Raw genomic sequence first — 57671 nt, 5'->3', positions numbered from 1 at the left:
TACTGGGGCAGGCGCGGCTTTGGGCGCGCGGGAGGCTTTCGCGGAAGCGCGGGGAGCCTCGGTTTCTTCTTTTTTCTTCATTAGAAAATAAGGGTACCGCCAGTTGTTTTCGGTTTCGCAGGCGGCGCAGGTAAATGGAAATTACGCGTGACGCGGTTGGTCAGGCGCGGGGGTTGAACGGTGAGTTGAACGCGGCTCAGGCGGCCGGGTTATGGTTGCGCTGGAAAAGCTCCGGCACAGCAGAGTTAAGAGATAATACGGAATAAATTCGAGAAGAACTATATGCGACGCTGTGGTTGCTACACCGCCGATAAAGCCCGCAGAACGGTCGGGCCAAAATCAGCCAGGCTCCATTCCTTGAGGTCAGACACTTGCCCGTCGCCTACTTCTACCACTACGTTCCTACCAGCCGCAGTTTGTGCTATATCCAAGCTGTAAAATTTTCGCGGAGCCAGCAATGGCAAGACCGGCTTCAGCTCGACCGGCAGTTTAGTACCCAGCGCGCCGTAGGCCTTACCGTCCACCACAAAGAACCGCCGCTCAGAGTCCGTCAGCACCTCGGTGAACTTCCGCACGAACAGAACATCGGTGGAGGATAATTCGTGCTTTTTAGCCAACGCATGCCACTGCTCGGCAGTAGCGACAACCGAATCGGGTCCGAAGGATTTCACCAGGCCTTTCACGAAGTAGCGCTGCCCAGCGGAGAAGGCCGGCATTTGCGCGGCGGGTTGGAAGGAGCTGGTAAAGGTGAAGTCGCGAATGGCTTCGTACCAGCCCGAGGCCTGGTGGGACGCCAGGTATTCGGCTGGGCTTACTAAGAGCGGCGTGCGGTGAGCCAGTTGCTCATACTCGGCTGCCGACAACATCCACCCCCGATACAGAGCCGGGGCAGCACCGGAAAGGCGCGGCAGGAGCTTATCGGTTTCGATATCGAACAAGGCTACGTCAAAACCATGGGCACGGGCCCAGGCATACTCGGGCACCCACAGTGGGTCTACGGTAGCCGGCTGATAGGGTAAGGAGGGGTAAATAATTTGCATTAAAGGCTTGGCTACACTGCCACAGCCCGGCGGGCTACGGCAGCGCGAATGTCGCTGGGCTCGTCTTTGGGAATGGCGGCCAACAGCTGCTTGGTATAGTCGTGCTGGGGGTTGGCGTAGACGTCGGCGGCCGGGCCGCTTTCCACAATCCGGCCCTGGCTCATGACCAGCAGCCGGTCGGACATGAAGCGGGCCACCGACAGGTCGTGGGTGATGAAAAGGTAGGTGATACCGAAGTCGCGCTTGAGCTGGTTGAGCAAGTTCAGCACCTGGGCCTGCACCGACACGTCGAGGGCCGAAACCGACTCGTCGCAGACGATGCACTTAGGTTGTAGAGCCAGAGCCCGGGCAATGCAAATCCGCTGGCGTTGGCCGCCCGAGAATTCGTGTGGGTAACGCAAGTAGTGCTCGTCCTTCAGGCCCACGGTGCGCAGCAACTCTAGCACCCGGTCCTTTTGCTGCTGCCTGGTGCCGCCCACGTTGTGTACCCGCATCGGCTCCAGGATGGCCTCGCCTACGGTCAGCATGGGGTTCAGGGCGGCGTAAGGATCCTGAAACACCATCTGAAACTCCTTGCGCCGTTTGCGCAGCTCGCCGGTGGGCAGTTTGGCCAGATCCGTCTCTTCAAACAGGATGCGGCCCGCCGTTGGTTCCACCAGCCGCAACAGGGCCCGACCCAGCGTGGTCTTGCCGCAGCCCGACTCGCCTACCAGGCCTACGGTTTCGCCCCGGAAGATGTCGAAGCTTACCCCATCCACGGCCCGCACGAACTCCGGCTTGCGGTTGAAGAAGCCCTTGCGGATGGGAAAGTGGACGTTCAGGTTTTCAACGCGTAAGAGCGGGTCGAAACTGATAGCTGAAGCTGAGTTTGAAGCCTGAGCGGCCAGCTCTTTATCGAGCACCTCTCCTTTTGTTTCGGCAGCTAAAACCGCCTCATTTTGTTCCACGGGGAACGTTTTGGCGGTTTCAAGAGAAATGTTATCAGAGGTAGCAGTTACGGCAATTGTGGAGCTTTCGGGCGTGGAACGCGTGAGTTTTTCCACGAGGTTGCCCTCGGCGTCCTCGGTCATGAAATCGGCCACGACGGGCAGACGCTCCTTCCCTACCGACAGCTTGGGCCGGCAAGCCAGCAGGCCCTTGGTGTAGGGGTGCTGGGGGTTGGTGAAGATGTCGAGCACCGAGCCCTGCTCCACTACCCGGCCGCGGTACATGACCAGAATCCGGTCGGCAATTTCGGCTACTACGCCCAGGTCGTGGGTGATGAAGAGCACGGCCGTGTTGTGCAGCCGCCGCAGCTCGTCGATGAGCTGCAGCATGCGGGCCTGCACGGTCACGTCGAGGGCGGTGGTGGGTTCGTCGGCAATGAGGATGGCGGGGTTGCAGGCCATGGCCATGGCTATCATCACGCGCTGCTTCTGGCCCCCGCTGATTTCGTGGGGGTAGCTGCTGAAGATTTTCTCGGGTCGCGGCAGCTGGGCCATGGTGAACAGCTCCACGGTGCGGGCCTCGGCTTCTTTTTGGCTGAGCGTGGTATGCAGGCGCAGAGCCTCCACCACCTGGCTCCCACAAGTGTAAACCGGGTTTAGGGACGTCATCGGCTCCTGGAAAATCATGCTGATGTCGTTGCCCCGTACTTTCTGTAGTTGCTGATCCGAGAGCTGCAGCAAATCAACTTCACCCAAAGCTTCGGAGTGAAACTGCGCCGTGCCGGAGGCAATGCGGCCGGGCGGCATTGGAATCAGTCCCATCAAAGCCAGAGAGGTTACCGACTTGCCCGAGCCGGATTCGCCCACAATGGCCACGGTTTCGCCCCGGTGCAGGTCGAAGGACACGTCCTGCACGGCCCGCACGTCGCCGCGGTGGGAACGGAAGTCGATAGTCAGGTTGCGGACGGATAAAATGGGTTCAGGCACGGCAAACAGGAAGTCAGAGGCGATAATTGGTAAAGATAGGCAGGCGGGACGTAGCTTGCCGGTCGGGGCTTGCGTATGCCCTATTCAGCTTTGACACACTCGTAAACCCGTATTCTACGCACTCATGCAGTACCGCAAACTAGGCAAAACCGATTTTTCCGTTTCCGAAATCAGCCTGGGCACCTGGCAGGTCGGGGGCAAATGGGGGGACCCGTTCAGCCACGAAAACGCCGACCAGATCCTGAACGCCGCCGTGGATAGCGGCATCAACTTCATTGACACGGCCGATGTGTACGGCGACGGGGAAAGCGAAAAAGCTGTAGGCCGACTCGTGCGCAGCCGCTCTGAGCAAATTTACGTGGCTACTAAGTGCGGCCGGCAGCTGCAGCCCCACACCAACGAAGCCTATCAGCCCGAAGTGCTGCGCAAGTTCGTGGAGCAGAGCCTGCGCAATATGCAGCTCGACACCATTGACCTGATTCAGCTCCACTGCCCTCCTACTGAGGTCTATTACCGCCCCGAAATCTTCGAGGTTTTTGACCGGCTCAAGGAGGAAGGCAAGATCCGGCACCTGGGCGTGAGCGTGGAAAAGGTGGAAGAAGGACTCAAGGCGCTGACCTTCCCCAACGTGTGCTCCATCCAGCTTATCTTCAACATGTTTCGGCAGCGGCCTCAGGAGCTGCTCTTTGCTGAGGCCAAGCGCCACAACGTGGGCCTGATTGTGCGGGTGCCCCTGGCCAGCGGCCTGCTCACCGGCAAGTTTTCCCGCGACACCACCTTCTCAGCCGACGACCACCGCCAATTCAACCGGGAAGGGGCCGCCTTCGACAAGGGCGAAACCTTCTCGGGCGTCGACTACGAAGTGGGTCTGGAGGCCGTAGAAGCGCTTAAAAAGGTATTTCCTGACCAACCTAACCTGGCGCCCGTAGCCCTGCGCTGGGTCCTGATGTTTGACGAAGTGAGCTGCGTAATTCCCGGTGCCTCCAAGCCCAGCCAATTGGAGTCGAACCTGCGAGCCGCCGAGTTGCCCACCATTACCGAGGAGCAAATGCAGCAGGTACGCGCCATCTACGACGAGCGGATCCGGCCGCTGGTGCATTATACGTGGTAAAATGAGCTTTTAGAAGGTCCTATCGACTAGCGGGAGACATCTTGCGTGGCGTCGTCGGGTTGATAGTCAAACATCAGCACGCGAGATGTCTCTCTTCGTTCGACATGACTGTTCTTAAAAATCAATAAAAAAGCCCGCTGGATTGCTCCGGCGGGCTTTTTTGGCTTTTAACAGGCCTGTTTACACTACTTCCGAGGTTTCCGCGTCGCGGCGGGGCACTTCGGCGTCCTGGGCAACGTGGTTTGCGGCTTGCTCCTCGGCGAAAAACTTGTTCTGGTTGAGTAGAATCAGTACCACGCCGATGAAGATGCAGGAGTCGGCGATGTTGAAGATGGGGAAGTCCGGAATGACCTTCCCTCCTATCAGCGGCCAGGAAATGGGGAAAAAGCCGTCGGGGAAGTCGACAAACAGCATGTCGATAACCTGACCGTGAAACCAGGGCGTGGGCACGCCAAATGGGGCGTTGTCGTAGATGATACCGTAGAAAATGGAGTCAATCAGGTTGCCGACAGCCCCGCCCAGAATAAGGGCTACGCAGGCAATGAAGCCGGGGAAAGCCCGCCGTTGCCAGAGCTTATAGATGTAATAGCTGATGCCCACCATAGCCACCAGACGGAAGCTGGTCAGCAGGATTTTGCCGTAAGGTGGCGGCAGTTCCACGCCGAAGGCCATGCCGGGGTTTAGGGTGTAATGCAGCTTGCCCCAGTCGCCGAACAGAGAAATTTCGCCTGCCATGCCGGGTTCCATGTAGGTATGCACGGCCCACTTTGAGAGTTGGTCGATGACGATGACCAGCAGCGCCAGCAGGTAGTATTTCCAGTACTTCATAAGCAGATAGTGAGAGGTAGGAAGTGAGAAGTGAGACTTCGGGCTGACGTAGTGTCAGCTTCAGAACCTCTTCCCTCTCCGGGTACAAAGTGACGAAGAATTTTAGACTTTCCTGTGAGAAACGGCTCGGCCTTCCTCAGCCCTCTGGTATATATTTTTCGGGCGTTTTGTGCCCTTTTGAACCGATTTAGCGACTTCCGAAAATGCTTTGTGCGCCGGTGTGCCAACCGACCTTTTCATAAAGTCGGTTGGCACCTTAGGCTCAGCCGTTTGCGACTTCCAGCTGCACGGGCACGTTATACTCGTCGAATTCGAGCACCGAGCCGCCGCTGATTTCGGGCGCGAAATCCAGGGCCAGGGCCTGCACTTCCTCCCGGATATAGTCGCCGAACGACTGCACGGCGGCTTCCAGCTCGGGCTGCTGACCTAGCGTCACGCGGATTTTGTCCTGCACTTCCAGGCCGCTGTCCTTGCGCAGGTTCTGCAAACGATTCACCAGCTCGCGGGCCACGCCTTCCTGACGCAGCTCCTCGGTTAGGGTCACGTCGAGGGCCACGGTGAGCGGGCCGTCGGTAGCCACGAGCCAGCCGGGCAAGTCGTCGGTGCGGATTTCCACGTCGTCGGGGGCCAGGGTGTAGGTTTCACCCTCGATTTCCACGGCCAGCTGTCCGGTTTTCTCAAGGGTGCTGATTTCCTCGGCCGTCATCTGCTGAATCCGGGCCCCTACTACCTTCAGTTTCGGACCATATTGCTGACCCAAACGCTTGAAGTTGGGCTTCACCGACTTCACCAGCACGCCGCTGGTATCGTCGAGAAACTCCACGTGCTTCACGTTCACCTCGGCGCAGATCAAATCTTCCACCTTGCCAACCTGTTCCCGCGTGGTGTCGTTCAGCACGGGCACCAGGATGCGCTGCAAGGGCTGGCGCACTTTCAGCACCGACTTCTTGCGCAACGAGTGCGTGAGCGAAGAAATGCGCTGGGCCAGCTCCATCCGTTCCTCCAGGGCCTTGTCGATACGGGCTTCGTCGGCGTCCACGAGCAGCGTCAGGTGCACCGATTCGGCGGTCCAGCGCTGGGCGTTGCCTTCCTGACGCAGGCCGTCGGTCATGTTCTTGTAGAGCCATTCGGCGAAGAAGGGCGCAATGGGAGCCATGAGCTGGGCCACGGTCACGAGGCATTCCTGCAGGGTTTCGTAGGCAGCACGCTTATCAGTGGTCAGCTCGCCCTTCCAGAAACGGCGGCGCGAGAGGCGCACGTGCCAGTTGGAGAGCTGATCGGTGACGAAATCCTGGATGGCGCGGGCGGCCTTGGTGGGGTCGTAGCCGTCGTAGTAGCCCCGCACTTCGAGGATGAGGGACTGGAGCTTCGACAGGATCCAGCGGTCCAGCTCGCTGAGCTCGGCGTGGGGCACACGGCCGGTTTCGGTGGCCTGGAAGCCGTCGAGGTTGGCGTAGAGCGAGTAGAAGGAGTAGGTGTTGAAGAGCGTGCCGAAGAAGCGGCGCTGCACCTCGGTGATGCCGGCCAGGTCAAACTTGAGGTTGTCCCAGGGCTGGGCGTTGGCAATCATGTACCAGCGCGTCGCGTCGGGGCCGTACTGGCTGATGGTGGCAAACGGGTCTACGGCGTTGCCGAGGCGCTTGCTCATCTTGTTGCCGTTTTTATCCAGCACCAGGCCGTTGGCCATAACGTTCTTGAAGGCCACGGAATCCTCCAGCATTACGCCCAGGGCGTGCAGGGTAAAGAACCAGCCGCGGGTCTGGTCTACGCCTTCGGCAATGAAGTCGGCGGGGAAGTTCTTCTCAAACACGTCCTTGTTTTCCAGCGGGTAATGCCACTGGGCGTAGGGCATGGCGCCGCTGTCGAACCACACATCAATGAGGTCGGTTTCGCGGTACATGGCCTGGCCGGTGGCACTCACCAGGAAAATATCGTCCACGTAGGGGCGGTGCAGGTCGATTTTCTTGGTCGACTCAGCTTCGTTGCCGTCAGCCATCACCCAGTTGCCATCCACCTTGCGGTAGGGGTTATGGGTCATGATTTCGGCGGCTACAGCCTTGTCGATTTCGGCGCTAAGCTGCTCGATAGAGCCGATGCAGATTTCCTCGGAGCCGTCCTGGCTGCGCCAGATGGGCAACGGCGTGCCCCAGTAGCGGGAGCGGCTCAGGTTCCAGTCGACCAGGTTTTCCAGCCAGTTGCCGAAGCGGCCGGTGCCGGTGCTTTCGGGCTTCCAGTTGATGGTTTTATTCAGCTCGATGAGCCGGTCTTTCACCGCCGTGGTCTTGATAAACCAGGAGTCGAGCGGGTAGTAAAGCACGGGCTTGTCGGTGCGCCAGCAGTGGGGGTAGGTGTGCTCGTACTTCTCCACTTTGAAGGCCGTGCCGTCGCCTTTCATGCGGATGGCAATGCTTTCGTCGAGGGTTTTGTAGTCGGCGCCGCTCTGGTCGTGGCCGTCGTAGTTTTTCACCCAGCGGCCGCCGAATTCGCCCATTTGGGCTACGTAGCGGCCGGTGCGGTCCACGATGGGACCCAGCTTGCCTTCATCATCAGCTACGAGCAGGGCGGGCACGTCAGCCAGGGCCGCGGCGCGGAAGTCGTCGGCGCCGAAGGTGGGCGAGATGTGAACAATGCCGGTACCGTCTTCGGTGGTTACGAAGTCGCCGTTGATGACGCGGAAGGCGCGCTCCTCCCCTTCAAAGGCCGGAAAGCCTTTGTCGTGGCCGAACAGCCGCTCGTAATTCACACCAACCAGGTCGGAGCCTTTGAAGGTGGCTTCGATGCGCCAGGGCAGCACTTTGTCGCCGGCTTTGTAGTCTTCCAAGGAAGTATCCTTGCCTTTCTCGGAGAAGTGACGACCTACCAACGCCTCGGCCAGTACTACCCGGATGGGCGCGTAGGTGTAGGGGTTGAAGGTGCGTACCAGCACGTAGCTGATGTTTTTGCCCACGGCCAGACCGGTGTTAGCCGGCAAGGTCCAGGGCGTGGTCGTCCAGGCCAGGATGTAGGTTGGCACGTTCTCGGCGCCGGCAAGCAGCTGGGCTGATTTCTCATCCTGCTTCACCTTGAACTGGGCCACGATGGTCGTGTCCTTCACGTCGCGGTAGGTGCCGGGCTGGTTCAGTTCGTGGGAGCTGAGGCCTGTGCCGGCGGCCGGCGAGTAGGGCTGGATGGTGTAGCCTTTGTAGAGCAGGCCCTTGTCGTAGAGCTTTTTGAGCAGGGCCCAGCAGCTTTCGATGTACTCGGGCTCGAAGGTGATGTAGGGGTCGTCGAGGTCCACCCAGTAGCCCATTTTCTCGGTGAGGTCGTCCCACTGGGCCTTGAAGCGCATCACGGTTTCACGGCAGCGCTGGTTGTAGTCCTCGATGCTGATTTTCTTGCCGATATCCTCCTTGGTGATACCCAGCTCCTTTTCCACCTGCAGCTCAATAGGCAGGCCGTGGGTGTCCCAGCCGCCTTTCCGCGACACCTGCTTGCCCAGCAGGGTCTGGTAGCGGCAGAAGATGTCCTTCACGGTGCGGGCCATCACGTGGTGAATGCCGGGGGCGCCGTTGGCCGAAGGCGGACCTTCATAGAACACGAAGGTGGGCTGCCCTTCACGGGTGCTCACGCTTTTCTCAAAGATGCCGTTCTGCTTCCACCACGCCAGGATATCGGTGCCGACCTGGCCGTAGTTGAGCGGCTGCTTGTATTCGGGGTAGTTCATTTGTGGGGTACGTTGTATCAGAACGTCATGCTGAGCGAAGTCGAAGCATCTCTACTGCTTCTCTGGGTTACCATTGCGGTAGAGATGCTTCGGCTGCGCTCAGCATGACGGGGGTGTTGGTATTGATTTTTGAAAACTACGAATCCAGCTTCTTCTGCAAAGGGATGCGGCGCAAGTTGATTTCCGCATCGTCGTCCTCGGCGTGGTAGGTGTGGTCGAAGTGCTGAATGAAGGATTCGTTGATGTTTTCATCCTTGCCGTGCTCGAAGGTAACGAGCAGGGAAGGCAGCAGAATCAGGTTGGAGAAGTTGGTAATCAGCAACGAGGCCGACATGAGCAAGCCAAGGGCCTTGGTGCCGCCAAACTCGGAAAAGGCAAACACCGAAAAGCCTAGAAACAGCACGATGCTGGTGTAAATCATGCTGGTGCCGGCCTCGCTCAGCGTGGTGCTGATGGCGGCCTTTACCCGGTGCCCGTTGGCGGCCAGCTCCTGCCGGAACTTGGCCAGCAGGTGGATGCTGTTGTCGCCGTCGATGCCCAGGGCAATGCTGAAAATAAGCGCCGTGCTGGGCTTGAGCGGAATGCCGAAGTAGCCCATAATGCCGCCGGTCAGCAGCAGCGTCACGAAGTTGGGCAGCAGGGTAAAGAACACGGCCCGGATGCTGCGAAACAGGATGAGCACCACCAGCCCCACCAGCACGAAGGCAATGATGAGGCTTTCCTTGAGGCTGCCGATGAGGTATTCGTTGCCTTTGGTGAACAGAATCGTAGTGCCGGTGAGGCTCACTTTCATGCCCGTGTCCTTGAAGATTTCCTCCATCTGGGGCCGAATCTGGTTCGAGAGCAGCGTGTCGAGGTTGCGGGAGCCGATGTCGGCAATCTTCAGAGAAATCCGGGCACTCTGACCGGTCGAGTCGGTGAAGGAGCGGATCAGCTTGCTATCCAGGCCGCCGCCGGCTTTACCCTGCGAGTGGGCCAGGTAGCTCAGAATAAAGTTCTTCTCGGAGTTGTCGGGCAGGCGGTAATAGTCGGGGTTGTCGTTGTAGAAGGCCTGGGTCGAGGCCTTGAGAAAGGTCACGATACTCACTGGGGTAGTCAGCACGGGCTGGGTGCGCAGAAACTTCTCGAACCGGTCAATTTTTTCCAGGTTCTTGAGCTTCATAATGCCCCGCTTCGAGCCGGTATTGACCACGATTTCCAGGGGCATTACGCCGTTGAAATGCTGCTCGAAGAACTTCAAATCGGAGTTTACCGAGCTGTCCTTGGGCAGATCATCCACCATATACGACACCGACTTCACCTTCATAATGCCGCCAACCGACAGGGCGACCATGACGGCCGCGGCCAGGTAGACCATGCCGCGGCGCTCCAGCACCAGGTGCTCGAAAAATTCCAGCAGCTTGGTCAGTGGGGTGGCATCGAGGTGCTCCAGCTGCTTGGGCGTGGGCGGGGGCAGGATGGTGAAGACAATCGGAATCAGGATAAACGAGACCAGGAAGGCCACGAAAATATTGATGGTGGCCACGGCCCCAAACTGAAACAGAATGGCAATGTTGGTGAAGCAGAACACCACGAAGCCAATAGCCGTGGTGGTGTTGTTCATCAAGGTCACCAGCCCGATTTTGCTCACCACGCGGGTCATGGCCAGCACCTGGTTGCCGGATTTGCGGTAGTCGTAGTGGTAGCGGCTGAGCAAATACGTGCAGTTCGGGATGCCGATAACGATGATAATACTCGGTATTAGGCCCGTGAGCAGGTTGATTTTGTAGCCCATCAGCACCATCGAGCCAATGCACCACACCACCACGATGAGCACAATCAGGATGGGGAAAACCACCGCGGCCCAGGTCCGGAAGAACAGGAACAAGGTGATGGCCATCATGACCACCGTCAGGGCCACGAACAGCTTCATTTCGCCGGCTACTTTGGTCGTCATCGTGGCCCGCACGTAGGGCAGACCGGCGTAGTGCATCCGGATGCCGGTTTTTTGCTGGAACCGCTCGGCATGGCCCAGAATTTCCTTCATCACGCCTTCGCGCTTACTGGAATTCAGGAACTTAGGGTCCATGGTCAGGGCCATGAGGGTAGCGCCCGTGGTGGGCGAAATCAGCTGGCCTTTGTAGAACTCCTGCCGGTTCACGACGCGCATCAGGGAGTCCAGCTCGGCCTGGCTTTGCGGAGCCTGCTTGAAGATGGGGCTGGCCCGGAAGCTTTGGTTACTGGTGTCCTTTTCGAGCTTGATGAGCTTGGTCACCGACAAAACGCCACTCACGCCCTGCACTTTGCCCAGGGTTTCGGTCAGGTTACGCAGTTCGTTGAAGTTGCCGAGCTCATACACGCTGCTGTCCTGCAAACCGAGCACGAACACGTTGCCATCTTCGCCGAAGGTGCGCTTGAACTGCTGGAAATAGACCATGTCCGGGTCGTCGGGGCTGACAACTTGGGCAAAGTCGTAGGTCATTTCCACCTTGCGAGCCTGCCAGCCCATGAACACGGTAATAGCGGCCAGCAGCAGAATCAGAACCCGCCGGTGCTTGATATTGAATAAGGTGAGTTTACTCCACATAGGCCGCTAAAATTTAGCAAAGGTACGCAATGACTTGCTGGTAAAAGGATGAGTCAGCCGGGGCCACACGCCCGCAGCCAAGCGGCAAACCTAGCGGGTGCTGGTGCCACGGCCCGCCCCTACTCGACGCCCGGCCCGCTTCAGCCGACCAGAAACGAAAACGGGGCCGCCATGCTCAGCATGACGGCCCCGGCTTTTCGCGCTTGGCAGCTGCTGAACTTCCTAGAGGTTCTCGAAAATTCGCGACAAACTCACGGCCTCGCCGATGTAGGCACGCAGCTCCGAAATGGGCATGCGGGTCTGCTCGCGGGAGTCGCGGTGACGCACGGTTACGGTTTCATCCTCCAGGGTCTGGTGGTCGACGGCAATGCAGAAGGGCGTACCGATGAGGTCCTGGCGGGTATAGCGCGTGCCGATAGAGTCCTTCTCCTCGACGACCAGGCGGAAGTCGTGGCGCAGGCTGTTGTAGATTTCATTGGCTTTCTCGGGCAGACCGTCCTTTTTCACCAGCGGGAAAATGGCGGCTTTCACCGGGGCCACAGCGGGGTGCAGGCGCAGCAGCTTACGGGTCTTGGTCTTCTGCTCCTCCCCTTCGCCCTCGGTAATAGTTTCTTCCTGGAACGCTTGGCAAAGCGTGGCCAGGAACAGCCGGTCGGCGCCTACGGACGTCTCTACCACGTAGGGCACGTAGTTACCGTAGGGCTTGCCGGTTTCGGGGTTGATGTCGTTGTCGAAGTAGTTCTGCTTTTTACGGCTGTACTGCTGGTGCTGGGTCAAATCGAAGTCGGAGCGGGAATGGATGCCCTCGATTTCCTTGAAGCCGAAGGGAAACTCGTACTCAATATCGACGGCAGCTTTGGCGTAGTGGGCCAGCTTCTCGTGGTCGTGGAAGCGGAGCTTGTCGGCGGGCAGGCCCATTACTTCGTGCCAGCGGCGGCGGGCGGCTTTCCAGTGCTGGTACCACTCCTCCTCGGTGCCAGGGCGCACGAAGAACTGCATTTCCATCTGTTCAAACTCCCGCATGCGGAAGATGAACTGCCGGGCCACGATTTCGTTGCGGAAGGCCTTGCCGATCTGGGCAATACCGAACGGCACCTTCTGGCGGGCCGACTTCTGCACGTTCAAAAAGTTGACGAAGATGCCCTGGGCCGTTTCGGGGCGCAGGTAGATTTCGCTCGAACCTTCGGCCACGGCGCCCATCTGGGTCGAGAACATCAGGTTGAACTGGCGCACGTCGGTCCAGTTGCCGGTCTTGCTGATCGGGCACAGGATTTTCTCGTCGATGATGAGCTGCTTGACGCCGGCCAAGTCCTCGGCCGTGAGCAGGCGGCCCATTTCGGCCAGCAGGGTTTCGGCCCGGGCTATTTCGCCGTTCTTCTCGTACTCGGCGGCTTTTTCTTCGAGCAGCACGTCGGCGCGGTAGCGCTTTTTGCTGTCGAGGTTGTCAATCATGGGGTCCGAAAAGCCGTCGACGTGGCCGGAGGCTTTCCAGGTGGTGGGGTGCATAAAGATGGCCGCGTCGATGCCCACCACGTTTTGGTTGAGCTGGGTCATGGCTTTCCACCACAGCTGCTTCAGGTTGTTCTTCAGCTCCACACCGTTGGGGCCGTAGTCGTACACGGCGGCCAGGCCGTCGTAGATTTCGGAGGAAGGAAACACGAAGCCATATTCCTTGGCGTGCGACACGATTTCGGCCAAAGTGCCTTCAGCGGTATTGGCGGCCGGTTTCTGCGGGGCGTTGCTCATATTCAGGTACTCTGATACAGTAGAAGTGGGCAAAAGTAGCAGAAACCACCGGAGCCGCGGCAGAATCCACCTTGGGAAAAGCCAGTATTTTCTACTCTTTGCCCCCTCTGCTAGCTTCTACCTCAACCGATTACCCCGGTGCCCAACCCCGAAACGGTTCCTGCGTTAAGCGCATGCAAACGGGCGTTGTACCATTTTGGCGTAACAATTTCATAATCTTGCCCCGCCTAAAGGTCCCTCTACCTTTGGAACGATGAAAACCGATTTCCCATTAATTCCCCTTTTATGTTTGGCTTAGAGCCTCATGTGCTTCTGCTGCTAATCACCTGTCTGGTAGCAGCTTGCGCCTTCGAATTTGTCAATGGCTTTCACGACACGGCCAACGCCGTGGCCACCGTGATTTACACCAACGCCCTGCGGCCCTGGGTGGCGGTAGTGTGGTCGGGCTTCTGGAACTTCATCGGGGTACTTACCGGTGGTATTGCCGTGGCCATGGGCATCGTGTACCTGCTGCCCGTGGAAAGCCTCGTCGACCAGAACGTGTACCACAGCATCGCCATGGTAGGCGCCCTGATTGTGGCGGCCATCATCTGGAACCTGGGAACCTGGTACTACGGCCTGCCGTCCTCGTCCTCGCACGCTCTGATCGGCTCCATCCTCGGGGTAGGTATTGCCTTCTCCCTGCTGCCCGACTCCAACGGCTCGGCCGTAAACTGGAGCAAGGCTCTCGAAACCGGTGCCTCGCTGCTGATTAGCCCCATCTTCGGCTTTTCGCTGACCATCATCATGATGTTTTTGCTGAAGCGCTTCGTGCGCACCAAATCCATCTTCCGGGAGCCGCACAAGCGCAAGCCCCCACCCATCTGGATTCGCCTGATCCTGATTGCGACCTGCACCCTGGTGAGCTACTTCCACGGCTCCAACGACGGGCAGAAAGGCGTGGGCCTGATTATGCTCATCCTGATTGGCATCGTGCCCACGCACTTTGCCTTGAACCAGAAGCTCAACCCGCTTGACATGCGCGAGTCGTTGAGCAACGTGGAGTTGGTGATGGGCAAGCTCAACGCCGAAACCATGAGCCAGGCCGACCGTCAGTTGCTGACCGATATCCGCACCCAGACCAACACCCTGGACCAGATCTTCGCCGGCAAAACCGACGTGAAGCAACTGCCCGAGCAGGCCCGCTTCGATATTCGCAAGGCCATCCTGCTGATCCACAACAAATCGAAGAAACTCGTGGCTAGCGAGAAGCTGCCGCTGAGCACCGCCGACCGCAAAACCTTCGACACGAGTGTAGCCCAGATGCGCACCTTCACCGACTACGCCCCCTGGGAAGTGTCCTTGATGGTGGCCCTGTCGCTGGGCATCGGCACGATGATCGGCTGGAAGCGCATCGTGAAAACCATCGGGGAGCGGATTGGCAAAGAGCACCTGACCTACGCGCAGGGTGCTTCCTCCGAGCTGGTAGCCGCCGCCATGATTGGCGTCAATACGCAGTTCGGTCTGCCGGTTTCAACCACCCACGTCTTATCGTCGGCCATTGCCGGCTCCATGGTGGCCAACCGCGGCATCAAGAACCTGAACCCGCAGATGGTGCGCAACATTGCCTTGGCTTGGGTACTGACCCTACCCGTGACCATGTTCCTCTCGGGTGGCCTGTTCCTCTTGTTCCGCGCTATCATGTAAGTTGCTCTTTCCCTGAATTACACAAAAAAAGCCGACCCGCAATGGGTCGGCTTTTTTATTGCCGGAAGTTTTTGTAAGGGTCGTGCCAGCTATTGAAATTAGCCAAACTTTCCAACTTTATCCACTAAAACGGCGGGTTATTAAGCACTTATCAACTTATCAACACCAAAAAGCCCGAATTTTGTGGATAACTCTGGCTCTAGCTGGGCCATTGCACCTCTAGGTCGTCGCTGATAAAGACGCCGAAGTTGACGAACTGCAGCTGGTCCTCATCAAAGTAAAGGTCAATCATTTCCTTTTCGTAGGACAGGCGGGTTTCGCCGGTATCCATGCGCTCCACCTCCGTCGACTCGAGGCCGTTCTGGCGCATGAGCTCCTGGATTTCCTCTACGGACTTGCCATGAATCGGTTGGCCGAAAATGCGCAGGCCCGGGTGGTCGGTTTCGATGCAGCTTAGGCGGTAATCATCTTCCCGGTCAAAGTATAGGGAGTAGCCTTCCTCCAGGTAGTTCCAAGCCTGGTGCTCAAACTCGTCGTCTTCCTCCGACTCTTCGATTTCCTCCGGCTCGCCCATCAGGGCCCGGACCTGGTCCTGGGTGGCGCCGAACTTCAGCGGGCCCATGCCGGTGCCCAGAACGATTTCGTTTTCTTCGGTGCTGTTGGGTTGGGGTTGGATGGTCTGCATAACGAATGGGTTTCGGTGGTTGGCTGGATGAATTCTGGTGCGTTTCCGAATTCGGATTTAAAGGTAGGTATTCGGGCTTCACTTGCCGTAGCGGGCCTCAAATTCGGCCTTCTGCCGCACGTAGTCGGGGTGAAGCTTAGCTTGGTCCCATTTGGCCTTGAAAATGGCGGCAGCGGCAGCCTTTTCAGGGTCCTCAGGCGAGCGGGGTAGCTCGGCGCGGCCGTGGGCCCCACTTTGCCCCTTCTTATCGTCGGGCACGGGGCCGTCGTACTTCTTGCCGCCGCGGTGGTTGGCGTAACGCCGAGCCCGGGTAAAGCCCATCTGAATAAACTTACGGGCCATATCGGCCCCCACGAAGTCGTCGGCTTTCAGATAGTCCAGAAACAGCTGGTAGATCTGCTCCGACGACTCTCGGGCCACCTCCGGGCTTTTAAAGCGCCAGTAGGGCAGAATCTCCGACTTATAGGGCTCAACCAGCAACACGCCTTGCTCCCCCTTACCCACGCGGTACAGCTCGGGGTGGCGGCGAAAGTCGATGGCTTTAAAGTCGAGCGTATAATCGAAAGGCATAGGGCAGGAGCGGGGCGGGTGGGAGCCTGTATACGGGCAAAGCAGTGCCCGGGACCAGCTTCGGTGGTTTTCCACACCCAAACGGGTGGAAAAGTGCATAACTCTGCCAGCTTACCCAATCAGCATCAATCACTTATCAACGGTTTTCGCCGGACTACACGCCTAGCAATAGAATCTGCGCCGCTAACAAACCGGAGGAGTGGCAAAATCAACGCGGGGAGCGGCAGGAGGGGAGTGGTCCGCCGCAAAGCCGGGTTGGTGTAATTTATTGGTAGGCCCCGTCGGGTCGCGGTAGGTTTGCTTACCCTCAGTTGCCTTACCGCTTGTTCGAACCGTCTGCTCGTCTAGGCTTGGCTTTTCCAATCAGACCTAAACCCAGGCTTTTCATTTTTTGAAAGCGTCCCAAGCTTATCCACAGGGTTAATAACTTTTGAATTAAATTTTTTAAAAGATTTCTTTTTGTTTCCACTCGTTGGGGGTGTTCATAAGTGGATAAGAAAATATAGTTATACACAGAGCTGATAACTTGTGTACAAGATTGGGTTTATACACCAACTATCAACAGGGGTTGTGGATAGTAAATGTCAGTATGTAAGATACTTGCAAATATTATTCACAATTCACAGCGTTATCCACGAATCCACAATTCACAGGTTTTACCCAGTGTGGATTCGGGTATTTTCCGGGGATAGTTATCCACCCTTATCCACGTTGGCAATGTGGAAATCGGCCTCTGTGCTGCATTGTGCACGGGCAAAAAAACTTTTCCGCAACTTCTCCACGGGTTATCCCCATGTTTCCCCACCATTATCCACAGATTAACCCACTTAGGCTGGAAAGCTGCTTCCGGGCTGTGGAAAAAAATGTGGAAACCACGTAGTTTCCTGATTCTGAAAGGCCCTAATGTGGATAGCTCAAACCGAAGGGTTTTTGGCGAATACTATATAGCAAAAGCTGCTAACCGCTGGCCTCCTGCACTGCGCCGGGCGTGCGCGTGCTAGGAAGCTACACGATGAGGTAGATCTGGGTGCTGCCTCCCGCCTGCTCAGCCCAGGCGTACCGGCTGGGGTGCGGGCACAAAAAAGCCCCGGCGGCCGAAGCAACCGGGGCATTACAAGGTGTAGCGCAACCAGGGAGAAATCAGAAAGCCAGCTTGAGGTCCTCTACTTCCCAGTTGGCCCGCACCTGAACCGGCTGAGGCGCTAAGTATACGGGTTCGGCGGGCACGATGAACTTAGGGTCGCCGCCGCGCCAGGTGCCGTTGTTGTCGGCGTCGATGAGCACGCGCAGGCGGTAGTTGCCGGGCGCCAGGTTGTCGAAGCGGAAGGTCTTTTTGGGACTCTCCAGCACAGCGGCTACCTGGTTGGTATTATCCAGCAATTGCAGCTGAAAGCGTTGGTACTTGGTTTGGATAGTGCCCGCCACGCTGCCCACCGGCGACTGATCCGTAACCAGCAGGCGCACGGGTTTCAGGCCCAGGCGCTGGTCGGTGATGGTGGTGACGGCCGTCGAGTCCAGGATAATGCTGATGCTCTTCTTGGCCTTGGTATTAAGGTTTACCGTGAGCTGGGTACGGTCGGGGCTGAGCGTGGCTTCCTGGGGCACCCGAATGGGTTTGCGGGCTGTGGAGTCTTCGAGCAGCGTGCCGATGGGCTGCTTAGTAAACGGCCGCAGGGGTTCCGCAAACTGAAACTTGACCTGACCCTGCCGGTACACGTCGCGAGGCGTACCCACCACGTTGTATTGGGCTGCCCGCCGGGCCGTGCCCGTAATAGTACCCGGAAACTTGACGTTGATGGTATCCTGCCCAGTGTTGCCCACGCTGTCGGCGGTGGCCAGCAGGTAGCGGCCTTCTGCCAGGGCTGCCGTCCGGAACAACGTCACGCTCCGGCCCTTCTCTCCGACCAGCAGCGCCTCATTTAGCGGGGCCGGAGCCGGGGCTGTAGCGGCGGCGCCCAGCGGCAGCAGCCGGGCCTGGGTCAGGCCTTCGTTAAAGGTAATTCTGAACTGATTGGGCGTGCCCTGCTGGCTAGATATGATGGGGCGGCGGGCATCGGGGCGCACCAGCACCAGCCGCAGCGAATCGAGGCCGGGGCGCACCGTAATCGGCTCGGGCAGGTAGGCAATCTGCTCTCCCTCCTCGTAGCGGCCCGTGTTGTTTTTATCGGCCAGGGCGTAGAGGCGGTAGCGGCCCGTCTTGAGATTATTCAGTGCAAACGCGCCGGCCTTATCGGTACGCACCATGTAGTAGGGCTTGCCGCGCCGGATGGTCATCGTATCGGATTCAGGATACAGCATCACGGGCACTTCGGCTCCCGCCGCTCCGCTCAGCAGCTGGGTCACGGAGCCGCGCACCGAGCCCGAGTCGAGACGGGCACCGGTGCTGAACGTGACCAGCACATTCTGGGCCGGCAGGTTTTCGGTGATGTCGGTAATGGCCGCCCCGAAGTTGAACGTGTAAGTGGTATTGGCCTGCAGGGGCTTGTCGAAAACCAGGGAAATAGAGGTGCGCTCCTCCTTGACCCGGTACTTGTTATCGTCGCCGAGTACGGGGGCTACAATCAGGTTTTTGGTCAGGTCCTTCAGTTGAATCGACTCCGAGAAATCCAGGCGGATGGTTTGCTCGCGCACGTTGAGCGCGCCGTTGGCCGGCGAAGTACCGATGAGTTTGGGCGGCGTCACGTCCTTGGGGCCGCCCTGCGGCGAGCTTACGGCCGCACAGCCGCTCACGATGGCACTGGCGGAAAGCAGAACAAGCAGGTTAGCGCGAACGGACATTATAGAGCAAAAGGGTGGTAACGGTAAGGAAAGCAATGGCCCCGAGAATGCGCAAACTAACGGCCCGCGTGGGCTTGTCGGTGGGCGGCAACAGCAGCGCCGGCGCGGTAGTCACCGAGTCGGGCCGCAGGGCCTTCCGCACGGTGTCGGGCGGCAAGGTAAATTGGATTGAAACTGAAGTGGCTGGTGGCAAAGGGCTTAGCCCCTCCCCTACCCTACCGGCTGCAGCCCCGCGGCTGATTAGCAGCCAACCCAAGACCAGTAACAGCCGCCGTGCCCGCATGGCTCAGCGCTTATGGGCTACGTAGATAACGCTTGAGTACAGGCCTTCGTGTTCCTCGGCGTACTTATTGGATTTGTAGCCGGCCTTGAGCACGTTCATCAGCCCGCCGCCCCGCTCGGCCCGGTGCTTCTCGCTGAGCATGCTCACGTAGTAAGCATCCAGGGGCATGGGTAGGGTTTCGGGCACCGTGAGCTTGTGCTTTTTGAGCAGCTGCTTCATGGTTTTGGGGCTGAAATGGTAGAGGTGCCGGGGTACGTCGTAAGCGGCCCAGTCCTGGCGGTAATGCTGGGCGTCGAGGCTTTCCACATTGGGCACGGCAATGACGAGCACGCCGTCGGGCTTGAGCAGACGCACGAGCTGCTGCAGCGTTTCGTTCAGGTTGTGCACGTGTTCCAATACGTGCCAAAGGGTAATGGCATCAAACGAAGCCGACTCGAACGTGACCAGGTTTTCGTTGCCGATGGGCTGGCCCACCCGCTGGGAAGCTTCCTGCTGGGCCCGGGCGTTGGGCTCCACGCCGGCCACCTGCCAGCCGCCGGAGCGGGCCGCGGCCAGAAAGTGCCCCGTGCCGCAGCCGTAATCCAGAAGCTTGCCCTTGCGGGGCGCGAGCTTATTGACCAAGGCCACCTTGCGCCGCATCGTGAAAAAGCGCGCGACTTTATACGCCTGATTAATGACGCCGGTGGCGGTGCTGTTGTGCGAAACGTAGTCGTCCGACTCGTAGTAGCGCCCAATGGCCTCAATGCCGGGCCGCGGGTTGGTAAACTGGAAGGTGCAATTCTGGCACTGCACAATGGCAAAGCTCTCCTTGCTCACCGACTTATCCTCAACTACCAGCTTGTTGCGAAATTCGCTTTTGCCACAAACCGGGCAATTTTCCAGACGTTCGTACGACACTCTTTTTAGGGATTTAGAAGTAAGAGCTTAGAGCTCAGAACGCAGAAGCTAGCCGGCACACAAGTGGTTTTCCGGATCTAAGTTCTGAGTTCTGAGCTCTGAGTTCTCGATTATCGGCCAAGGTACACCATCAGCACTGAAACGTCGGCCGGCGACACGCCGCTGATGCGGGCGGCCTGGCCCAGGGTTTCGGGCTGTACCTTGAGTAGCTTCTCCCGGGCCTCGTGCGAAAGAGCCGGCATCTGCTTGTAGTCGAGGCGGCCCTGAATGACAAAGTTTTCCAGCTCGGCTACGCGGGCCGCCTGCTGGTTTTCCTTTTCGATATAGGACTCGTACTTGATGGCAATAACGGCCTGCTCTAGGCTGTCGGGCTGGTACTGGCCCAAAGCCAGCGTCAGTGCCGGCAAGGTGCGGGTCAGGTGCTCCAGCTCGATGTTGGGCCGGCGGAGCAGGTTTACGGCCCGGGTCCGCTCGTGCAGCGTGGCTGAGCTGAGTTCCTCCAGCAAGCCGTTAATTTCGGCCGGCTCGATGGCAAAGTTCTTGAGCAGCTTCACCACTTCAGCCGTTTCCTGCTGCTTGCGCTGCACCCGCTCCATGCGCTCCTCCGAGGCCAAACCCAGGGCGTGGCCCAGCGGCGTGAGGCGCAGGTCGGCGTTGTCCTGGCGCAGCAGAATGCGGTACTCGGCCCGGCTCGTGAACATGCGGTAGGGTTCGTCGGTGCCTTTGTTGACGAGGTCGTCGATGAGCACACCGATGTAGGCCTCGCTCCGCTTCAGGATGAAAGGCTCCTTGCCGTGCACCCGGTTGTGGGCGTTGATACCGGCCATCAAACCCTGGCAGGCGGCTTCCTCGTAGCCCGTCGTGCCGTTGATCTGGCCGGCGAAATAGAGGTTTTTCACGCGCTTGGTTTCCAGGGTCAGGTTGAGCTGGGTCGGCGGGAAGAAGTCGTACTCAATAGCGTAGCCGGGGCGGAACATCTTGGCATTCTCGAAGCCGGCAATCTTGCGCAGGGCCCGGTACTGCACGTCTTCGGGCAACGAGCTGCTGAAGCCGTTGATGTACATTTCCACGGTGCTGCTGCCTTCGGGCTCCACAAAGATCTGGTGCCGGTCCTTGTCAGCAAAGCGGTTGATTTTGTCCTCTACGCTCGGGCAATAGCGCGGCCCCAGACCCTTAATGCGGCCCTGAAACATCGGCGACTTCTCGAATCCCTCGCGCAGGATGTCGTGCACTTCCTGGTTGGTGTAGGTGATGTAGCACGGGCGCTGCTTGACCAGGGCGGGCGTGTCGAGGTAGCTGAATTTGCTGGGCATCTCGTCGCCGGCCTGCTCTTCCATTTTGGAGTAGTCCAGGCTGCGGCCGTCCACGCGGGGCGGGGTGCCAGTTTTCATGCGGCCCGTTTCGAAGCCCAGCTCTAGGAGCTGCTCGGTGATGCCGGTGCTTTTCTTCTCGGCGGCGCGGCCACCCCCGAAGTTTTTCTCGCCGATGTGGATCAGGCCGTTGAGGAACGTGCCGTTGGTGAGCACCACCGACTTGCCCCGGAACTCGATGCCGAGCTGGGTTTTGACGCCGACTACTGTGTCGTTTTCCACCACGATGCCCGTCACCGATTCCTGCCAGAAGTCTACGTTCGGGGTTTGCTCCAGCGTATTGCGCCACTCTTCGGCAAAGCGCATCCGGTCACTCTGCGCCCGGGGGCTCCACATGGCGGGGCCTTTCGAGCGGTTCAGCATCCGGAACTGAATCATGGTCTTGTCGGTGATGATACCTGACTGCCCACCCAGCGCATCCACTTCGCGCACGATCTGGCCCTTGGCCACCCCGCCCATCGCCGGATTGCACGACATCTGGGCGATGGTGTTCATGTTCATCGTGACTAGCAGGACCTTGGAGCCCAGGTTGGCCGCGGCCGCAGCCGCTTCACAACCAGCATGGCCGGCACCTACTACAATAACATCGTACTCTTCTTGCTGAAACATGGACCGCGGATTTTAGACGGATTCGACGGATGACGCGGATTGCAGGCGACTGTAGGCCAAACCGGGCGGTCTGGCTCTAGCCCATTGCGCTGGCCGTTGGAGGCAAACAGTAACCACTCAAGGGAAAGTTCGCCCTTCGCCCAACCAGCAAGCACCCGCCACGGGCCGGTGCTTTTTTTGGGGAATCAACTGCGGGAAGCCGGGGCAACACGCTCAAAACGTGCGCAAAGATACGCACTCAGCCGCTTTTCTGCGCGGCAAGCTTCCTTAGCTCTGGTCGGGGCCGGCGAAGTCCTCGTCCTGCCAATCAGCCAGCAACTCAGAAGATTGTCGGATTACCACTTCCCGGGAATAGTACTCCCACCGGTTGCGGCAGGCGTCGAATACCTGCGTAGCAGCCAGGCAGGGAAACAGCTTGTAGTCGAACTTAGGAAAGTCGTAGGCAATGTAGCCCGGGTAGTAGTACAGATGCTGCTGGCGCCGGGCGTGCTCTATTTTGAGTAGCATCAGGTACTTGCCCAGGCTGTGCTTGCGGTAGTCAGGGTGATAGAAGTTCATGATACCGGCCAGGCTGCGAGCCCCGCTGTCGAAGATGCCGGCGGCAACAAGCCGGGCTCCGTCGCGCACTTCCACTACCCCGGTCGTGAATACATTGTGGGTGGCCCCGGCCAGCAGAAACGACTCCACCGTGGGCGGGGCGTCAAAGTTGATGGAGGCCCGGTAGGCAGCGTACAATTCCTCCAGCTCATCGGTCAGCTGGAAGCGCCGCAGCGTGACCGAAAACCGCTCATTGAGTCGCAGCAGCCGGCGCTGCTCGGGTCCGTACGCCACCTCGCCCAGCACCAGGCGTAGCCAGTGCACTGTGTAGAAACCGCCGTCGATGGGCAGGAAACGGCAGGTAAACAGGTCCTGGTGCATCCGGTAATAGCCCTGGCTCAGGTAAAAATCCAGCGCCTCGCCGGGTATAATTAAGTTATGGGAAGAGGAAGCGGACATAAAGTAAAGATGGGAATAACGGGCAGCAACAGCGCTCTTCTGGTACTGCCAATAAACAGAAAACGCCCGCAGTCGTGCGGGCGTTTTGATAAAATAGTGGCTGGCAGCCCTAGAAAGCGCGCAGCGAAAGGCAGTAGTCCTCTTTCTTACGCATGGCCGTCTGGCTCAGCAAGTCCTTGTCGGCGTAGCCTAGCAGGTGAAGCACGCCGTGAATCATTACGCGGTGCAGCTCATCGTGGAAGGTGACGCCCAGCTGTTGGGCATTCTCCCGCACCCGGTCGACGCTGATGAAGATGTCGCCTTCGATAATATCCGCATCGTCGGCGTTATCGAAGGTGATGACGTCGGTGTAGGTGTCATGGTCGAGGTACTCGACGTTGACCCGGTGCAGGTATTCGTCGGAGCAGAAGATATAAGTCAGCTGCACAATCTTGTGTTCGTGCACCTGGGCAATCTTCTCCACCCAGGAAGTCAGCGCCTCGGCCTCGGCCAGCTCAAAGTCGACATCTTCGACCAGAAACTCGATACCGTGCGACTCGTGCGACTCCTCGGGTAGGCCCGCATTCATTTCACTTTCTGTTCCGGGGGGGTGCTGATTCATGCCGCGTTTTCGCTGGAAACGGTGTCGGTAGCCGATGACTCGTCGGTTTCGGCGGGGGCGAGCAGGAAGGTCAGCTGCACATTGCGGCCGTCCTTGGTGAACTCTACCTCATCGGCCAGGTGGCGAATGAGGAAGATGCCGCGGCCCCCGGGGTTTTCCAGGTTTTCGGGCGCGGTGGGGTCCAGCAGGTCGGTGTAGTCGAAGCCTTCTCCCTCGTCCTCTACCTCAAACTTCACCCGGTCCTTATCTACATAGAGCGACAGATAGACGTTGCGGTCCTTGTCGAACTTGTTGCCGTGGCGAATGGCATTGTTCACGGCTTCCGTAACGGCGACCATGATGTTGCCATAGATGTCATCCTCGATGTGAAATGTATCCTTGGAGTTGTCGATAAAGCTCTCTACGACACGGATATTCTCAACGAGCGAAGGAATCTGAATTTTAACCTGTTTCATAGGTATGTAAAAGGGAGCAGGGCGGTAAAATTAGCGGAACACTATTTCATTTTCTGAAAATATTCACTCACCTCCCGCTGGTAGTATGGCGTGAGGGCCGGCGGAACGGTCCGCAACAGCTCCGTTTGGCGGTTTTTCTGCTGCTTATATTTCTCAAAAGCAGGTGGAAACACCGGTGGTCGGTTCTGCGCAGTCTGCGCTTCCCGCTTGTCATCCTGGTCCCGTTCCCGGGCCGATTTCTCGACTTCCAGCAATCGGGTCATGATTTGGCGCTGACGCAAAATGGTTTGCTCCGTTAGCCGCTTGTTTACGAGGTCGGTTTCGGTTTGTTCCATTAATTTCTTCACGTCGCCGGTGCCGCCGGCGCCGTTCTGGCCTTTGCCTTCCTTGCTGCCTTGCTGGAGCTTATCGAGTTCTTTCAAGGCCTGACGGAGCATTTGCTGTTGAGCGGCGAGTTTAGCTAAATCTTCTGACAACGCCCGACCAGTTTTGCCACTTTGCTGCAACTGCTGAATCTGCTGATTGAGCTGCTGCTGCATCTTGCCCAGCTGACCCTCGCCAGCCGAGCTGCCTTTTTTCTTCTTTTTGCCGCCGGGTTTGCCCCCGCTCTGCTGGCTTTGCTGGCCTTCGCGCTGCTCCTGCTGCATCTGCTGCAGGGCGTCGTTGAGCATCAACGCCAGGTTGTTCATGCTGGTCATGGCCAGCTGCTGGCTGTTGGTAGCCCGGCCCACGTTGCGCTGCCGGATCTGGTTTAACGACTCGTCCATCTGTCCATTCATCTCCCCTACTTCCCGGGTCACAAACGACTTGATCTGGAATACCTTCTTGGCCAAGGCATATAGGGAGTCCTGGATGATGGCCGCGTCGTCCTTGAGCTTGCGCTGGTTCTGGCCCAGCTGCACGAAGCGCGGGTCAGTCTGGTCGACCGAGCGGAACTGCTTCATCAGATTTTCCTGGTCGAAGCTGAGCGTGATGAGGTTGTCGAGGATGTCGCGCAGGTCGTCGATATTCTGCTGTTGCTGCTCGCCTTCCTCTTCTTCCATCTGCTGCTTCATCTTCTGAGCCATCTGCTGCATCTTCTGAGCGGCTTGCTTCTGGCTCTGGCTGGCTTTCTTGTTCTGGTTTTTGCTGAGCTGCTCCTGGCTGTCCTGCTGCTGCTGGTCTACGTCCTGCTGGTCCTGCTTCATGTCGTCGGCGCCGTTCTGGTTGTCGAGCTGCTCGTCCATCTTCTTGAGCTCGTCCAGCTCCTTTTTCACATCCTGAAACTCCTGCTGCTTCTCGGCCTGCTCTTTCTTGAGCTGCTCCTGTTTCTGCTGCTGGTCCTGCTTGGAGTCGCCCTTCTGCTGGTTGTCTTTATCGTTTTTCTCGGTTTGCTCGGCCAGCTTTTCCTGTTCTTTAGCTAGTTCTTCCAACTTCTCGGTGGCCTGCTCCATCTTCTGCTCAAACTGCAGCTGCTTGAACATTTCCAGGGCCCGCTCCAGCTCTTTCTGCAGGGTGTTTTCTTTGTTTTCGAGCTGCTGCAACATCTTTTGCAGCTGGGCGTCGGGCGTCTTTTGCTCTTCCAGCAGCTTCTTGAGCTGGTCGTAGAGCTTCTTGGTTTCGGGGTCGAGCAAGGAGTCCATCAGCTTCTTAAGCTCCTCGGCTTTCTCGCGCAGCTCCTCGCTCTTGGGGTCCATCTGGTCCTGCTTCTGTGTCAGCTCCTCGAACATCTTCTTCATGTCGGCCAGCTGCTGGTCCATCTGCTCTTTCTGCTGGAGCATGTCCTGGAGCTGCTTTTTGTCCTGGAAGTTGAGGTTGCGCTTGGTCTTGAGCTTGTCCTCGGTCTTGGCCATTTCCCGCTCCAGCTTCTTAGATTTCTCGGCGGCCTGGCTCAGCTGGTTCTGCACCGACTGCGACTGGGCGTTCATCTGCTCCCGCAGCTCTTTAGTAGAAGGCAGCTTAAACTCGGCCGCCCGCGTCCGGGCCGACTTGGGGCCGTGTACGCCATCGTTGTCCCAAACCTGCAGGAAGTATTCCACCCGGTCGCCGGGCTTGAGGTTGAGCGGAGCCAAGTCCCACTGGTAGGCGTAGCTCTGGCTCGGGCCGCTTTGCAAAGCAATAGCGCGGGCCTTGTACTCGCCGTTGGGCCGGGCTTTGGAAGTCACGCGGTAGTGAAGTTGCAGGCGGCTCAGGCCGTAGTCGTCGCGCACTGCGCCGCCCAGGGCCAGATAGCGCAGGGACGTCGTGTCGGCAAAGCTCTCACTCGTAATTTCGGGCACCAGGTCGGGGATGGCGGTAATCTGGTACTGAATTGGGTCCCGGTTCAGGCTGGCCGCGTTGCGCAGGCGCACGGCGTATTCCTGGCTTTTCAGGATGCGGCGCGAGGTTTCAAACCCCTCGCCCGACTCGGTAGCTGTTACCGTTTCCTGGGGGTTGGTGAAAAGCAGTTGTAGTTCGTCGGTGGCGGCGGTGCTGAACTCCCAGCGCACGGTGCTGCCCTCGGGCACGGTCAGGTTGCCGGTGTTACGGATGGTTTCGGCGGGCTTGCCAATATAGGTCGGGTAGGTGACGTGCACGGCAAAGTCGCGCAGGTTGGGCCGCTCCCGCACCAGCAGATCGTAATCGTCGGAGGTGAAGCCGGCGGCCGAAAGCTGAAACTCTACGTCGCGCTGCAGCTGCTTAAACTCGTAGGTGTAGCGGTTGCCGATGGCCTTTGTCAGGCGCCGCTCCCGGCCCCCGTACACGATGTTGATTTCGTTGGGCAGGGCCTCGCCTTCCACCGTCACGGCCAACTCATAGTTTTCACCCTTGAAAGCCTTCAGGTCCTTGTTTTCGACAATAAACGTGAACGGCGCGGGTGGGGAGTAGGCGCGGTCGAAGTGGAAAATACGGTCGGTGCCCTGCACGAAGAGGGCCGGGTACACCAGCAGCAACAGCAGCATGATGCCGGCCGGCACGGCCACGTACTTCCACAGCGGCCGGGACTGGTTCTTAATATTGATACCCTGGCTGAACTCCAGGCCGGTGAGCTGGCCGGCGCGCTGCTCCAGGCTGGCTGCAATCAGCTCATTTTCCCGGGCCTGCCCTTGCAGTTGCAGGGCGTTGAGCAGTTTGTCTTGGACTTGCGGGAACAGCTCCCCCACGCGCTGGGCGGCCTGTTCGTCGCTGAGCAAGCGGCGCAGGTTGGTCAGGGCGGCCAGGGGCTGCCAGATCCAGCGCACGAAGGCGTACACCGTCAGGGCCAGAAAGCCGAATAGCAGGCCGCCCCGCACCCAGGTAGGCAGGTAGAGAAAGTACTCCAGGGTGTTGAACACCAGAAACAGCGTGAGCAAGAGTCCCCCCGCCACCAGGGCGCCGCGCACCAGTAGGTTGAGGTAGAACTTCCGCTTAAAGGCATCCAGTTGCGCCAGAACCTGCTCCAGGGCCGGCGCGTTCGTAGTCGTTACAGGCACAGATCTTTTTCCAGTACACTAAAAAGAGCCTAGGGCAGGCTCTTCGGAAAGATACGCAATATAGCTGCGGAGGCTGCACGCAGCCCCGCCCACCTAAACGACAACAGCCCAGGGGTAAATTGTTCCGCCGTAGTGCAAAGGCCCAGGCAATGAGTCGCCACACAAAAAAAGCCCGGTTCCACTCCGGAGCCGGGCTTTGGTAACAAACGGAAAAAGCACCTACTCGGCTTTCTCCTTCACCTTGGTGCCGTCCTCATCCTTTTTGAGCTTGCGCTTGGCTTTGCGCCCGTCCTCGTCCTTGGTCTTGGACTTGGCCTTTTTCACGGCTTTGCTGTCGGAGGCGGAAGTGGCAGGCGCGGCCGTAACAGTGCTGGCAGCTGGCACGGCCTTGGTGAGGCGGTTGCCCTCGGCGTCCATTTCCACAATTTCGTAGCCCAGCGTGGTAATGTCGGGGAACACCTTGTTCCGGTCGCCAACTACCACAATGTACATCTTATCGACGGGCAGATATTTCTGAGCCGTGGCCTGCACGTCTTCCTTCTTCAGGTTTTGCAGGATGGCGTTCTGCTGCTGCACGAAGTCGGGCGTGAGGTCATATTCGAGCAGACGGGCCAGGAAAGCGGCTTTCTGCTGGCCGGTTTCGTACTTCAGCGCGTCGCTCTGGCCCACCGAGGTTTTGAGCAGTTGCAGCTCGTCGTCGTTGATGCCGGTAGTGAAGCCTTTGATTTCCTTCCCAAATTCGGTCAGGGAAGCCGTGGTGGCATCGGCCCGCACGCCGGCCTGAGCGGTGAAGGGGCCTACGTAGCGCGTGCCCCGGAAGCCGGAGTAAGCCCCGTAGGTATAGCCCTTCTCCTCGCGCAGGTTGTGGTTGATGCGGCTGGCAAAAGAGCCGCCCAGCAGGTAATTGGCCAGATATGCCCGGTAATATTCCCCGGTGGCATCGTAGGGCAAAGCCAGGTAGCCGATGCGGATTTCGGATTGGGCCGCGTCGGGCTTATTAACGAAGTAGATGCGGGTTTTGTCGGGCTGCTGGCTGGGGTTGCCCGCGGGAAGGGTTACGCCTTTGCGGTTCCAGTTCTGCAAAAAGCCCAGCTTGCTTACCACGTCCTTCTGCTCCACGTCGCCGACGATAACCAGGTGCGACAAATCGGGGCCGTAGTACTGCTGATAGAACTGCTTCACGTCGTCGAGCGTGATGCTCTGCATCGTGCTGGTGGTGCCGCTCACGGGCACACTCATGATGTCGCCGGACCCGTAGAGCAGGGCGTTGTAGGTTTTGTCGGCAATGACGGTGGGCTGGGTGCTCTGGTTGGCAATAGCTTCCAGGGCCTGCTTCTTGACGCGGGCAAAGTCGGCGGCATCGAAGCGGGGGCGCAGCAGCACTTCCTCCAGCAGGGCCAGGGTAGCGGGCAGGTTCTTGGTCAGGCTCTGCACGCTCACGGTGGTGTTGTCGGTGCCGGGACTCACGGTAATAGAGCTGCCGAGGCGGTCCAGAGCGTCGGCCAGTTGCTCGCCGGTGTACTTCTGGCTGCCTTCGTTGAGCATGGTAGCCGTGAGAGCCGCCAGGCCGGCCTTACCGGGGTTGGCCTGTTCCAGGCGGTGCCCACCCCGAATGGTGAGCAGCATGTTCACGGTGGGCACTTCGGTGTTGCGGCTGCCCATGACGCGCAGGCCGTTCTGGAACTGCTGCTGCCAGAGGGCCGGTACTTTCACCACGGGGTTGGCACCCGCGCCGGGCATTTTGCCGCGGTCAAAGGTGTCCTTGGCTTTCACGTAAGTCAGGCCCTTATACTCGTCGGCTGGGGCTTTGTAGCCTTCCTTGCTGACGGTGAAGTTGTCGGGCCGGGCCGGAGAAGCTGGGGCGGCTTTGGGCAGTACGCTGAGCACCACGGCCTTTTTGCCCTTCACGTACTGGCCATACACGCGCTGCACGTCGGCCTTGGTCAGGGCCCGCAGGCGCTGCAATTCTACGGTCAGGTAGTTGGGGTTGCCGGTAAAGGTCTGGTTAGCCGCCAAGCGACTCACCTTGCCGCTCACGCTGCTCAGGCTGCTCACCAGGTCGGCTTCCCGGCTGGCTTTGAAGCGCTGCAAGTCCTCGTCTTTCACCCCGCGCTTCTCAAACTCGGTCAGCGTCTGGCGCAGCTGGTATTCGAGGCTGTCGAGGCCCTTGCCGGGGAAGGCCCGGGCGGCCAGCGTGAATTCGCCGCCCAGCTCGGCCGTAGGATGGTAGGCTACCGCCGTTACGGCTTTCTGGCTTTTAATCAGGTTTTTGTAGAGCAAGGAGTTTTTACCACCCCCAATGATTTCGGCCAGGGCGTCCAGGGCGGTTTCGTCGGGATGGTTCTGGGGCACCGTCGGGAACACCATCTGCACCAGCGGGAAACGCACGTTGTCCTGGTAGCTTACGTAGCGGTCCTGGGTGAGCTTGGGCTCGGGCAGCTTCATGTTCTGCACGGCTGGCCCGCGGTTGATGCTGCCGAAGTACTTCTCGGCCATGGCTACCACTTCAGCCGGCTTCACGTCGCCGCCCACGGTCAGGGTAGCGTTGTTAGGACCATACCAGCGCAGAAAAAACTGCTTCAGGTCGTTCACGTCGGAGCGGTCCAGATCTTCGAGGTAACCGATAGTCAGCCAGCTGTAAGGGTGGCCGTAGGGGTAGAGGGTTTTGGCGACGTACTCGCTCACCAGGCCGTAGGGGCGGTTATCGTAGTTCTGGCCCCGCTCGTTTTTCACCGTGGCCCGCTGCACCTCGAAGCGCTTCTGCGTCACGGCATCGAGCAGGAAGCCCATGCGGTCGGCTTCCAGCCACAGGGCCCGCTCCAGCTGGTTGCTCGGAATGGTTTCGTAGTAGTTGGTCCGGTCCCGGTTGGTGCTGCCGTTATTGGTACCACCGGCTCCGATAATGACCTTGTCGAATGTGCCCTGGGGCGCGTGGTCGGAGCCCTCAAACATCATGTGCTCAAAGAAGTGGGCAAAGCCCGACTTCCCAATCTGTTCCCGGGCCGAGCCCACGTGGTAGGTCACGTCTACGTGCACCAGCGGGTCGGAGTGGTCTTCGGTCACGATGAGCGTCAGGCCGTTGGGCAGCAGGTACTTTTCGTAGGGAATAACCAGCTCGCCGGGCTTGCGGGTTACTTTTTCGATGAGGCGGGTGCCGGCGGCCGTGGTAGCAGCCGGCGCGGCCGCCGGCTTTTTCTGCTGGGCAGTAACCGGAGCCGTGGCTAGGAAGGCGCCGAGGCTCAGCAGGAGAAAAGGGTTTTTACGCATAGAAAGGAAATACTGGAAGAAGGCGGGAAGGTAAGCGGTTCAAAGACATTCCCGCAACGCCGCATGTTGCGCCGTGGTGTGCTCCCTAAACGGGAAAGCAGGCGGGGGAAGTTCGTTTCGGGGAATTGCCCGTCCTGTCGGCCTCTCTGCACTCCAAGTGGGATGGTCGACCGGCCAATTATGCATGCACATGCTATGCGGGTTTTTCGGCATCTTCAGCCCACCAAACCAACCACACTACTTCCTCTTTCTTCATGCGCTTCTCCCCTACTTTCCTCCTCGTTGGCGGTGCCCTGGCGTTGGGCAGCCTGCCCGCCTGCCAGAGCCGCAGCTCCGATTCTACCTCCGCCGGACAGCCCTCGGCCAGCACCACGGCTGCGGCCGACACTGTGGTACCCGCTTCGCCCAACGACGGAATTACGGCCCGGCTGATTGGCAGCCACATCAAGGTGCTGGCTTCGGATGAGTACCAGGGCCGCAAGCCGTTCACGGTGGGCGAGCAAAAAACCACGGCCTACCTGGCCGACGAGTTCAAGAAACTGGGTCTGAAGCCGGGTCCCGATGGCAGCTACTTCCAGAAAGTGCCCCTGGTGGAAATTACCGGTACGCCCGCGCCCACCATGCAGATCAGCGGCGGTAAGCAGCCCTTTGCGCTGAACTACAAAACCGACTACATGGCCTTTACCGAGCAGGAAAAGGAGCAAGTAGCCCTGACCAACTCCCCACTGGTATTTGCCGGCTACGGCGTGGTGGCCCCCGAGTACGGCTGGAACGACTACGCCGGCCTCGACGTGAAGGGCAAAACCGTGGTGGTGCTCGTCAATGACCCCGGCAATGCCGGCAACGACACTACTCTGTTTAAGGGCAAAGCCATGACCTACTACGGCCGCTGGATGTATAAATACGAGGAAGCCGCCCGTCAGGGCGCGGCCGGTCTGCTCATCATCCACGACACCAAGCCCGCTGCCTACCCCTGGAGCGTGGTGCAAAGCAGCTACTCGGGCGCCAAGCTCCGCAACCAGACCGCCGACAAAGGCGCCAGCAAGTGTACCATCGAGGGCTGGATAACCCTGGATGCGGCCAAAAAGCTGTTCCAGGCAGCTGGTCAGGAGTATGACGAGGCGTATGCTGCCGCTAACCAGAAAGGCTTCAAGGCCCGGCCGCTCAACCTGCAGGTCAGCACCAGCATCCGCAACAAGCTGCGCCGCCAGGAATCCAAGAACGTGGTGGCCGTGCTGCCCGGTACTGCCCGCCCCGACGAGTACATCATCTACTCGGCCCACTGGGACCACCTCGGCATCGGGGCGCCCGTGGCCGGCGACTCTATCTACAACGGGGCGGCCGATAACGCCAGCGGCTGCGCGGCCTTGCTGGCCATTGCCAACGCCTTCCAGCAAGCCAAGGAAAAGCCCGGCCGCAGCATCGTGTTCTTGGCCGTCACGGGCGAAGAGCAGGGTTTGCTGGGCTCGATGTACTATGCCAACCACCCGCTGTTTCCGGTGAAGAAAACCGTAGCCGACCTCAACATGGACGACCTGCCCAACATGGGCCCGATGCGGGATTTGACGGTTATCGGTTACGGACAGTCGGAGCTGGACGAGTACGCCCGCGCTGCCGCCCAGGAGCAGGGCCGCTACATTCAGCCCGACCAGAATGCCGACAAGGGCTACTTCTTCCGCTCCGACCACTTCGCCTTTGCCCACGTGGGTGTGCCCTCGCTCTACGCCAGCGGCACCGCCGACAGCTGGATCAAGGGCAAGGCCTACGCCAAGAAGATGAGCGAGGAGTTTGAGGCCCAGCACTACCACCAGCCCTCCGACGAGTACAATGCCCAGGCCGACTACCGCGGTATGGAGTGGGATGCCCGCCTGCTTTACAGCGTAGGCCGCAAGCTGGCCGGCGAAACGACCTTCCCGCAGTGGAAGTCCGGCTCCGAGTTCAAGGCCCTTCGCGACAAAAGCCTGGCAGGGAGGTAAAGTCCGCGGGAAGCCGCTCCTTAGGCTAACCTCAAAAATCCCTGCTAACCCGCTTGTCCCTTCCCAAATAGAAAAAGCGTTTCGGCTTATGGCTGAAACGCTTTTTCATATTGTTGTTGGTGACACCCCACTAGAAGAAGCCTTCACCAAACGTGCGCGTTGCCGGAGCGGTTTACCTCTGTACGACCAAACCACGTCCTCCAGGAAGCCCAAACTTCCTTCTTGGGTGTAGATGCATATCGGCTGAGCTCCAAGATGATTCAGCCCTTGATGCGGCACAGCCTGGGTGTGTCGTCTGCCTCCTTTGTCGCTAACCCCGTCGACGTGGCCCGGAGTATAATCCAGACAGCTCTCCTGGTACTTACTTCGAGTTCACATTCCCTTAAACCCTTGGGTGGGTGTTAGGAAACTTTGGCGGAATAGCTGGTCGTAGTAAACTTTAATGCACCTTTGTATAAATTTAACCAAGTAGTTAAACCGTCTGTAGAATGGACCTGCAAAAACGCTCCACTGAAGAACTGATTTTGGAAGCTGCGCAAGCAGTGTTTCTGGAAAAGGGCTTGGCCGGGGCGCGCATGCAGGAAATTGCCGACCGCGCCGGCATCAACAAAGCCCTGCTGCACTATTACTTCCGCAGTAAGGAGAAGCTCTCGGCGCTCATTATTGAGCGGGCCATCGGTGTGATACTGCCGCGCGTGATGGCTGTACTGGACACCGACATGGAGTTGTTTGACAAAATCCGGCTCGTGGTAGATACCTACCTCACCTTCGTGAGTCGCAACAGCTTCCTGCCACTATTCATCGTGAACGAAGTGAACCGCAACCCGCAGTTTTTCTTCCGGACTGTGGTGGAGAAGGAGCGCACCCACCTCGACAAGTTCCGCCGCCAGGTGGAAGAAGCCGTGGCGCAGGGACGCATTCACCCCATCAGCCCCGCGCAATTGTTCATGAACGTCATGTCACTGGTCATCTTTCCTTTCCTGGGCAAGCCCATTATTCAGGTAGGGTTGGGGCTAAGCGACGAGGACTTCAAACGCGAGATGGCACACCGTCGAACTGAAGTGGCCGAATTTGTTATCCGGGCCATTCGAGCCTGATATTTTTTTGCCCGCTCATTAACCAAGTAGTTAAATCACATGGATAAGAAAAAGAAAAGGGCCGCCTTGCTGCTTTGGTTGGGTGAGCATGCGACGCTGGCCAAACTCAACGAGCAGCTGCACTGTGTGCTAGTGTCGGTTCAGTCCAATTGTTTCTTGACCCAAGCCACCCCAGCAGGGGCGCAATAATCACTCTTCACCCTATGGAATTTGTCATTGTCCTGCTGACCCCCATCCTGTTCATGCCCATGGTTACGGGCTATATGGCTTACGGAAACGGACGCTCCTTTTGGCGCTGGTTTGGCATCGGCTTCGCGTTGCCTTATTTCTCGCTTTTACTCATCACTTACCTTGTACACCGCGATAAGCGGAAGTCCCGGACTGCTTAACCCAATCCCTTCAATTCCACTTTGCCGTGAACATCTTTCCTGCACATACCTGAGCGTGCACGGGGCTGCTAGCCGTCGGCCAGCCAGCTAGCTGCCAGGCCAGATTTCCCGCTTCGACGCATCGGGTAACTTCAATGACTCCTTTTCCTGAACTCCTGGCTTTTTGTAAGATGTAGGTAAGGCCATGTCCGCCGCGGGGTTGCTTTTGAAAACATTAAGGGCCCGGTTCGTGGTTTAGGTGCCAAGAGTCAAGCCATAGCGGCTTCTGACCTGATCCTTGATTGTCTTCCCGTGCCCGTACCCGCTGCTGAGCTCGACTTCCTGCGTCTGTCTTACCGTTCCGATTTGCGCGTATTGTTTATGCGCTGGGACCGGGTCGTGACGCCTGCCGAGCACCGGGCGGGCTACCAGGCAGCTCTCGCTTTTGCCCATCCCCACCAAGCCACCCACTGGCTGATAGACCTGCGCATCCGCGGCTTGGCCGAAGCCGAGGACTTCGCCTGGGTTCTCACCGACTTCCGGGCCGCGCTGCACCGGGCCCTGCCCGGTCTGGAGTTTCGGATGGCGTACCTGGTTACGCCCTATCAGCAGGCCCTGATTGAGAGCCGGCTTAGCGCCCAGGAAACCGTATTTCGCACGTTTATCGAGGAGCAAAGCGCCTACCAATGGCTGGGCGTGCCTTTGCCGGAGGCGCGCTAAGGCTGCCTTTCAGTCTCTAGCCCTCAGCCCACCGGTAGCGCCGTTCCTTCCACAGGATAGCGCCGGGCCACACGGTATAGCCCAGCACTGCCAGCGACATCAGTAGCAAGTACCACTCGTAGAGCACTAGCACGCCCAGCGACTCGCGGTGGCCAGCCTGGCGGAGGGTAATCAGTAAGAAGAGCGTCTGGAAGGCTACTTTGGCCGTGTACAGCACTATAATCAGCTTCAGGGGCAGCAGGCCGGGCCAGCCCAGCACCGTGTAAAAGAAGCCGTAGGAGCTGAAGAGCAAGCCCAGCTGCCAGGGCAGGCGCACGGCTCCTTTCATCCAGCGTTTGCGCTGCCGCAGCAAATGCATCACCGTGGGTTGGGGCACCGAAATGCCCAGGGCCTGGGGCGTAATAATGTTGCGGTAGCCCCAGCCCTGCCGCACAATCTGGTCGAAGAGCTGCAAGTCCTCTGTGATGCTGAAGGCCAGGGCCTCGTAGCCACCAATGGATTCGTAAGCCGCCCGCGTGACGAGCATGTTGTTGCCGACGGCCGTAATGGGTAGCCCCAAGTCGGTGAGCAGACGAATCAGGTTGAGGCCGAAAAGCCAGTCGAGGCCCTGCAAGCGGCCGAAGATGCTGCCCGAAGCCGTCGTGATACCCGTCACAACGCCCACGCCTTCGGGCGCGGCTGCCAGCATGGTCTGGACCCAGTCGGGGGCCAGGGACATGTCGGCGTCGGTGATGAGGAAGGTGTCGGCGGTGGCCGCGTTGCAGAGGTGGGCCAGCACGTTGCTTTTGCCCTGGGCCGTGCCCAGCTTCTGCCGAATGGGCAGCAGCCGGAACTGAGGCTTATCGGCAATGAAGCGCTGCACTACGCCCATCGTGTCGTCGGTGGAGGCGTCGTCGCCGATGAGGATTTCGAGCTGCTCGACCGGATAATTAAGAGCCGCCAACGCCCGCAGGCACCGCTCGATATTGGCTTCCTCGTTGCGGGCTGCAATTAGAATGCTGACTTTGGGCCTAGCCGTCAGCTTGGGCAAGGCCGGCCGGGGCCACACCAGAAGCAGTAAAATCAGGGCGAAAATGCCGAAGAAAGCACTGAAGAATACAGTAATAAAGAGCATACGGCAGCCGGTAGAAAGTAAGCTTACGGGGCCTTGAGTCGGCAGGGCCCGCACAGATAGAACGAAGTAGATACGGTGTGCCGCCGGGTCTGCGTTGCCGGGAAAAGTGCTGAATCGAGTTGGGTAACTACGTAGTTGAGCTCGTTGCTCGTTGTGTATGGTTTGGCGTCTGTCATCCTGAGCAGGGCTAAGAACACACAACGGGCAACTAAAAAGCCTCTCCTATTTCCAGAAGAGGCTTTGTCGTACCTAGTAATGAAAGAAGCGGCTTATGTGCGGGGCACAGTGGCGGTAGGCGTGTCGTAGCCCGGCGAGTTTTCCACATGGACGCTGGGGTGCACGTCGTCGTTGTCTTTGACCCAGAGCGTAAACACCCCGGCCACAATCATCGAGACGCCGCCCAGGGCAATGGTATTCAGTGTGTTGCCTTGGAATAAGTGCATGGTGGCCCAGCCCAGGATAGTGGCCGCTACAATCTGGGGAATCACGATAAAGAAGTTGAATACGCCCATGTAGTAGCCCATCCGGTTAGCTGGCAACGAGCCGGCCAGGATGGCGTAGGGCATGCTCAGAATGCTGGCCCAGGCCACGCCCACCATGGCCATCGACACCATAATCAGGTTGGGGTTGTCGATAAATTTCAGCGAGAGCAAACCCAGGCCCCCGATGAGCAGACACAGCATGTGGGTGCGGCGGCGGCTGGTACGGGCCGCAATGAGCGGGATGATGAAGGCGAAGATGGCCGCCACACCGTTGCGCACCGATGAAGCCAGGCTCAGCCAGTCGGCCCCGTCGTTGTATTGCTTTTGCACCCGCTTCAGCTCGGCCTGGTCGGCTTCGCTAGGCTGGGCGTGGCTCACGTAGTAGTTGGCCAGGTTGATGGTAAGAATCTTGTCGGTTTGGCTGGCCTGAAACTGGTCTATTTCCTTGAGGTCAGCTTGCAGGGCACCCAGCTCTTTCTTCGACTTGTCGTCGGTGGCCCGGGCGGCTTCGGCACCGATGAAGCTGCTGATGCGGCCGTAGAGGGCACTATCCACCTTCATGTCGTAGATGTTGCTGGTCACGGCGTTGGTGGAATAAATCCACATCGAGAACAAGGCAAACCAGGTGAAAAACTGCACGATGGCCAGTTGGCGCATGGCCGTGGGCATGTGGAAAATGCCCATAAACGACTCCTTGATGCCATCCAGAATGCCCACTTGCGCGTTTTCCCGCCGGAACTCTTCCATATCGGCCGGCGGAGTTTCGGTGGAGGTAAACACGGTGTACATCACGGCCAAGATGAAGGCCACGCCGCCGGCGTAGAAGGCCCACTTCACCGACGGTGGAATCTCGCCGCTGGGAGCGGTATTGCTTAAATGAAACCAGTTATTGAATATCCAGGGCAGGGCCGCGGCAATGACCGAGCCCACCCCGATAAAGAAGCTCTGCATGGCAAACCCGCTGGTGCGCTGCTCACTGGGCAGCTTATCCCCTACGAAAGCCCGGAAGGGTTCCATGCTGATGTTGATGCTGGCGTCCAGAATCCAGAGCATGCCGCCGGCCATCCATAGCGCCGAGGAGTTGGGCATCAGAAACAGCGCCAGGGTGGCCAGCACTGCCCCAATGGCAAAGTACGGGCGGCGCCGGCCCCAGAACGGGTGCCAGGTCCGGTCGGAGAAGTAGCCGATGATGGGCTGCACGAGCAGGCCGGTGAGGGGGGCCGCAATCCAGAGAATCGGAATGTCGTCCTTGTTGGCGCCTAGCGTTTCGAAGATGCGGCTCACGTTGGAGTTTTGCAGCTCGAAGCCGAACTGAATGCCCAGAAAGCCGAAGCTCATGTTCCAGATCTGCCAGAAGCTCAGGCGGGGTTTGGGGCGGGTGTCCGTACCGGACGAGGCCGCGACGCTGGTTGCCATGTATGGGGGAATTTTAGGAGGTTAGTGCTTATGCCCGGAGTTGAGTGCCTGATGCTTGGTTGGTGGTGTCTGGAAACTAAATCCTAAACACCAGGCACCAGGCACTCAACCCCACGCTTTACTGCTTCGGCTTGATTTCGAAAACGTAGGCGCTCAGCGGAGTTAGCGTGAGAGTCAGGTTTTCGGTGGCCGGGGCGTTGTTGAGCAGGTCGGTGTAGGTATAGAACTTGGTTGGGTCGAGGCCCATGGCCTGCATGGCCGACTTGGGAATCTCGATTTTGGGCGTCAGGGTCACGTCCTTGCTGAAGTTGGCGATGATGAGCAGCTTCTGCTTGTCGGTGTAGCGCAGGTAGCTGTACACGCGGCGCTGGTCGTAGTTCTTGCCCAGGTTGTTGGCGTCCTGGAGCTCGTAGAACCGGCCCCGGCGGATGGCGTCGCTGGTGCTGGTCAGGTTGAGCAGGCGGGAGTAGAAGTCACGCAGCTGCTTTTGTACCCCATCGAGCTTGCCGCCGTCAAACTTGCCGCCATTCATCCACTTCTGGTGCTCAGGCACCCCCCAATAGTCGAAAATGGTGGTGCGGCCATCAGCGCCGCTAAAGCCTTCCGAGCCGTTGGCGGGCTCCCCTACTTCCTGCCCGAAGTACACCATCACCGGACCCGAGCCCAACGTGGCCGAAACCGTCATGGCCGGAATAGCGGTGCGCGGGTCGCCGGCAAACTCCTTGGAGGCAATGCGCTGTTCGTCGTGGTTTTCCAAAAAGCGCAGCATGCGGGAGCCAAAGCCCCGGCTTTCCTCGCTCCACACCTTGGTAATATCCTCGGTATTGCCGCCGCCAGTCATCAGGCGGCGCAGGCCGTCGTAGAGGCCTACCTTATCGTAGAGGTAGTCGAACTTGCCCTTCTCCAGGTAGTTGCGGTACTCCTTGGGGTTGTAAGCTTCGCCCATGAAGATGATGCCGGGCTTCACCTTTTTCACTTCGGGAATCACCCAGGCCCAGAACTCGATGGGCACCATTTCGGCCATGTCGCAGCGGAAGCCATCCACGTCTTTCTGGGCCCAATACACTAGGATGTCGCGCATCTTGAGCCAAGTGTCGGGCATGGGCTCGAAGTAGGTTTTGCGGCCGTTCTGGTAATCTACCCCGTAGTTGAGTTTCACCGTTTCGTACCAGTCGTCCACCTTGGGCGCTTCCGAAAACACGTCGTTGCCGCTGGCCTTGGCGGGCGTTTCCGTGAACTTGCCGTCTTCCTTAGGGCCCAAAGCAGCGCCCAGCGGGTTGCCGGCTTTGGGTACGATTAAGCTTTTGCCGGGCAGGTAGTAGAAGTTGTTGTTGGGGGCAAAGGCCTTGGTCAAATCGTCCTTCTCGCCCAAATCCACCACGCCCGCGGGCTTGGCATTCGACTTATAGCTGCGGGCTACGTGGTTGGGAATGAAGTCGATAATAACTTTCAGGCCGTTGGCGTGGGTACGCTTCACCAGGGCCTCAAACTCCTGCTTGCGGGTTTTCACGTCCACGGCCAGGTCGGGGGCAATGTCGTAGTAGTCCTTGATGGCGTAGGGCGAGCCGGCCCGGCCCTTCACCACATCGGCATCATCGGGGCCGGGGCCGCCAGCCTTGCTGAAGTCGCTCATCGTGGCGTGTTCCAGTACCCCGGTGTACCAGACGTGGCTCACGCCCATCTTTTTAATGGCCTGCAGGGCCAGGTCGTTGATGTCGTTGAACTTGCCCACGCCGTTTTCGGCGTTGGTGCCGTAGGGCTTATTCAGGGTGGTCTTGTTGCCAAACAGCCGGGTCATCACCTGGTAAATCACCAGCTTATGGTCCTGGGGCACCTCGTCGGTGGTGTTCGGGTCGGCAAAAGTCGTAGGCTCGGACACGGAAGAAATTGAACTCGGAAGTGGAACAGCGAAAGAAGCCAAAGCCAAACTGGCGGCCACGGCGGGTACTAGCAGTTTTTTCATAGTACGGGGGAAGATAGGCAAACAGTGAGATGGTGAGATAGTGAAAAGGTGAGTTTATCGTTCGATTAGCGCGGAACTGCGCCTATCGAACATCGACTCACCATCTCACCACCTCACTATTTCACCACTCCTGCGTCAGCGGGTGAATCATGAGCTCATCGATGACGACATGGGGTGGGGCTTCGAGGATGTAGCGCACGGCCTGGGCAATGTCGGCGGGCTTAAGGTGGGTTTTCTCCGAGTCGGGGCTGCCGGGCTTGGATTCGTTGAAGTAGGTATCAACCAGGCCCGGATAGATTGTGCTGACCTTGATGCCGTGAGGCCGCACTTCCTTCCGCAAGGAGCCGAGCAGAGCATCCTGGGCAAACTTGCTGGCCCCGTACACCGTGCCGTGCTCGAAGGTGCGCCGGGCCACGTCGGAGGTGATGCCCACGATGTGGCCGGCCTTGCGGTCCTTGAAGTGGGGCACCAGGAACTTGCAGAACAGGAAGGTGCCCTTCACGTTCACGTCGAATATCCGGTCCCACTCATCGGCAGCGTTGTTTTCCAGGAGATTAAACGAGCCCACCCCAGCATTGCAGACCAGAATATCAACCTTGCCGTAGTGGCGGATGGCTTCGTCGACTACGTTCTGTACATCGGCTTCGTCGGAAACGTCGGCGGGAATGGCCAGGCCGTTGGTTTTGTGGGTTAGCTCCTCCAGCTCTTCCGTCGAGCGGGCTACGGATACCACGTTGGCGCCCTGCATGGCCAGCAGCAGGGACACGGCCCGCCCGATGCCCCGCGAGGCTCCGGTAACAATGGCGACTTTATCGGTGAGGTCGTTCATAAGTGACAGAGCTAGAGGGTGCTGATGAAGTTTAGAAAGTATAGTCTACAAAATTGGACGCGGAAAAGCGGCAACGTGTTCCGTCTTTCTACTTTTTCAACTCCACGACCCAGGCCGTGCGCCCCGGTATCCGGGCCAACTTCAGATCAGAAAGCGTAGCGCCCGAGGTTACTTCCGTGCCCGACGAAAACCCGTTGAGACGCTCGGCAAACCGGCTCAACTCCACAGCCTTCTCGTCTTTGTTGGAGTTCATCAGCACCATCACTGTGCCCGCGTCGGAGTGACGGAAGTAAGTGTAGATGCCGTCTTGGGGGATAAACTGGGTGAGCTTGCCCGAGTGCAGGGCCGGGTGGGTTTTGCGGTAGTTGGCCAGCTTACTCACGTAGGTAAAGGCCTCGCCGGCCTGCCCGGTGCGGCCCGCGGCGGTGAAGTAGTTCTTTTTGTCGCCGGGCCAGCCGCCGGGAAAGTCCTCGCGCACCAGCCCGTCGGGGTTGCTGAAGTTTTTCATCAGCACCTCGGTGCCGTAGTAGAGCTGCGGGATGCCGCGCGTAGTCAGCAGCCAGGCCAAGCCCATCTTGTACTTGGCAAAGTCTTCGCCCACAACCGAGTAGAAGCGGCTCAAGTCGTGGTTGTCCAGGAACACCACGTTGCGCATCGGGTCCTCGTACATCCAGTCGCCCTGTAGGGCGTAGTAGAGCTTGGCAATACCGTCGGTCCAGCCTGCGTCCTTGGTCAGGGCCTCGTTGATGGCGTAATAGCTCTGGAAGTCAGTCACACCGGGCAGGTTCGACTTAAATCCGTTGACGGGCGGCAGGATGTTGCGGGCGAAGAAGGCCTGCTGCCCGTTGCCCTGCACCCAGGTTTCGCCGAACATGCCCAGCTGGGGAAACTCATTGAGCACGGCCTCGCCCCACTGCATCAGGAAGTTGCGGTCTGAGTACGGGTAGGTGTCGATGCGGTAGCCGTCCAGGCCGGTGTATTCTACCCACCAGATAAAGTTTTGGATGACATAAGTAGCCACCAGCGGATTGCTCTGGTTCAAGTCGGGCATGGTCGTGTCAAACCAGCCTTCCCCGTAGAGCTTGCGGTCCGCGTCCGAAGCGTAGGGGTCGTTGAAGGCCGCGTCGCGGAAGTTGCTGCGCGTAAAGCTCGGCCACTGGTGAAACCAGTCGGCGGCGGGCTGCTCCAAAAACAGGTAGTTCTTGCTGCCCATGTGGTTGAGCACCACGTCGTGAATCACCTTCAGCCCGCTTTGGTGGGCCCGCTGCACGAAGCGCACGTAGTCTTCGTTGGAGCCGTAGCGCCGGTCTACGGCGTAGTAATCCGTCAGGGCGTAGCCGTGGTAGCTGGCTTTGGGCATGTCGTTTTCCACCACCGGCGTGGGCCAGATGGCCGTGACGCCCAGCTCCTTGAGGTAGTCGAAGTGCTGCTCCACGCCTTTCAGGTCGCCGCCGTGCCGGGCGTACATCGAGTCGCGGGCAATGCGGCTTACGCGGGTGCCTTTTACCACGTCGTTTTTCGGGTCGCCGTTGGCAAAGCGGTCCGGCATGAGCAGGTACACAAAGTCGGCGCTGGTTACACCCTGCACCTTGGTTTTGTCGCCGGGTGTGGTGCGTTGCCGCAGCTCATAGCTGTACTTCACCTTTTTGGCGCCCTGAAACTCCAGGTTCAGCTTGCCGGGCTTAGCGTCGGGTGCAATGGTCAGGTTGACAATCAGGTAGTCGGGATTTTCCAGCTTCTGGGTACCGTCCAGGGTCACGCCGGGGTAACTCAAAGTCACCGTGCTGCTCCCGATACCCGCGCCGTGCACGAGCAGCTGAAGCTTGGGGTTTTTCATGCCCACCCACCAGAAGGTGGGGTCGATGCGGCTGATGGCGGCTGTGGTGGGGGCGGCAACGATTGCGGCCGAAGCAACGGCGGCCGTGGCGGCTTGGGGAGAAGCTACCAGCAGAGCCCCGGCGAGCAGGGGCAGAAAGGCGGGGAATTTCATGGACGAAATCAGGTCAGCGGAAAAGAGAAGCAGCAAGGTACCTGTAGCAGCCGGGGCATGCAATATGAAGCTGATTAGAAAGTCCTAAAACGGCCTTTGAAAGCTATTTTGGCCGAAAAAAGCCCGGATTTTACTGGCTTGCATCGGCTTTTTGTTGCGTGATTTATTCATTTCCCAGCTGATGATAATGCCTGCGAAAGGCCGAGCCCAGAATTTCATTTAGGCAAGTCGGGTCGGCTCAACTGTCGAATCGATGAAAAAGAAGGCGGAATGCAAACGTTTGCTCTGAGGCTCACGCCGTTCGGGCTTTTTTTAAGTCCGGATTTGTGCTGACCTTGGCGGCTTGGAGGGCTGCTGCGCGCTGTCTTCCTCTTCACTTCTTCCCTCCCCACTGTTCATGTCCTTCCAGTTCCAACCATACGCGCCCGCCGCTGAATTCTCCACTCAGGCCGCGTACTTCTCCATGGAGTTTGCCCTCGACCAGGCGCTGAAAACCTACTCGGGTGGCCTGGGCTTTCTGGCCGGCTCCCACATGCGCTCGGCCTACGAGCTCAAGCAAAACCTCATCGGCATCGGCATGCTCTGGAGCTACGGCTACTACGACCAGGGCCGTAACGAGGATCAGACCATGCGGGCCGACTTCCGCCTCAAGTCCTACTCCTTCCTCGAAGACACCGGCCTGGTGTTCCCCATCACTATTCACGGGGCTGAAGTGAAAGTGAAGGCCCTGTACCTGGCTCCCGACACGTTCGGCACGGCCCCGATGTTCTTTTTGACCACCGACATTCCCGAAAACGACTACATCTCCCGCACCATCACCCACTACCTCTACGACGCCGACACGGCCGCCCGCGTAGCGCAGTCCATGGTGCTGGGCATCGGCGGCGGCAAGCTGCTCGATTTGCTGGGCGTGAAGATGGACACCTACCACCTCAACGAGGGCCACGGCCTGCCGCTGGCGTTTTACCTCTACGAAAAGCACGGTCGCAGTCTGGAGGAAGTCCAGAAGCGCCTGGTCTTCACGACCCACACCCCCGAGCTGGCCGGCAACGAGGAGCACCCCATGCAGCTGCTCACCGACATGACCTTCTTCGGTACCGTGCCCGCCGACGAAATCCGCCGGGTGGCTCGGGTGGAAAATGAGACCCTGAACTACACCCTCACGGCCCTGCGCTTCTCGCGCAAAGCCAACGCCGTATCAAAAGTACACGGGCAGGTAGCCAATGAAATGTGGGGTCACTACGAAGGTATCTGCCCCATTATCCCGATTACCAACGCCCAGAACGGCACCTACTGGCGCGACGCTGAGCTGCACGCCGCCCTCGAAGCCAACGACGACCAGGCCCTGCTGGCCCGGAAGCGGGAGCTGAAAAAGCAGCTGTTTGCCTTCGTGGCCGACCAGACCGGCACCCTGCTCGACCCCAACGTGCTGACCGTGGTGTGGGCCCGGCGCTTTGCCGGCTACAAGCGCGCCAACCTGATTCTGCACCACTTCGAGCGGTTTGCCCAGATGGTGAGCCGTCAGGACCGCCCCGTGCAGGTTATCTGGGCCGGCAAGCCCTACCCCAAGGACTACGGCGCCATCGGCATGTTCAACGACATCATCCAGAAGACCAAGCAGTTTAAGAACTGCGCTGTGCTGACCGGCTACGAACTGGGCCTCTCTAAGTTGCTCAAGACGGGCTCCGACATCTGGCTGAATACGCCCCGCTTCCCCCGCGAGGCCTCCGGCACCAGCGGCATGACGGCTGCCATGAATGCCAGCCTGAGCCTGAGCATTCCCGACGGTTGGATTCCGGAGTTCGTGCGTCACGGCGAAAACGGCTTCCTGCTGCCCCTGGCCAACCTCAACGAGCCCGACAACGTGAAGGACGACGTGGAAGCCCGCGGCGTGCTCGACGTGCTGGAAAATGAAATCCTGCCGCTCTACTACGACGAGCCCGCTAAGTACCTGGAAATTGCCAAAACTGCTATGCGCGAAGTCGAGCCCGAGTTCGAGTCGCATCGCATGGCTACCGAATACTACCGGGAAATGTATCAGGCCTAGTGCCGCCCGGCTAGCGCCTGAGAAGCCCGGTTTCTGCGGAAGCCGGGCTTTTTGGTGTTTACCTGAATACTGCCTGGCAGCCAAAGCGGCTCCCGGCGCCATTCGTTACCTTGCCCGCCGCATGAAACACCTGCTTTTCCTTTTGCTGCTGCTCGGCTACTACCCTCTGCTGGCCCAGCCCGCCGTTCCGGTCGGGCGCACCGTCGTTACTTACCTCGATTCGAAGCTGCTGGCCCGCAACCCAGGCGGTGAAAACCCAAGGCGGCGCGTGAGCGTGTACCTGCCACCGGGCTATGATGCCAACCCGCAACGCCGCTACCCAGTACTCTACTACCTGCACGGCTACGGCTGGAGCGACAGTCTGGTATTTAACCAGGACGGCCTTCCCGCCTTGCTCGACCAGGCCATTGCGGCTGGCCAGATTCGTCCCCTGATTGTGGTAACGCCCAACGAAAAGACGCGGTTCGGTGGCAGCATGTATACTAATTCGGCTACCAACGGCCCTTGGGCCGACTTCACCGCCCAGGAACTGATCCGCTTTATCGATGGGCAGTTTCGCACCCTGGCCCGGCCGGGCAGCCGCGGCCTAGCGGGTCACTCGATGGGCGGCAACGGCACCCTACGCCTAAGTATGCTGTATCCCGACACCTGGGCTGCCGCTTACGCCCTTAGTCCGGCCTTTGTGGGGCCAAACCCCGAATACATGGCCAATGCGGCAGGCTTGCGGGCTGTCCTGCGCGCACCCAACCAAGACGCTTTGGCCGGGCATTTTCAGGGCCAGATAACCGTCGCGCTGGCCCGGGCCTTTTCCGCCGAGCCAAAGGCCAAACCATTCGGCGCGGCTCTGCCTAACTCCCTCGGCCCCGACAGCTTAATGCGGCGCGATGCCGTGCTACCGCGCTGGATAGCTGCTACGCCCACGTATCTGTTGCCGGCCCATACCGCCGGGCTGCGGCAGTTGCGTGCCCTGGCTTTCGACTGGGGCGGGCAGGATGAATTTCGCCATATTCCACCTACGTGTCGTTCCTTCAGTACCTTACTTAGCACTTTTGGCATCCGACACTCGGCCCAGGAGTACGAGGGCACGCATGGCAGTGGCATCATGGGCCGAAACGGACGTATCTACCAGCACCTACTGCCCTTTTTCAACCAGCATCTGGATTTTGCTCCCCAGCAGTAGCTGAAATTTCCCAAAACTGCCCTGCTCAAAGTCGAGCCTGCGTGCAAGCTGCACCACATGGCTACCGAGTGCTCCCAGGAAATGTACAACGCTTGAGCTTACTGTATCTGAAGCAGAACAGTAGTTGGCAATCGGAGGGCGATTCGGCAATTAACTAGGGCCGCCTTTCCACTTTTTTAGCAACGCCAAAGCCGAGCTTTCAACCGGCTGATTTATGGTTTAGTCTAGCCGTACAGCAAGTTCAACCGTAAAAACTGTTGAGCCTACGCCAAACGTCAGGATTTGTTTAACAATTATATTAGTAAACTTCAACAGAAAACCAGTCGTATTCAAGGGTAGGAATAGACCTATTCCACTCCTGATTGCAAAGTAATCTGTTGGATATGACTGATGAAGAACAAAATATAGTTACAAGGGAATATCTTGATTTTATACAAAACCGAGACTTTCCTTGCGTGGCCGCCAAGACGGCCCTAACCTGGAACCAGATCCAGACCTTGGTCGTGGACCACATGGCCTGCCCGAAAGATGACGCGGCTATTCTGCAGTTTCTTTACGACTTCGTGGATACGTACCGGCAGGCTGATAAACTCTACCACAGCGCGGCTATCATCTTCAAAGGCCCCGAGCACCCAACCGAGGCTCAGTTTGATGAGTTTTTGTGGCAGCGCCTGCAGGCCGTGTCCAACATGGATGCCCAGCGCTACGGCTACGACAAGCGCGTGGTGGCCGACCCTAATTCGCCCGATTTCAGCTACAGTCTCAAGGAAGAAGCCTTTTTCGTGATTGGGCTGCATCCGGGCAGCAGCCGGCCGGCCCGGCAGTTTAAATACCCCACGCTGGTGTTCAACGCCCACGACCAATTCGAGCGAATCCGGAATGAAGGCCGCTACAACAAGCTGCGCGACACCATCCGGACCCGCGACATAGCCTATTCGGGCTCCATCAACCCCATGCTGGAAGACTTTGGTCAGTCGTCGGAAGTATACCAATACAGCGGAAAGGCGTATGACGAAGCCTGGAAATGCCCATTCTTAAGCCAACATGCCCGATAACCTCACCATCATTCCGCCCCGGAGCGGCGTCTCGTTTCTGCTCAAAAAAGGTCAGCGCCTCAAGGTCGTTGATATAGAAGGCGAGCAGGTGTCCGATTTTGTGTGCTATAACCTCGAAGACAAAGGCGAGGTCATATCCTCCGGCCGCACCATCGACTACGCCGAGACCATTCTGCTGACTAAAGGCCACCCGCTGTATTCCAACCGCAGCAACATCATGTGCGAGATTGTGGAAGACACCGTCGGGCGGCACGACTTTTTGCTTACGCCCTGCAGCGCCGATACCTTCCGCATCATCTACGGGCACACCCAGCCCCACCGCGGCTGTTTCGGAAACCTGTGCGCGGCCTTGGAAGAGTACGGCATCAGCCCCGACGCTATTCCTATCAGCTTCAACATCTTCATGCATGTGACGGTGAATGGCGAAACCGGTAAGGTGGACGTGCTGCCGCCCAAAAGCAAAGCCGGCGACTACGTGGTGCTGGAAGCCAAGATGGACTTGCTGGTGGGCCTGACTGCCTGCTCGGCAGAAATGTCGAACAACTACGCTTTCAAACCAATTGGTTATCAGATTGAAGGCTAAGTAACTATAAGGCCGGGCCGCTTTTCGCAGCCCGGCCCAGTACTGGACGACCAGGTTTAAGCTACTCTGTTGGCTTAGGGCTGGTCGTTTAGCATGGGGCCCAGGGTGGCCCATACGTTGTTGGCCAGAATCTTTTGCCCCGCCGCGTTGGGGTGCACACCATCGGGTAAATTCAGGTGGCGCTGGCCCAACACTCCTTGCAGCAGAAAGGGCACGAAGGGCACACTGTTTTTCTCGGCCAGGGTGCGAAACAGGGCCTTAAACTCGGCCGCGTAACGCCCGTATTGATGGCCGCCCAGCACACTGAGGTCAAAGGGAAACTCCAGGCCTACTAGTACAATCCGAGCCTTGGGATACTTGAGTTTCACCTGGTCAATGATGCTTTGTAGGTTTTGGGTGGTTTCGCGCACAGGAATGCCTCGCAGCCCGTCGTTGGCCCCCAGCTCTAGCACGAATACATCTACCGGCTGCCGGGCCAGCACGCTGGCAATACGCTGCCGGCCACCGGCCGTGGTTTCGCCGCTTACGCCGTAGTTAAGGGCTTTATACGGGAGTTTGATTGAGTCGAGACGTTCCTGAATCAGGGAAGGGAAGGCCTCACTGGCCCGCAGCTGGTAGCCAGCTGTAAGGCTATTGCCAAAGAAAATGATGTTCTGCATACGAGGAGGAGCCACAGGGGCGCGGCGCTGAGCGGGAGAAGAATCGGCCGGTCCGCAGGCCAGAAGCAGCAGGCTCAGGCATAGAAACAACAGCTGGCGCATAGGACAAGCAAATACGGGATGGAATAACCACCGCTATACGTTCGAGTCTAGGACCAAGGTTGCTAATGCCGGGTTGGGTTGGGGTAATAAGCTCAACCTTAGTGCCTATATTTTACCCTATATTCCCTAGCTTTGACACACTATCTAGCACACGTGTGCGAAGTCCCTTTCTGGTGAGTATGAGCAAAAATTTACGGTTTCGATTGGTGGCCGCGGCAGCGCTGGTAACTGGTTCAATTTCAGCCTATGCCCAGACCGGTAGCGTCGGTATTGGGATAGCAGTGCCCAATTCGTCGGCCGTGCTGGAGGTAGCCTCTGGTACCACCACGCCCAAGGGCTTTTTGCCCCCGCGCCTAAGCCAAGCCGACCGGGACAAGATTGCCAGTCCCGCCGAAGGCTTGGTGGTGTATCAAACCGACAACACGCCGGGCATTTACGTGCGCACGGGCACTAGCTGGGTGCGTATGGTGGCCGATAACATGGGTGACCATACCGCTACCCAAAACTTGAACCTGAACGGCAAGCTGCTCACCGGCTCGGCGGCCGCCACGGCGGGTCTGGCTGTTGATGGCAGCGGCAACGTGAGCGTGCCCGGCAATACGGGCGTTGGCGTCACGGCCGGCAACAAGCTCGACGTAGCTACTGCCACCCGCACCAATACTCACCCCACTGCCCGGCCCCTGTACGTGACCGGCGCCCTGACTACCACGAGTGGTGCGGAGTTTCGCACCTCGGACGCTACTCAGGGCGTGGGTATCGGCTCCAACTCGTTGTATGCCGCTGGCTCCAGCACCAACCAGGATTTAATTCTGCAGCCTAAGGGCACCGGCACCGTGGGCGTGGGCGGCGCTCCTACTACGGCTTCGGCGGCCCTGGAAGTAAACGGCACCCGCAAAGGCCTGCTTCCTCCGCGCCTGACCAAGGCCGACCGGGACCTCATCAGCAGCCCGGTGGTGGGGCTGCTCATCATCCAGACCGATAATACGCCCGGTTTGTACCAGTACACCGCCACGGGCTGGTCTACGGTGGGCGCGGGCAATTACAGCGTTGAAAGCAACTCGGTGAGCAATGCCCCCACTGCCGCCGTTACCGTGAATCCGGCCGTGACCAACATTGTCTACAATAACAATGGTGCCAGCAACGGCGTCGTGACGCTGGGAACGGGGACGGAAGGCCAGCGCCTAGTTATCGTTAACAACGACAACGAGTACCTGCAAGTGGTATCAAGCAGCGGCACGGGCAACATCCTGTCGAAGTACGCGGCCCGCTATATCTACACCAATGGCGCCTGGCGTCGGGAGTCGTAGCCGGTCGTTGCTTCCGTATTTCTCTTCGAGTTCTGCTACGTTCATGGCCGACTTTTCTGCTTCCGCGTCTGGCTCTGCGGCCGGGCGCCGCTCCTTGCTTCAACGCTTCCAACGCTGGCTCCTGCCCGGCGCTGCTCAGCCCCGGCAGCTAGTATCCATGCGCCCAAATGGCAACCCGCCCTACATCGGCGAAATTGCCATTTTCGCCGGCAACTTCGCCCCGGTAGGCTGGGAGTTCTGCCGCGGGCAGCTACTGCTGATTTCCGAAAATGATACTCTTTTTCAGCTGATTGGCACTACCTACGGCGGCGATGGGGAATCCACCTTCGCCCTACCCGACCTCCAGGGGCGGGTGGCGCTGCATCAGGGTGCTGGTTACGTAATGGCGGAAATGGCTGGGGTCGAATCGGTGACGCTCACGACGCAGCAGATTCCCTCGCACACGCACACGTTGGGGGCCAGTTCGGCGCCCGGCACCTGGGCCTCTCCTAGCGGAGCCGTACCGGCCGACAGCGGCTCGGGCTCGGCCCAGTACACCCAAGCTACCACCAATCTGGTGACCCAGCCTGCCCAACTGCTGGGTGTGTACGGTGGCAGCCAGCCCCACGAGAACAGGCAGCCCTACGTGGTCATCAACTACATCATTTCGCTGTACGGCGTTTTTCCTTCCCCAACCTAAGCCTTGCCTACCATGTCTTCCATAAATGATTCGCCGGCCGGCGGCTCTTCCCGCCGAAGCTGGTTCAAAAAGCTGGGTGCGGTACTGGGCGGTGGCGTGCTGCTGGGTAAAATCCAAGCCGCCACGGCCGGCTCGCTGAACGTGGCCGCGCCCCAGGGATTGGATTCTTTTCTGTCGGAAATCATGCTGGTTTCCTTCAATTTTGCCCCCAAAGGCTGGGCTCTGTGCAATGGCCAGTTGCTGCCCATCAACCAGAACCAGGCCTTATTCGCCCTGCTAGGTACGCAGTTCGGCGGCGACGGCCGAACTACCTTCGCCCTGCCCGACCTGCGGGGCCGGGTAATTGTCCAAAGCGGTAACGGCCGGATCGTCGGTGAAAGGGGCGGCGAGGCGGCCCATGTGCTGCTGGCTACTGAGATTCCGCCACACGTGCACGGCCTCAAAGCCAGCACTGCCACCGGTACCACCAACCTTTCGGGTACCGCGGGCCCTACGGTGCACAACTACCTGGCCGATAATGGCGGAGGAGCACCCCAGTACGGTGTTACGATAAATACCCAACTCGCCAACTCGCCCGCCGCTGGTGGCAGCCCCGCCGTCAACGTGTCGAGTGCCGTCGGGGGCGGGCAGGCACACAATAACATGCAGCCTTTCATTACCCTCAATTATGTCATTTGCCTGCAAGGTATTTTCCCCAGCCCCAACTAGCCGTGCCGACCGTATCTACTGCTGCTCCCTCTCCTAGCCAGCCGGCCCGCCGGAGCTTGCTCAAGCGGTTATTGGGCGTAGTGGCCGGGAGCTTCCTGGCCGAGCCTCTGCAAGCCTTGCTGGGCCGCGCCACCCCCGCCGCCGCCGGTACCCTCTCGGGGGGCTACGATGTATTTCTGGCCGAAATCATTACGCTGCCGTTCGACAACTTCGTGCCCAAAGGCTACGCGCGCTGCGACGGGCAGCTTCTGCCAATTTCCCAGAACACGGCTTTGTTTGCCTTGCTGGGTACCACCTACGGAGGGGATGGTAAATCGACCTTTGCCCTGCCCAACTTCAATGGTTGCGTGGCCGTGGGAGCTGGCCAGGGGCCGGGGTTGAGCAACTACGAGCTGGGCCAGACCGGGGGCAGCGCTACCGTGGCCCTGCTGGATACCGAGCTGCCCGCCCACCAGCACACCGTGGCCCTGACCTACAGCACTGAACTGGGGACGTTAGGTTCGCCCGAAAACGCGTACTTAGCCAGCAACGGCTCCGGTGAGCCCCAGTACGCAGCCACCGACACCGGCTATATGGCCAGCCGGGCCACGGGCACGGCCGCGCCGCACAACAACATGCAGCCCTATCTGACTCTTGTCTACTGTATTGCCGTGCAGGGTATTTTCCCACAGCGCTCGTAAACGGCTTTTCTTTCTTGCTATGAAACATTCTTTACCTCTTGGGTCTCTGTTCCTGCTAACGGCCTTGCCAAGCCTGGGCCAAGGGCTGTCCAACCAGGGCGCTGTCATCTCTATTCAGTCGGGGGCACAGGTGTCGGTCGTGGGTGACGTGACTGTGAGCGGCACCGGAACCGTCGACAACGCCGGTACGCTGAGCTTAACCGGCAACTGGACCAACAACACCAGCGGAGGCGTACTGACGCCCGCTACCGGCACCGTGAAGCTGAACGGCACGGCCACCCAGCAGATTGGGGGTAGCGCAGCCACTACCTTTCACACCCTAGATGTAAGCGAGGCTGCTGGCCCAGTGCAGCTTGGCTCTGATATTTCGGTGGGCAACAGCAGTGGCCTGCTCACCCTGGGGGCCACTCAGGTGCAGCTTAACTCTAAAGTCCTGACGCTTAACAACGGCGCTGCCTCCGCTCTGACGCGCACCACTGGTACGCTGGTCAGCGAATCGGCTGCCTCAGCGGGTTATGGTCGGCTGGTATGGGTTATTGGCTCTAACACGGGCACTTACACCGTTCCCATGAGCAGCGGTAGTACCGGTGTGCCCATGGTGGTCAACATCACGGCCGGGGGTAACAGCACGGGTAGCCTGTCGTTTGCCACTTACCCCACCGGCCCCGATAACCTGCCCCTACCCACTGGGGTAAGTTCCTTGCGCGGCAACCCGAACTACGCCATCGACCGGTACTGGATAGTACAGCCCAACAACTACACGCTGGCGCCAACCTCAACGCTGACCTTCGGTTACCTGACTTCAGAATTTAGTACGGCGCCCAATACCATTACGGAGAGCCGCCTGCGCCTGCAGCGCTGGAATGGTTTAACCTGGGAAAGCCCGCAGGGTACTGTGGATGCAACCAACAACACGCTGACCACGGACCTGCAGAATACGTATGGCGTCTTTGTCGGTTCCGACCAGAACAACCCGCTGCCGGTGGAACTACGCGAATTCACGGCCCAGGCCCGGAATGCTGATGCCCTGCTAAGCTGGGCCACAGCCTCCGAACTGAACAATGAGGGCTTCTTTGTGGAAGTCAGCGTGGACAGCAAGACCTTTCAGCGCGTGGGCTTTGTGGCCGGCAAGGGTACTACCAGCACCGCCCAGCAGTACCGCTTCACCGACCTGGGCGCAGCTGGCCGCGGCACCTTGCAGTACTACCGCCTGCGCCAGCACGATACGGCCGGAGGCACCGATACCTACTCGCCGGTGCGCGCCGTCAGCTTTGGCCAAGCCAAGCTGGCCAGCAGCCTGAGCGCCTTCCCCAATCCTACTGACCGGGCCTACACCGTGCACCTGACGGCCGCTAAGGCCCAAACCGTGCAGCTGACCATGTACGATGCCCTGGGCCGGGTGGTAAGCCAGCGGCCAGTAACGTTGCAGGCCGGCGAAAACCAGCTGCCCACTACCTTCGATGCCAGTCAGCCCGTGGGTGTGTACCTGCTCACGGCTATCATCGATGGGCAGGTGCTGCGGGCCCGTTTGGTGCGGGAGTAAGAAAAGAGTAGTGGAAATTAATGGCCGAATAAACCTTTTTACAACTTTCGTGCTTTAGCTTTGCAGCCAGATAAGAATCGTTCTTATCTGGCTGCTTCTTGTTTACTCAACTTCCTTCAGCATAATGTCCGTTACGAAAGCAACTGATTCCGACTTCCAGCAACTGCTCGAAACCAATGAGAAAGTAGTCGTGAAGTACTACGCCGACTGGTGTGGCAACTGCCGCCTGTTCTCGCCCAAGTTCAAGCGCATGGCCCAGGCCGAGCAAAACCAGAACATCAAGTTCGTGGACGTGAATGCCGAAACCAGCCCGGCGGCCCGCAAGCTGGCCAACGTAACTACGCTGCCTTTCTTTGCCATTTTCAAGGACGGCGAGTTGGTCGACACTGTATCGGCTAGCAAGGAAGAAGCCGTAGCCGATTTGATTAACCGCCTGAACTAAGGCCGCCCCCGCCATGAAAATACCCGTAATCAAGCGCCTGGTGGAGTCGCAGACCCTGCAGAGCCTGGTGGCCGCCGAAGAAGCCCTGCTCGAAGAGCAGCAACCCGCTTTCGAGGTGGAAGGTGAAGACGAAGGCGAGAAGCTGACCCACGTGTTTGCCGCCATCTTTATCCTGAACCACATGCAGGACAACGGCTCGGAGTTCAAAGACGCCCTGCGCGAATACACCAAGAAGGTGCGCGTGTCCATCAGCTAAGTAGCTGCCGCATAACTGAAAAGAGGAGCCCCGCGGGGCTCCTCTTTTTGTTTCTGATTGGGCTGGGTGTTAGCCTACATGCGGGCAAAGTAGCTGGAGGCAGCTTTCAGGCCTTCCTCGGTGCACAGGCCCCGCACGTAGTAGAGGTACACGCTACGGAATACCTCGGCTGTATCGTAGCGGCTAGGCGGGAAAATCTGCTCGTTGAGCACCATGTAAAGTTGCTCGATGATGATTTTAGTAACCAAAGCAATGTTGATGTCGCCACGCATGCTCTTGTGCAGAATGGCTTCGTTGAGCAGGCCTTGAATCTGGGGCATGGAGTATTCGGCCAGATGTTGCTGACCTAACTCCCAGGCCTGGGGGAAATCCTGAATCAGGTCGGAGAAGTACTGAGGCGACTTCACTTTGCGCAGGTCCCGGATGCCCATTTCCAGCAAGCTCAGCAGGCGGGCCACGGCATTATCGACGCGCTTAAACAGCTCGGCGTGCTCCCGCTTCTGACGGTCAATATCGTGCTGGGTTACTTGCAGAACCAGGTCTTCCTTGTCCTGGAACATTTCCCGGAACGTGGCCGGCGAAATATCCAGGGCCTGCATGATCTGCTCCAGCGACAAACTGGAGATGCCACGGGTTTGAAACAGCTGGATGGCTTCTTCCAGTAAAGTATTGCGTAAGGTTGGGTTCATAGCGGGCCGTCGGAGTAGAACTCACGAAAGTTAGCGAATAAACCAGCCAAGCCCGAAGAAAAACAGTAATTGGAGCAGGTATACGAAGGGAACCAACGGGTTACGCTTTTCAAAATCGGTGCGGTTGAAGTACACCTGCAGGATCAGGGACACGGCAAACCAGCCTTTGAAGTTCTGGAGCGGAATCACGTCGTAGGCCCAGGCCCAGAAGTCATACTGCACGGCCACGGGCTCCAGGCAGATATCCATGCCCACCAGGAGCAGTGCCGCCGCCACGGCCCGCAGGAAGCCGCCCACGGGCAAGTAACGGGCCAGAACGCCGGCCATATAGGTTAGCATCAGCCAGTTGAGGCCAATGAGCAGGGGCACGTTCAGCCACTTAGGGCCCAGCGTGGCTCCGTAAGAGTACTGGCCAAACAGCTTACCGGTTTCGATGCCGACTACTTCCACAAAGAAGCCCACGGCCATAGTCGTGATGCAGAAGCCAATAAAGGCAAAGCCCCGGTCGCGCTGGAAGGCAAAGAGCAGCACAGCCGTCAGCAGCAGGTTCAGGGGCACAAACTGCAGGTAAAACGCCGGGTCCTTGGAAAACGCCAGCCCCAGAAAGCCCGTGACGTGAAACAGCAGCAGAATGCCCTGGGCCACGCGCAGGCGGCGCTGACTCGTATCGGGTGCTACCGGCGGCGCAGGCAGGTGTTGAGTTGATTCGGAAGCAGACACTTAGAAGGAATTAATACTTAGTGATTAATAAGAAAGGATGGCCACTCCGTACGGATTGGGTATTGCTGATGAGCGGCCACCTCAATTATCAATTACTAATTGCTCATTACTACTTGATTAAATCGGCTACAATCTTGGCCGAGAGCAGGCTCAGCGGAATCCCGCCGCCCGGATGCACGCTGCCGCCGCAAAAGTACAGCCCGTGCAGCTTCCCCGAAAAGTTGGGGTGACGTAAGAAAGCGGCCAGCGGGTTGTTTGAACTGCTGCCGTACAGGGCCCCGCCAAAGGAGGAAGTCCGCTGCTCGATGCCGCGCGGGTCCCAGACCTGCTCGGCCCGCAACAAGGGCTCCAGCTCCACGCCCAGGGTCCGGCCCACTTTGTCCAGTACGGCGCGCCGGGTCTTTTGGATCAGCGCGTCCCAATCCTGCCCCTGGTTGTGAGGCACATTCACCATCACAAACCAGTTCTCGTGGCCAGCTGGGGCATCGGTAGTCGTTTTCTTAGCGGTGATGTTCACGTACACCGTCGGGTCGTCCGTCACGGTTTTCTCCTCGAATATGGCTTGGAACTCCCGGCGGTAATCCTGGCTGAAGAAAATGTTGTGCAAATCCAGCTCGGGGAAGCTACGGGCCACGCCCCAGTAGAAAATCAGGGCCGACGACGAGCGGGGCTGACCCAGAGTCCGCTCGGGGGCGGGCTGCGTGGGCAGCAGGCGGCGGTAGGTCGGCACCACGTCCATGTTGCTGACGACCACGCCGAAGTCGTAGATATCCTGCGCGGTGCGCACCCCCGTTACCTGACTGCCGGCCGTCAGAATTTCTTCCACCGGCTCGTTGTAGCGAAATTCTACACCCAGCTCCTCGGCCAGCTCCACCAAGCTGCGGGCAATGCTGTGAATGCCGCCCTCGGGGTAAAACGCCCCGATGCCGTGTTCCAGGTGCGGAATCAAGCTTAGCGTAGCCGGGGCCTGGTAGGGGTCGGAGCCATTGTAGGTGGCAAACCGGTCGAAAAGCTGCACTAGGCGCGGGTCGGTGAAGGCCTTGGCGTGGCGCTGGTGCATGGTGCCGGTAAGGCCCAGGCTGGGCAACGCCGCCAGGGCACCGAGCACATCTTTGCTCAGGTAAGTCTGGGCCTTGTGTAGTGACTTGTGCAGAAATGTGCTTTCGGTGGCCTGGTAGGCCTGGCTGCTGCGTTGCAGAAATTTGGTTACGCCGGCGGCCGGCACGTCTAGCTTGGCCTCAACTTCCTGGGCAAACTTTTCCTCATCGGCCCAGGCTGTAAGGCGGGTGCCGTCGGCGAAAAAGTACTGGGTAATCGGGTCGAGCCGCTCGTAGCGGAAGTGGTCCTGGGGGGTGCGGCCGGCCAATTGGAACAGCTCGTCGACCAGGGCCGGCAGGGTAAACAGGGAAGGACCGGCGTCGAACCGGTAGCCGCCGGGCAGGTCAAACTGGTACATCTTGCCCCCAAACGTGTCCTGAGCTTCGAACACCGTTACGGCGTGGCCCTTCAAGGCCAGACGCAGGGCGGCGGCAATACCGGCAATACCGGCCCCAATGACGGCTACGGCGGGTTTGAGGGAGCTGCTGGTCTTGGATTTACGCGCCAAAGCGGGAAGTTAAGAGTAAGGCAAGGAAACGGTGAGTTTACGCCGGACGGTGGTAACATCCAACGCAAAGACCCGCGGCTGATATACGGGACTGTCCATACCTTTCACAAACTGCCCGTCAAATTGTTCGAGCTGCACCACCCGAAACCGGGGCGCGAGTATCAGCAACTCGGCTACGAACCAACTCCTACGCTTTACTCCACGGCCAGCACCAGCCCTTTCAGGTACTCGCCTTCGGGGTGGAAGAGGCTCACGGGGTGGTCGGCGGGCTGGGTGAGGCGGTGCAGGATGCGGGCCGGGCGACCGGCCTCGATGGCCGCAGCCAGCACGGCGCCCTCAAAGAGCTCAGCCGACACCACCTGGGAGCAGCTGAAAGTGAAGAGCAGACCGCCAGGGGCAATCTGCTTGATGCCGGCCACATTCAGACGCTTGTAGCCCATCAGCGCGTTGTGGCGGGCCGAAAGGTGCTTGGCAAAAGCCGGCGGGTCGAGCACGATAAGGTCGTACTGGTTGTGGCGGTCCTTGAGGAAGCTGAACACGTCCTGGGCGTAGGCTTCATGCTTGCTTTCCAGGCCGGTCAGGGCGGCATTGCGCTCGGTCAGCTCAATGGCTTTTTTGGAGCTGTCCACGGAGTGCACCAACTCGGCTCCGGCCTGCAGGGCGTAGGAGCTAAAGCCACCGGTGTAGCAGAACGTGTTCAGCACGCGGCGGCCGGGGGCGTAGCGGGCCAGCAGGCTGCGGTTGTCGCGCTGGTCGATGAAGAAGCCGGTTTTCTGGCCCGTTTCCCAGTCTACGGCAAACGGGTGGCCGTTTTCGTGCACAATGTGCTCCTGTCCGTTGCTTTCCCCAAGCAGGTAACCGTTCTGGGCCCCGGGGGCAGCTTTGGCGGGCACGGTTTCGGCGCTCTTGTCGTAAATGGCCCGTA

Annotated in this window: 45 protein-coding genes (2 of these 45 running past the window's edge); 18 read left to right on the top strand and 27 right to left on the bottom strand. The window is 59.0% G+C overall.

The features are described from left to right. The 3 genes from rnr to MUN80_RS05145 all read right to left on the bottom strand — a co-directional run. Nucleotides 1–81, bottom strand: partial view of a ribonuclease R gene (rnr, locus tag MUN80_RS05155; RefSeq protein ID WP_244720496.1) — the start only. Its footprint begins 2469 nt before the window's first position; only the first 81 of its 2550 coding nucleotides appear in the window; the start codon lies at nt 79–81; the stop codon falls past the left edge of the window. Between the two features lie 218 nt (nt 82–299). Continuing rightward, nucleotides 300–1040, bottom strand: a complete 741-nt coding sequence (locus MUN80_RS05150) for an ATP-grasp domain-containing protein (protein WP_244720493.1) — start codon at nt 1038–1040, stop codon at nt 300–302. Nucleotides 1041–1051: 11 nt separating this feature from the next. Further along, nucleotides 1052–2953 carry an ABC transporter ATP-binding protein gene (locus tag MUN80_RS05145; RefSeq protein WP_244720491.1) on the bottom strand — a complete coding sequence of 634 codons (1902 nt, stop codon included), beginning with the start codon at nt 2951–2953 and terminating at the stop codon, nt 1052–1054. A gap of 124 nt (nt 2954–3077) precedes the next feature. Between MUN80_RS05145 and MUN80_RS05140 the strand changes: the two genes are divergently transcribed. Next, complete coding sequence (locus MUN80_RS05140; protein ID WP_244720488.1) at nt 3078–4064, top strand: aldo/keto reductase; 987 nt, start codon at nt 3078–3080, stop codon at nt 4062–4064. 180 nt (nt 4065–4244) lie between these two features. On the opposite strand, the gene MUN80_RS05135 is transcribed toward MUN80_RS05140, so the two are convergent. From MUN80_RS05135 to MUN80_RS05120, 4 genes are all read right to left on the bottom strand, one after another. After that, nucleotides 4245–4892, bottom strand: coding sequence for a lipoprotein signal peptidase (locus MUN80_RS05135; RefSeq protein ID WP_244720485.1), 648 nt, complete (start codon nt 4890–4892; stop codon nt 4245–4247). A gap of 262 nt (nt 4893–5154) precedes the next feature. Continuing rightward, nucleotides 5155–8595: an isoleucine--tRNA ligase gene (ileS, locus tag MUN80_RS05130; protein WP_244720480.1), complete on the bottom strand. Its 3441-nt coding sequence runs from the start codon at nt 8593–8595 to the stop codon at nt 5155–5157. Nucleotides 8596–8731: 136 nt separating this feature from the next. Then, entirely contained in the window at nt 8732–11161 is a 2430-nt protein-coding gene (locus MUN80_RS05125; RefSeq protein ID WP_244720477.1) for an efflux RND transporter permease subunit, read from the bottom strand. A 222-nt stretch (nt 11162–11383) separates the two neighbouring features. After that, a complete protein-coding gene (locus tag MUN80_RS05120; RefSeq protein ID WP_244724835.1) occupies nt 11384–12907 on the bottom strand; it encodes a glycine--tRNA ligase in 1524 nt (507 codons plus the stop codon). Nucleotides 12908–13192: 285 nt separating this feature from the next. On the opposite strand from MUN80_RS05120, the gene MUN80_RS05115 reads away from it, so the two are divergent. Continuing rightward, nucleotides 13193–14593 (top strand): inorganic phosphate transporter, encoded by a 1401-nt coding sequence (locus MUN80_RS05115; protein WP_244720473.1) that lies wholly within the window; start codon nt 13193–13195, stop codon nt 14591–14593. A gap of 199 nt (nt 14594–14792) precedes the next feature. Here MUN80_RS05115 and MUN80_RS05110 read toward each other — a convergent pair whose 3' ends face one another. The 3 genes from MUN80_RS05110 to MUN80_RS05100 all read right to left on the bottom strand — a co-directional run bounded on the left by MUN80_RS05110 (nt 14793) and on the right by MUN80_RS05100 (nt 18626). After that, nucleotides 14793–15278 carry a hypothetical protein gene (locus tag MUN80_RS05110; protein WP_244720471.1) on the bottom strand — a complete coding sequence of 162 codons (486 nt, stop codon included), beginning with the start codon at nt 15276–15278 and terminating at the stop codon, nt 14793–14795. Between the two features lie 78 nt (nt 15279–15356). Beyond that, nucleotides 15357–15848, bottom strand: a complete 492-nt coding sequence (locus tag MUN80_RS05105; RefSeq protein WP_244720469.1) for a DUF4385 domain-containing protein — start codon at nt 15846–15848, stop codon at nt 15357–15359. A 1140-nt stretch (nt 15849–16988) separates the two neighbouring features. Continuing rightward, the gene (locus MUN80_RS05100) at nt 16989–18626 is read right to left on the bottom strand and encodes an Ig-like domain-containing domain (protein ID WP_244720467.1); all 1638 of its coding nucleotides are present in this window, start codon (nt 18624–18626) and stop codon (nt 16989–16991) included. A gap of 47 nt (nt 18627–18673) precedes the next feature. Between MUN80_RS05100 and MUN80_RS05095 the strand changes: the two genes are divergently transcribed. Further along, on the top strand, nt 18674–18934 hold the full coding sequence (locus MUN80_RS05095) for a hypothetical protein (RefSeq protein ID WP_244720465.1): 261 nt from the start codon (nt 18674–18676) through the stop codon (nt 18932–18934). Here MUN80_RS05095 and MUN80_RS05090 read toward each other — a convergent pair. The 7 genes from MUN80_RS05090 to MUN80_RS05060 all read right to left on the bottom strand — a co-directional run bounded on the left by MUN80_RS05090 (nt 18913) and on the right by MUN80_RS05060 (nt 30535). Continuing rightward, nucleotides 18913–19806, bottom strand: coding sequence for a class I SAM-dependent methyltransferase (locus MUN80_RS05090; RefSeq protein WP_244720463.1), 894 nt, complete (start codon nt 19804–19806; stop codon nt 18913–18915). The two genes, MUN80_RS05095 and MUN80_RS05090, sit on opposite strands and share 22 nt — an antisense overlap. A gap of 110 nt (nt 19807–19916) precedes the next feature. Then, complete coding sequence (gene mnmG, locus MUN80_RS05085; RefSeq protein WP_244720461.1) at nt 19917–21785, bottom strand: tRNA uridine-5-carboxymethylaminomethyl(34) synthesis enzyme MnmG; 1869 nt, start codon at nt 21783–21785, stop codon at nt 19917–19919. A gap of 267 nt (nt 21786–22052) precedes the next feature. Then, nucleotides 22053–22781 (bottom strand): GNAT family N-acetyltransferase, encoded by a 729-nt coding sequence (locus MUN80_RS05080; RefSeq protein WP_244720459.1) that lies wholly within the window; start codon nt 22779–22781, stop codon nt 22053–22055. A 109-nt stretch (nt 22782–22890) separates the two neighbouring features. Next, nucleotides 22891–23382, bottom strand: a complete 492-nt coding sequence (gene ybeY, locus MUN80_RS05075) for an rRNA maturation RNase YbeY (RefSeq protein ID WP_244720456.1) — start codon at nt 23380–23382, stop codon at nt 22891–22893. Continuing rightward, a complete protein-coding gene (locus MUN80_RS05070) occupies nt 23379–23837 on the bottom strand; it encodes an ATP-binding protein (protein WP_244720453.1) in 459 nt (152 codons plus the stop codon). The genes ybeY and MUN80_RS05070 overlap by 4 nt, the downstream gene beginning before the upstream one ends. A gap of 41 nt (nt 23838–23878) precedes the next feature. Beyond that, nucleotides 23879–27268 carry a DUF4175 family protein gene (locus tag MUN80_RS05065; protein ID WP_244720450.1) on the bottom strand — a complete coding sequence of 1130 codons (3390 nt, stop codon included), beginning with the start codon at nt 27266–27268 and terminating at the stop codon, nt 23879–23881. Nucleotides 27269–27487: 219 nt separating this feature from the next. Beyond that, a complete protein-coding gene (locus tag MUN80_RS05060) occupies nt 27488–30535 on the bottom strand; it encodes a M16 family metallopeptidase (protein WP_244720448.1) in 3048 nt (1015 codons plus the stop codon). A gap of 254 nt (nt 30536–30789) precedes the next feature. On the opposite strand from MUN80_RS05060, the gene MUN80_RS05055 reads away from it, so the two are divergent. From MUN80_RS05055 to MUN80_RS05040, 4 genes are all read left to right on the top strand, one after another. After that, complete coding sequence (locus MUN80_RS05055; protein WP_244720445.1) at nt 30790–32511, top strand: M28 family metallopeptidase; 1722 nt, start codon at nt 30790–30792, stop codon at nt 32509–32511. Nucleotides 32512–32999: 488 nt separating this feature from the next. Then, the gene (locus tag MUN80_RS05050) at nt 33000–33608 is read left to right on the top strand and encodes a TetR/AcrR family transcriptional regulator (RefSeq protein WP_244720443.1); all 609 of its coding nucleotides are present in this window, start codon (nt 33000–33002) and stop codon (nt 33606–33608) included. Between the two features lie 203 nt (nt 33609–33811). Further along, entirely contained in the window at nt 33812–33997 is a 186-nt protein-coding gene (locus tag MUN80_RS05045; protein WP_244720440.1) for a hypothetical protein, read from the top strand. Nucleotides 33998–34288: 291 nt separating this feature from the next. Continuing rightward, nucleotides 34289–34696, top strand: a complete 408-nt coding sequence (locus tag MUN80_RS05040) for a hypothetical protein (RefSeq protein WP_244720437.1) — start codon at nt 34289–34291, stop codon at nt 34694–34696. Nucleotides 34697–34712: 16 nt separating this feature from the next. Here the strand turns inward: MUN80_RS05040 and MUN80_RS05035 are convergent, their stop codons facing one another. From MUN80_RS05035 to MUN80_RS05015, 5 genes are all read right to left on the bottom strand, one after another. After that, nucleotides 34713–35810 carry a glycosyltransferase gene (locus tag MUN80_RS05035; protein ID WP_244720433.1) on the bottom strand — a complete coding sequence of 366 codons (1098 nt, stop codon included), beginning with the start codon at nt 35808–35810 and terminating at the stop codon, nt 34713–34715. Nucleotides 35811–36079: 269 nt separating this feature from the next. After that, nucleotides 36080–37708, bottom strand: a complete 1629-nt coding sequence (locus tag MUN80_RS05030; protein ID WP_244720430.1) for an MFS transporter — start codon at nt 37706–37708, stop codon at nt 36080–36082. A 118-nt stretch (nt 37709–37826) separates the two neighbouring features. Next, nucleotides 37827–39671 (bottom strand): alpha-amylase family glycosyl hydrolase, encoded by a 1845-nt coding sequence (locus tag MUN80_RS05025; protein WP_244720427.1) that lies wholly within the window; start codon nt 39669–39671, stop codon nt 37827–37829. 121 nt (nt 39672–39792) lie between these two features. Beyond that, on the bottom strand, nt 39793–40500 hold the full coding sequence (locus MUN80_RS05020) for an SDR family oxidoreductase (protein WP_244720424.1): 708 nt from the start codon (nt 40498–40500) through the stop codon (nt 39793–39795). A gap of 88 nt (nt 40501–40588) precedes the next feature. After that, a complete protein-coding gene (locus tag MUN80_RS05015) occupies nt 40589–42490 on the bottom strand; it encodes a glycoside hydrolase family 13 protein (RefSeq protein ID WP_244720421.1) in 1902 nt (633 codons plus the stop codon). A 397-nt stretch (nt 42491–42887) separates the two neighbouring features. On the opposite strand from MUN80_RS05015, the gene glgP reads away from it, so the two are divergent. The 4 genes from glgP (at nt 42888) to MUN80_RS04995 (ending at nt 47355) form a co-directional block, all read left to right on the top strand. Then, nucleotides 42888–44537, top strand: coding sequence for an alpha-glucan family phosphorylase (gene glgP / locus MUN80_RS05010; protein WP_244720419.1), 1650 nt, complete (start codon nt 42888–42890; stop codon nt 44535–44537). A gap of 121 nt (nt 44538–44658) precedes the next feature. Continuing rightward, a complete protein-coding gene (locus MUN80_RS05005) occupies nt 44659–45717 on the top strand; it encodes an alpha/beta hydrolase (protein WP_244720417.1) in 1059 nt (352 codons plus the stop codon). A gap of 383 nt (nt 45718–46100) precedes the next feature. Beyond that, nucleotides 46101–46772 (top strand): guanitoxin biosynthesis heme-dependent pre-guanitoxin N-hydroxylase GntA, encoded by a 672-nt coding sequence (gene gntA / locus MUN80_RS05000; RefSeq protein ID WP_262922036.1) that lies wholly within the window; start codon nt 46101–46103, stop codon nt 46770–46772. Further along, nucleotides 46762–47355, top strand: coding sequence for a DUF1989 domain-containing protein (locus MUN80_RS04995; protein WP_244720411.1), 594 nt, complete (start codon nt 46762–46764; stop codon nt 47353–47355). Before gntA ends, MUN80_RS04995 begins: the two co-directional genes overlap by 11 nt. 74 nt (nt 47356–47429) lie before the next feature. On the opposite strand, the gene MUN80_RS04990 is transcribed toward MUN80_RS04995, so the two are convergent. After that, nucleotides 47430–48116 (bottom strand): arylesterase, encoded by a 687-nt coding sequence (locus MUN80_RS04990; protein WP_244720408.1) that lies wholly within the window; start codon nt 48114–48116, stop codon nt 47430–47432. Nucleotides 48117–48295: 179 nt separating this feature from the next. Here MUN80_RS04990 and MUN80_RS04985 point away from each other — a divergent pair, with 179 nt between their 5' ends. The 7 genes from MUN80_RS04985 to MUN80_RS04955 all read left to right on the top strand — a co-directional run bounded on the left by MUN80_RS04985 (nt 48296) and on the right by MUN80_RS04955 (nt 53731). Then, complete coding sequence (locus MUN80_RS04985) at nt 48296–49423, top strand: phage tail-like protein (RefSeq protein WP_244720405.1); 1128 nt, start codon at nt 48296–48298, stop codon at nt 49421–49423. Nucleotides 49424–49466: 43 nt separating this feature from the next. Beyond that, nucleotides 49467–50102 (top strand): phage tail protein, encoded by a 636-nt coding sequence (locus MUN80_RS04980; RefSeq protein WP_244720403.1) that lies wholly within the window; start codon nt 49467–49469, stop codon nt 50100–50102. 12 nt (nt 50103–50114) lie between these two features. Then, the gene (locus MUN80_RS04975) at nt 50115–50810 is read left to right on the top strand and encodes a phage tail protein (protein WP_311136269.1); all 696 of its coding nucleotides are present in this window, start codon (nt 50115–50117) and stop codon (nt 50808–50810) included. 2 nt (nt 50811–50812) lie between these two features. Next, a complete protein-coding gene (locus MUN80_RS04970; protein WP_311136268.1) occupies nt 50813–51490 on the top strand; it encodes a phage tail protein in 678 nt (225 codons plus the stop codon). Between the two features lie 19 nt (nt 51491–51509). Continuing rightward, nucleotides 51510–53033 (top strand): T9SS type A sorting domain-containing protein, encoded by a 1524-nt coding sequence (locus MUN80_RS04965; protein ID WP_244720400.1) that lies wholly within the window; start codon nt 51510–51512, stop codon nt 53031–53033. Nucleotides 53034–53157: 124 nt separating this feature from the next. Then, a complete protein-coding gene (locus tag MUN80_RS04960) occupies nt 53158–53475 on the top strand; it encodes a thioredoxin family protein (RefSeq protein ID WP_244676698.1) in 318 nt (105 codons plus the stop codon). A 13-nt stretch (nt 53476–53488) separates the two neighbouring features. Continuing rightward, nucleotides 53489–53731: a DUF6952 family protein gene (locus MUN80_RS04955; protein ID WP_244676697.1), complete on the top strand. Its 243-nt coding sequence runs from the start codon at nt 53489–53491 to the stop codon at nt 53729–53731. A gap of 74 nt (nt 53732–53805) precedes the next feature. Here MUN80_RS04955 and MUN80_RS04950 read toward each other — a convergent pair whose 3' ends face one another. From MUN80_RS04950 to MUN80_RS04935, 4 genes are all read right to left on the bottom strand, one after another. Beyond that, nucleotides 53806–54420, bottom strand: a complete 615-nt coding sequence (locus MUN80_RS04950; protein ID WP_244720397.1) for a TetR/AcrR family transcriptional regulator — start codon at nt 54418–54420, stop codon at nt 53806–53808. Between the two features lie 30 nt (nt 54421–54450). Further along, nucleotides 54451–55140, bottom strand: coding sequence for a carotenoid biosynthesis protein (locus MUN80_RS04945; RefSeq protein WP_244720394.1), 690 nt, complete (start codon nt 55138–55140; stop codon nt 54451–54453). Nucleotides 55141–55249: 109 nt separating this feature from the next. Next, nucleotides 55250–56746 (bottom strand): 1-hydroxycarotenoid 3,4-desaturase CrtD, encoded by a 1497-nt coding sequence (gene crtD, locus MUN80_RS04940; protein ID WP_244720391.1) that lies wholly within the window; start codon nt 56744–56746, stop codon nt 55250–55252. Between the two features lie 194 nt (nt 56747–56940). Beyond that, nucleotides 56941–57671: the 3' portion of a class I SAM-dependent rRNA methyltransferase gene (locus MUN80_RS04935; RefSeq protein WP_244720389.1), read on the bottom strand. The gene runs 457 nt beyond the window's last position; the window shows 731 of its 1188 coding nt (coding positions 458–1188); its start codon lies off the right edge, out of view — the gene reads right to left on this strand; the stop codon is at nt 56941–56943.

It is taken from the genome of Hymenobacter cellulosivorans, from assembly GCF_022919135.1.
Lineage (GTDB): Bacteria > Bacteroidota > Bacteroidia > Cytophagales > Hymenobacteraceae > Hymenobacter > Hymenobacter cellulosivorans.
The sequence above is the reverse complement of the archived record's forward strand: the minus strand, read 5'-3'. Positions and strand labels throughout refer to the sequence as shown.

Coding starts and splice junctions, on each gene's coding strand:
- glgP (WP_244720419.1), top strand. CDS start 42,888: ATGTCCTTCCAGTTCCAACCATACGCGCCCGCCGCTGAATTCTCCACT.
- MUN80_RS04990 (WP_244720408.1), bottom strand. CDS start 48,116: ATGCGCCAGCTGTTGTTTCTATGCCTGAGCCTGCTGCTTCTGGCCTGC.
- MUN80_RS05100 (WP_244720467.1), bottom strand. CDS start 18,626: ATGTCCGTTCGCGCTAACCTGCTTGTTCTGCTTTCCGCCAGTGCCATC.
- MUN80_RS05150 (WP_244720493.1), bottom strand. CDS start 1,040: ATGCAAATTATTTACCCCTCCTTACCCTATCAGCCGGCTACCGTAGAC.
- MUN80_RS05070 (WP_244720453.1), bottom strand. CDS start 23,837: ATGAAACAGGTTAAAATTCAGATTCCTTCGCTCGTTGAGAATATCCGT.
- MUN80_RS04955 (WP_244676697.1), top strand. CDS start 53,489: ATGAAAATACCCGTAATCAAGCGCCTGGTGGAGTCGCAGACCCTGCAG.
- MUN80_RS04975 (WP_311136269.1), top strand. CDS start 50,115: ATGTCTTCCATAAATGATTCGCCGGCCGGCGGCTCTTCCCGCCGAAGC.
- MUN80_RS05120 (WP_244724835.1), bottom strand. CDS start 12,907: ATGAGCAACGCCCCGCAGAAACCGGCCGCCAATACCGCTGAAGGCACT.
- MUN80_RS05115 (WP_244720473.1), top strand. CDS start 13,193: ATGTTTGGCTTAGAGCCTCATGTGCTTCTGCTGCTAATCACCTGTCTG.
- MUN80_RS04950 (WP_244720397.1), bottom strand. CDS start 54,420: ATGAACCCAACCTTACGCAATACTTTACTGGAAGAAGCCATCCAGCTG.
- MUN80_RS05050 (WP_244720443.1), top strand. CDS start 33,000: ATGGACCTGCAAAAACGCTCCACTGAAGAACTGATTTTGGAAGCTGCG.
- MUN80_RS04960 (WP_244676698.1), top strand. CDS start 53,158: ATGTCCGTTACGAAAGCAACTGATTCCGACTTCCAGCAACTGCTCGAA.
- MUN80_RS05045 (WP_244720440.1), top strand. CDS start 33,812: ATGGAATTTGTCATTGTCCTGCTGACCCCCATCCTGTTCATGCCCATG.
- MUN80_RS05105 (WP_244720469.1), bottom strand. CDS start 15,848: ATGCCTTTCGATTATACGCTCGACTTTAAAGCCATCGACTTTCGCCGC.
- MUN80_RS05135 (WP_244720485.1), bottom strand. CDS start 4,892: ATGAAGTACTGGAAATACTACCTGCTGGCGCTGCTGGTCATCGTCATC.
- gntA (WP_262922036.1), top strand. CDS start 46,101: ATGACTGATGAAGAACAAAATATAGTTACAAGGGAATATCTTGATTTT.
- MUN80_RS05035 (WP_244720433.1), bottom strand. CDS start 35,810: ATGCTCTTTATTACTGTATTCTTCAGTGCTTTCTTCGGCATTTTCGCC.
- ileS (WP_244720480.1), bottom strand. CDS start 8,595: ATGAACTACCCCGAATACAAGCAGCCGCTCAACTACGGCCAGGTCGGC.
- MUN80_RS04985 (WP_244720405.1), top strand. CDS start 48,296: ATGAGCAAAAATTTACGGTTTCGATTGGTGGCCGCGGCAGCGCTGGTA.
- ybeY (WP_244720456.1), bottom strand. CDS start 23,382: ATGAATCAGCACCCCCCCGGAACAGAAAGTGAAATGAATGCGGGCCTA.
- MUN80_RS05030 (WP_244720430.1), bottom strand. CDS start 37,708: ATGGCAACCAGCGTCGCGGCCTCGTCCGGTACGGACACCCGCCCCAAA.
- MUN80_RS05055 (WP_244720445.1), top strand. CDS start 30,790: ATGCGCTTCTCCCCTACTTTCCTCCTCGTTGGCGGTGCCCTGGCGTTG.
- MUN80_RS05125 (WP_244720477.1), bottom strand. CDS start 11,161: ATGTGGAGTAAACTCACCTTATTCAATATCAAGCACCGGCGGGTTCTG.
- MUN80_RS04995 (WP_244720411.1), top strand. CDS start 46,762: ATGCCCGATAACCTCACCATCATTCCGCCCCGGAGCGGCGTCTCGTTT.
- MUN80_RS04965 (WP_244720400.1), top strand. CDS start 51,510: ATGAAACATTCTTTACCTCTTGGGTCTCTGTTCCTGCTAACGGCCTTG.
- mnmG (WP_244720461.1), bottom strand. CDS start 21,785: ATGTTTCAGCAAGAAGAGTACGATGTTATTGTAGTAGGTGCCGGCCAT.
- MUN80_RS05025 (WP_244720427.1), bottom strand. CDS start 39,671: ATGAAAAAACTGCTAGTACCCGCCGTGGCCGCCAGTTTGGCTTTGGCT.
- MUN80_RS05110 (WP_244720471.1), bottom strand. CDS start 15,278: ATGCAGACCATCCAACCCCAACCCAACAGCACCGAAGAAAACGAAATC.
- MUN80_RS05140 (WP_244720488.1), top strand. CDS start 3,078: ATGCAGTACCGCAAACTAGGCAAAACCGATTTTTCCGTTTCCGAAATC.
- MUN80_RS05080 (WP_244720459.1), bottom strand. CDS start 22,781: ATGTCCGCTTCCTCTTCCCATAACTTAATTATACCCGGCGAGGCGCTG.
- MUN80_RS05015 (WP_244720421.1), bottom strand. CDS start 42,490: ATGAAATTCCCCGCCTTTCTGCCCCTGCTCGCCGGGGCTCTGCTGGTA.
- MUN80_RS05020 (WP_244720424.1), bottom strand. CDS start 40,500: ATGAACGACCTCACCGATAAAGTCGCCATTGTTACCGGAGCCTCGCGG.
- MUN80_RS05095 (WP_244720465.1), top strand. CDS start 18,674: ATGCGCAAACTAACGGCCCGCGTGGGCTTGTCGGTGGGCGGCAACAGC.
- MUN80_RS05060 (WP_244720448.1), bottom strand. CDS start 30,535: ATGCGTAAAAACCCTTTTCTCCTGCTGAGCCTCGGCGCCTTCCTAGCC.
- MUN80_RS05005 (WP_244720417.1), top strand. CDS start 44,659: ATGAAACACCTGCTTTTCCTTTTGCTGCTGCTCGGCTACTACCCTCTG.
- MUN80_RS04980 (WP_244720403.1), top strand. CDS start 49,467: ATGGCCGACTTTTCTGCTTCCGCGTCTGGCTCTGCGGCCGGGCGCCGC.